Origin of the sequence: Thermoplasma sp. (genome assembly GCF_008709555.1) — an archaeon.
Classification (GTDB): domain Archaea; phylum Thermoplasmatota; class Thermoplasmata; order Thermoplasmatales; family Thermoplasmataceae; genus Thermoplasma.
On sequence record NZ_VYIJ01000003.1, the window covers coordinates 46,943 to 104,613 of the forward strand.

56 protein-coding genes, 2 tRNA genes, 1 other RNA gene and 1 pseudogene (1 of these 60 cut by a window edge) are annotated in these 57,671 nt (G+C 46.7%); 36 read left to right on the forward strand and 24 right to left on the reverse strand.

What is annotated here, in order from left to right:
* The 3 genes from F6Q11_RS01915 to F6Q11_RS01925 form a co-directional block, all read left to right on the forward strand.
* The coding region (locus tag F6Q11_RS01915; RefSeq protein ID WP_297026026.1) for an ABC transporter ATP-binding protein at window positions 1-843 on the forward strand (843 nt) is incomplete at its 5' end.
* Window positions 833-1,558 carry an ABC transporter permease gene (locus tag F6Q11_RS01920; RefSeq protein WP_297026027.1) on the forward strand — a complete coding sequence of 242 codons (726 nt, stop codon included), beginning with the start codon at window positions 833-835 and terminating at the stop codon, window positions 1,556-1,558. The genes F6Q11_RS01915 and F6Q11_RS01920, both read left to right, overlap by 11 nt.
* A 248-nt stretch (window positions 1,559-1,806) precedes the next feature.
* On the forward strand, window positions 1,807-2,259 hold the full coding sequence (locus F6Q11_RS01925) for a MarC family protein (RefSeq protein ID WP_297026112.1): 453 nt from the start codon (window positions 1,807-1,809) through the stop codon (window positions 2,257-2,259).
* Between the two features lie 75 nt (window positions 2,260-2,334).
* Here F6Q11_RS01925 and F6Q11_RS01930 read toward each other — a convergent pair whose 3' ends face one another.
* On the reverse strand, window positions 2,335-3,516 hold the full coding sequence (locus F6Q11_RS01930) for an MFS transporter (protein WP_297026028.1): 1,182 nt from the start codon (window positions 3,514-3,516) through the stop codon (window positions 2,335-2,337).
* Window positions 3,517-3,711: 195 nt separating this feature from the next.
* On the opposite strand from F6Q11_RS01930, the gene F6Q11_RS01935 reads away from it, so the two are divergent.
* From F6Q11_RS01935 to F6Q11_RS01950, 4 genes are read left to right on the forward strand one after another with little or no spacing between them, the layout of a single operon-like run.
* Entirely contained in the window at window positions 3,712-4,773 is a 1,062-nt protein-coding gene (locus F6Q11_RS01935) for an ATP-NAD kinase family protein (RefSeq protein ID WP_297026029.1), read from the forward strand.
* Window positions 4,774-4,786: 13 nt separating this feature from the next.
* Window positions 4,787-5,932, forward strand: a complete 1,146-nt coding sequence (locus F6Q11_RS01940; RefSeq protein WP_297026030.1) for a glycosyltransferase — start codon at window positions 4,787-4,789, stop codon at window positions 5,930-5,932.
* Window positions 5,933-5,983: 51 nt separating this feature from the next.
* The gene (gene purL, locus F6Q11_RS01945) at window positions 5,984-8,263 is read left to right on the forward strand and encodes a phosphoribosylformylglycinamidine synthase subunit PurL (RefSeq protein WP_297026031.1); all 2,280 of its coding nucleotides are present in this window, start codon (window positions 5,984-5,986) and stop codon (window positions 8,261-8,263) included.
* Window positions 8,264-8,278: 15 nt separating this feature from the next.
* Window positions 8,279-8,533 (forward strand): hypothetical protein, encoded by a 255-nt coding sequence (locus F6Q11_RS01950; RefSeq protein WP_297026032.1) that lies wholly within the window; start codon window positions 8,279-8,281, stop codon window positions 8,531-8,533.
* A gap of 106 nt (window positions 8,534-8,639) precedes the next feature.
* Here F6Q11_RS01950 and F6Q11_RS01955 read toward each other — a convergent pair whose 3' ends face one another.
* From F6Q11_RS01955 to F6Q11_RS01980, 6 genes are all read right to left on the reverse strand, one after another.
* Window positions 8,640-9,302 carry a winged helix-turn-helix domain-containing protein/riboflavin kinase gene (locus tag F6Q11_RS01955; protein ID WP_297026033.1) on the reverse strand — a complete coding sequence of 221 codons (663 nt, stop codon included), beginning with the start codon at window positions 9,300-9,302 and terminating at the stop codon, window positions 8,640-8,642.
* Between the two features lie 101 nt (window positions 9,303-9,403).
* Window positions 9,404-10,327: an NAD(P)/FAD-dependent oxidoreductase gene (locus F6Q11_RS01960; protein ID WP_367119317.1), complete on the reverse strand. Its 924-nt coding sequence runs from the start codon at window positions 10,325-10,327 to the stop codon at window positions 9,404-9,406.
* 244 nt (window positions 10,328-10,571) lie between these two features.
* Window positions 10,572-10,656, reverse strand: a tRNA-Gly gene (locus F6Q11_RS01965).
* A 140-nt stretch (window positions 10,657-10,796) separates the two neighbouring features.
* Window positions 10,797-12,389 (reverse strand): COG1361 S-layer family protein, encoded by a 1,593-nt coding sequence (locus tag F6Q11_RS01970; RefSeq protein ID WP_297026034.1) that lies wholly within the window; start codon window positions 12,387-12,389, stop codon window positions 10,797-10,799.
* Window positions 12,386-13,822 (reverse strand): MFS transporter, encoded by a 1,437-nt coding sequence (locus F6Q11_RS01975; protein WP_297026035.1) that lies wholly within the window; start codon window positions 13,820-13,822, stop codon window positions 12,386-12,388. The genes F6Q11_RS01970 and F6Q11_RS01975 overlap by 4 nt, the downstream gene beginning before the upstream one ends.
* Window positions 13,800-14,282, reverse strand: a complete 483-nt coding sequence (locus F6Q11_RS01980) for a PadR family transcriptional regulator (protein WP_297026036.1) — start codon at window positions 14,280-14,282, stop codon at window positions 13,800-13,802. Before F6Q11_RS01980 ends, F6Q11_RS01975 begins: the two co-directional genes overlap by 23 nt.
* 107 nt (window positions 14,283-14,389) lie before the next feature.
* Between F6Q11_RS01980 and F6Q11_RS01985 the strand changes: the two genes are divergently transcribed.
* The 3 genes from F6Q11_RS01985 (at window position 14,390) to speB (ending at window position 17,016) form a co-directional block, all read left to right on the forward strand.
* The gene (locus F6Q11_RS01985; protein WP_297026037.1) at window positions 14,390-15,649 is read left to right on the forward strand and encodes an amidohydrolase family protein; all 1,260 of its coding nucleotides are present in this window, start codon (window positions 14,390-14,392) and stop codon (window positions 15,647-15,649) included.
* A gap of 108 nt (window positions 15,650-15,757) precedes the next feature.
* A complete protein-coding gene (locus F6Q11_RS01990) occupies window positions 15,758-16,147 on the forward strand; it encodes a translation initiation factor IF-5A (RefSeq protein ID WP_010901470.1) in 390 nt (129 codons plus the stop codon).
* A complete protein-coding gene (gene speB, locus F6Q11_RS01995; RefSeq protein WP_297026038.1) occupies window positions 16,105-17,016 on the forward strand; it encodes an agmatinase in 912 nt (303 codons plus the stop codon). The genes F6Q11_RS01990 and speB overlap by 43 nt, the downstream gene beginning before the upstream one ends.
* A 204-nt stretch (window positions 17,017-17,220) precedes the next feature.
* Here speB and F6Q11_RS02000 read toward each other — a convergent pair whose 3' ends face one another.
* Window positions 17,221-17,751, reverse strand: a complete 531-nt coding sequence (locus F6Q11_RS02000) for a 50S ribosomal protein L16 (RefSeq protein ID WP_297026039.1) — start codon at window positions 17,749-17,751, stop codon at window positions 17,221-17,223.
* 65 nt (window positions 17,752-17,816) lie between these two features.
* The gene (locus F6Q11_RS02005; protein ID WP_297026040.1) at window positions 17,817-18,062 is read right to left on the reverse strand and encodes a hypothetical protein; all 246 of its coding nucleotides are present in this window, start codon (window positions 18,060-18,062) and stop codon (window positions 17,817-17,819) included.
* Between the two features lie 202 nt (window positions 18,063-18,264).
* On the opposite strand from F6Q11_RS02005, the gene gyrB reads away from it, so the two are divergent.
* The 7 genes from gyrB (at window position 18,265) to rnpB (ending at window position 26,751) form a co-directional block, all read left to right on the forward strand.
* Complete coding sequence (gene gyrB / locus F6Q11_RS02010) at window positions 18,265-20,190, forward strand: DNA topoisomerase (ATP-hydrolyzing) subunit B (RefSeq protein ID WP_297026041.1); 1,926 nt, start codon at window positions 18,265-18,267, stop codon at window positions 20,188-20,190.
* Between the two features lie 10 nt (window positions 20,191-20,200).
* On the forward strand, window positions 20,201-22,582 hold the full coding sequence (gene gyrA, locus F6Q11_RS02015; protein ID WP_297026042.1) for a DNA gyrase subunit A: 2,382 nt from the start codon (window positions 20,201-20,203) through the stop codon (window positions 22,580-22,582).
* A gap of 53 nt (window positions 22,583-22,635) precedes the next feature.
* A complete protein-coding gene (locus F6Q11_RS02020) occupies window positions 22,636-23,256 on the forward strand; it encodes an isochorismatase family cysteine hydrolase (RefSeq protein WP_297026043.1) in 621 nt (206 codons plus the stop codon).
* A gap of 41 nt (window positions 23,257-23,297) precedes the next feature.
* The gene (locus F6Q11_RS02025; protein ID WP_297026044.1) at window positions 23,298-24,497 is read left to right on the forward strand and encodes an extracellular solute-binding protein; all 1,200 of its coding nucleotides are present in this window, start codon (window positions 23,298-23,300) and stop codon (window positions 24,495-24,497) included.
* Window positions 24,498-24,602: 105 nt separating this feature from the next.
* Entirely contained in the window at window positions 24,603-25,403 is an 801-nt protein-coding gene (locus F6Q11_RS02030; protein ID WP_297026045.1) for an ABC transporter permease, read from the forward strand.
* 13 nt (window positions 25,404-25,416) lie between these two features.
* The gene (locus F6Q11_RS02035) at window positions 25,417-26,322 is read left to right on the forward strand and encodes an ATP-binding cassette domain-containing protein (RefSeq protein WP_297026046.1); all 906 of its coding nucleotides are present in this window, start codon (window positions 25,417-25,419) and stop codon (window positions 26,320-26,322) included.
* A 134-nt stretch (window positions 26,323-26,456) separates the two neighbouring features.
* An RNA gene (gene rnpB / locus F6Q11_RS02040) (RNase P RNA component) lies at window positions 26,457-26,751 on the forward strand.
* A 13-nt stretch (window positions 26,752-26,764) separates the two neighbouring features.
* On the opposite strand, the gene F6Q11_RS02045 is transcribed toward rnpB, so the two are convergent.
* Genes F6Q11_RS02045 through F6Q11_RS02060 form a run of 4 tightly spaced genes read right to left on the reverse strand, consistent with a single transcriptional unit; the run spans window position 26,765 to window position 29,095 of the window.
* A complete protein-coding gene (locus tag F6Q11_RS02045; RefSeq protein ID WP_297026047.1) occupies window positions 26,765-27,541 on the reverse strand; it encodes a glycosyltransferase in 777 nt (258 codons plus the stop codon).
* An 11-nt stretch (window positions 27,542-27,552) separates the two neighbouring features.
* The gene (locus tag F6Q11_RS02050; protein WP_297026048.1) at window positions 27,553-27,741 is read right to left on the reverse strand and encodes a hypothetical protein; all 189 of its coding nucleotides are present in this window, start codon (window positions 27,739-27,741) and stop codon (window positions 27,553-27,555) included.
* Between the two features lie 41 nt (window positions 27,742-27,782).
* A complete protein-coding gene (locus tag F6Q11_RS02055; RefSeq protein WP_297026049.1) occupies window positions 27,783-28,757 on the reverse strand; it encodes an alpha/beta hydrolase in 975 nt (324 codons plus the stop codon).
* Entirely contained in the window at window positions 28,754-29,095 is a 342-nt protein-coding gene (locus F6Q11_RS02060; protein WP_297026050.1) for a tRNA-binding protein, read from the reverse strand. Before F6Q11_RS02060 ends, F6Q11_RS02055 begins: the two co-directional genes overlap by 4 nt.
* 293 nt (window positions 29,096-29,388) lie before the next feature.
* On the opposite strand from F6Q11_RS02060, the gene F6Q11_RS02065 reads away from it, so the two are divergent.
* Window positions 29,389-29,511, forward strand: coding sequence for a hypothetical protein (locus tag F6Q11_RS02065; RefSeq protein WP_297026051.1), 123 nt, complete (start codon window positions 29,389-29,391; stop codon window positions 29,509-29,511).
* A gap of 1 nt (window position 29,512) precedes the next feature.
* Here F6Q11_RS02065 and F6Q11_RS02070 read toward each other — a convergent pair.
* Window positions 29,513-31,855, reverse strand: a pseudogene (locus F6Q11_RS02070) (plasma-membrane proton-efflux P-type ATPase).
* Window positions 31,856-32,105: 250 nt separating this feature from the next.
* Between F6Q11_RS02070 and purS the strand changes: the two are divergent.
* The 3 genes from purS (at window position 32,106) to F6Q11_RS02090 (ending at window position 34,998) form a co-directional block, all read left to right on the forward strand.
* Complete coding sequence (gene purS / locus F6Q11_RS02080) at window positions 32,106-32,342, forward strand: phosphoribosylformylglycinamidine synthase subunit PurS (RefSeq protein WP_297026053.1); 237 nt, start codon at window positions 32,106-32,108, stop codon at window positions 32,340-32,342.
* Between the two features lie 84 nt (window positions 32,343-32,426).
* A complete protein-coding gene (locus F6Q11_RS02085) occupies window positions 32,427-34,151 on the forward strand; it encodes a DUF2070 family protein (protein ID WP_297026054.1) in 1,725 nt (574 codons plus the stop codon).
* Between the two features lie 118 nt (window positions 34,152-34,269).
* Window positions 34,270-34,998, forward strand: a complete 729-nt coding sequence (locus F6Q11_RS02090; RefSeq protein WP_297026055.1) for a DNA replication complex GINS family protein — start codon at window positions 34,270-34,272, stop codon at window positions 34,996-34,998.
* Here the strand turns inward: F6Q11_RS02090 and F6Q11_RS02095 are convergent.
* A complete protein-coding gene (locus F6Q11_RS02095) occupies window positions 34,992-35,345 on the reverse strand; it encodes a NifB/NifX family molybdenum-iron cluster-binding protein (protein WP_297026056.1) in 354 nt (117 codons plus the stop codon). The two genes, F6Q11_RS02090 and F6Q11_RS02095, sit on opposite strands and share 7 nt — an antisense overlap.
* Window positions 35,346-35,672: 327 nt before the next feature.
* Here F6Q11_RS02095 and F6Q11_RS02100 point away from each other — a divergent pair, with 327 nt between their 5' ends.
* Together F6Q11_RS02100 and F6Q11_RS02105 are read left to right on the forward strand one after the other, a co-directional pair.
* A complete protein-coding gene (locus tag F6Q11_RS02100) occupies window positions 35,673-36,056 on the forward strand; it encodes a 30S ribosomal protein S8e (protein ID WP_297026057.1) in 384 nt (127 codons plus the stop codon).
* 1 nt (window position 36,057) lies between these two features.
* Window positions 36,058-36,309, forward strand: coding sequence for a signal recognition particle subunit SRP19/SEC65 family protein (locus F6Q11_RS02105; RefSeq protein ID WP_297026058.1), 252 nt, complete (start codon window positions 36,058-36,060; stop codon window positions 36,307-36,309).
* Window positions 36,310-36,313: 4 nt separating this feature from the next.
* Here the strand turns inward: F6Q11_RS02105 and priL are convergent, their stop codons facing one another.
* Window positions 36,314-37,297, reverse strand: a complete 984-nt coding sequence (gene priL / locus F6Q11_RS02110; protein WP_297026059.1) for a DNA primase regulatory subunit PriL — start codon at window positions 37,295-37,297, stop codon at window positions 36,314-36,316.
* A 35-nt stretch (window positions 37,298-37,332) separates the two neighbouring features.
* Entirely contained in the window at window positions 37,333-38,415 is a 1,083-nt protein-coding gene (locus F6Q11_RS02115; RefSeq protein ID WP_297026060.1) for an aminopeptidase P family protein, read from the reverse strand.
* Window positions 38,416-38,541: 126 nt separating this feature from the next.
* On the opposite strand from F6Q11_RS02115, the gene radB reads away from it, so the two are divergent.
* From radB to F6Q11_RS02170, 11 genes are all read left to right on the forward strand, one after another.
* On the forward strand, window positions 38,542-39,231 hold the full coding sequence (radB, locus tag F6Q11_RS02120; protein ID WP_297026061.1) for a DNA repair and recombination protein RadB: 690 nt from the start codon (window positions 38,542-38,544) through the stop codon (window positions 39,229-39,231).
* Between the two features lie 3 nt (window positions 39,232-39,234).
* Window positions 39,235-40,245 (forward strand): flap endonuclease-1, encoded by a 1,011-nt coding sequence (gene fen, locus F6Q11_RS02125; RefSeq protein WP_297026062.1) that lies wholly within the window; start codon window positions 39,235-39,237, stop codon window positions 40,243-40,245.
* Between the two features lie 73 nt (window positions 40,246-40,318).
* Window positions 40,319-41,563: an MFS transporter gene (locus F6Q11_RS02130; RefSeq protein WP_394349632.1), complete on the forward strand. Its 1,245-nt coding sequence runs from the start codon at window positions 40,319-40,321 to the stop codon at window positions 41,561-41,563.
* Between the two features lie 110 nt (window positions 41,564-41,673).
* A complete protein-coding gene (locus tag F6Q11_RS02135; protein WP_297026064.1) occupies window positions 41,674-42,189 on the forward strand; it encodes a 30S ribosomal protein S13 in 516 nt (171 codons plus the stop codon).
* 10 nt (window positions 42,190-42,199) lie between these two features.
* A complete protein-coding gene (locus tag F6Q11_RS02140; RefSeq protein ID WP_297026065.1) occupies window positions 42,200-42,799 on the forward strand; it encodes a 30S ribosomal protein S4 in 600 nt (199 codons plus the stop codon).
* Complete coding sequence (locus F6Q11_RS02145) at window positions 42,792-43,175, forward strand: 30S ribosomal protein S11 (protein WP_048162364.1); 384 nt, start codon at window positions 42,792-42,794, stop codon at window positions 43,173-43,175. Before F6Q11_RS02140 ends, F6Q11_RS02145 begins: the two co-directional genes overlap by 8 nt.
* Window positions 43,176-43,991: a DNA-directed RNA polymerase subunit D gene (locus tag F6Q11_RS02150; protein ID WP_297026066.1), complete on the forward strand. Its 816-nt coding sequence runs from the start codon at window positions 43,176-43,178 to the stop codon at window positions 43,989-43,991. It abuts the gene before it with no gap.
* Window positions 43,992-44,080: 89 nt separating this feature from the next.
* Window positions 44,081-44,153: transfer RNA gene (locus F6Q11_RS02155), tRNA-Gly, on the forward strand.
* A 407-nt stretch (window positions 44,154-44,560) separates the two neighbouring features.
* Window positions 44,561-46,309 (forward strand): MFS transporter, encoded by a 1,749-nt coding sequence (locus F6Q11_RS02160; RefSeq protein ID WP_297026067.1) that lies wholly within the window; start codon window positions 44,561-44,563, stop codon window positions 46,307-46,309.
* An 83-nt stretch (window positions 46,310-46,392) separates the two neighbouring features.
* Window positions 46,393-47,592, forward strand: coding sequence for a molybdopterin molybdotransferase MoeA (locus F6Q11_RS02165; protein WP_297026068.1), 1,200 nt, complete (start codon window positions 46,393-46,395; stop codon window positions 47,590-47,592).
* Complete coding sequence (locus F6Q11_RS02170; RefSeq protein ID WP_297026069.1) at window positions 47,583-49,469, forward strand: molybdopterin biosynthesis protein; 1,887 nt, start codon at window positions 47,583-47,585, stop codon at window positions 49,467-49,469. Before F6Q11_RS02165 ends, F6Q11_RS02170 begins: the two co-directional genes overlap by 10 nt.
* A gap of 31 nt (window positions 49,470-49,500) precedes the next feature.
* Here F6Q11_RS02170 and F6Q11_RS02175 read toward each other — a convergent pair whose 3' ends face one another.
* The 6 genes from F6Q11_RS02175 to F6Q11_RS02200 all read right to left on the reverse strand — a co-directional run bounded on the left by F6Q11_RS02175 (window position 49,501) and on the right by F6Q11_RS02200 (window position 55,213).
* Complete coding sequence (locus F6Q11_RS02175; protein ID WP_297026070.1) at window positions 49,501-50,181, reverse strand: hypothetical protein; 681 nt, start codon at window positions 50,179-50,181, stop codon at window positions 49,501-49,503.
* A gap of 124 nt (window positions 50,182-50,305) precedes the next feature.
* On the reverse strand, window positions 50,306-50,992 hold the full coding sequence (locus tag F6Q11_RS02180) for a transcription initiation factor IIB family protein (protein ID WP_297026071.1): 687 nt from the start codon (window positions 50,990-50,992) through the stop codon (window positions 50,306-50,308).
* Between the two features lie 113 nt (window positions 50,993-51,105).
* Window positions 51,106-51,348 carry a MoaD/ThiS family protein gene (locus F6Q11_RS02185; RefSeq protein WP_297026072.1) on the reverse strand — a complete coding sequence of 81 codons (243 nt, stop codon included), beginning with the start codon at window positions 51,346-51,348 and terminating at the stop codon, window positions 51,106-51,108.
* Entirely contained in the window at window positions 51,345-52,508 is a 1,164-nt protein-coding gene (locus tag F6Q11_RS02190) for an aminotransferase class V-fold PLP-dependent enzyme (protein WP_297026073.1), read from the reverse strand. Before F6Q11_RS02190 ends, F6Q11_RS02185 begins: the two co-directional genes overlap by 4 nt.
* A gap of 151 nt (window positions 52,509-52,659) precedes the next feature.
* The gene (locus tag F6Q11_RS02195; RefSeq protein ID WP_297026074.1) at window positions 52,660-53,865 is read right to left on the reverse strand and encodes a DUF790 family protein; all 1,206 of its coding nucleotides are present in this window, start codon (window positions 53,863-53,865) and stop codon (window positions 52,660-52,662) included.
* Window positions 53,852-55,213, reverse strand: coding sequence for a DEAD/DEAH box helicase (locus tag F6Q11_RS02200; RefSeq protein ID WP_297026075.1), 1,362 nt, complete (start codon window positions 55,211-55,213; stop codon window positions 53,852-53,854). The genes F6Q11_RS02195 and F6Q11_RS02200 overlap by 14 nt, the downstream gene beginning before the upstream one ends.
* A gap of 183 nt (window positions 55,214-55,396) precedes the next feature.
* On the opposite strand from F6Q11_RS02200, the gene F6Q11_RS02205 reads away from it, so the two are divergent.
* Together F6Q11_RS02205 and ribA are read left to right on the forward strand one after the other, a co-directional pair.
* A complete protein-coding gene (locus tag F6Q11_RS02205) occupies window positions 55,397-56,542 on the forward strand; it encodes a class I SAM-dependent methyltransferase (protein ID WP_297026076.1) in 1,146 nt (381 codons plus the stop codon).
* A 51-nt stretch (window positions 56,543-56,593) separates the two neighbouring features.
* Window positions 56,594-57,181: a GTP cyclohydrolase II gene (gene ribA / locus F6Q11_RS02210; protein ID WP_297026077.1), complete on the forward strand. Its 588-nt coding sequence runs from the start codon at window positions 56,594-56,596 to the stop codon at window positions 57,179-57,181.
* A gap of 90 nt (window positions 57,182-57,271) precedes the next feature.
* Here the strand turns inward: ribA and F6Q11_RS02215 are convergent, their stop codons facing one another.
* Window positions 57,272-57,671, reverse strand: partial view of an indolepyruvate oxidoreductase subunit beta gene (locus F6Q11_RS02215; protein ID WP_297026078.1) — the 3' portion only. The gene runs 197 nt beyond the window's last position; 400 of the gene's 597 nt are visible here — the last part of the coding sequence; its start codon lies off the right edge, out of view — the gene reads right to left on this strand; the stop codon is at window positions 57,272-57,274.

Below are 57,671 nucleotides of genomic sequence, written 5' to 3' on the forward strand. Positions count from 1 at the left end.
TCTCTCATCGAGATACGGCAGTTGAGAAAGGTTTACTCAAACGGCAAGGTTGCCATAGATGGCATGAACCTTGACATACCTTCTGGAATATCGGCAATAATAGGGAGAAATGGTGCAGGAAAAACAACTCTGATGAGGATATTGTCCACTCAGCTGATGCCTACTTCTGGCAGTGTGAAGATAATGGGACTGGACATAAGAGAAGATTCCTCTAGGATCAGGAAAATCGTTTGCAGCATTCCTCAGGAGGCGTCTCCCATAGGTGTACTCACACCACTGGAGCAGGTGAAGATGTATCTTGTGGCAAGGGGGTTTTCCTATTCCTCAGCAGATGCCGAGGCTAGGAGGGCTCTGGATGATGTCGGACTAGGAGAGAGCATGAGGCTGCCAGCAGATACACTCTCAGGAGGAATGAAGAGAAAGATATTCGTGGCCATGGCGCTTGCATCCAGCAGCGAGATCGTGTTCCTGGATGAACCTACAACAGGTCTAGATCCGATATCAAGATACGAAGTCTGGGCCGCCATAAGAAAGCTCGGATCGGACATTTTGTTGACAACTCATTACATGGAGGAGGCTGCATCGCTGGCATCTTACATAGTGTTGGTCGATTCGGGAAGAATTATTATGGGGGGCACGCTGAAGGATCTGCTCTCGGAATTCTCCGGTAAGGTCAGGGTAGAATGCAGGAAATACCTTGAGGGTTCCATGGAGATCGGTGGTATTTACATAAAATACGTGGATTACGGAGACGCTGAGAACTACGTAAAAAACGGTTGCGATGTCAAGAACATAACGCTTGATGATCTGTTCATAAGGGAGAGGATAGAGCTTGAACCTTAAATTCATGGCGCTCTTTGCCTGGTATTATGGATTTCGTGCTGTGAGGAGGGGTCCTTCATATCTCGTATCTGCAATGAGCACACCCCTTGCTCTGCTCTTTCTCATATTCATCATCTCAAAGGGCCGGCTTCTTGACTATGCTCTCGTTGGCGGTTTCATTGGCCTGGTATCGTCCGTATCCCTGTCCAGTGCGGGTGATGCCGCATTTCTGAGGCTTCAGCTGAGGATTCAGGATCTTTTCGTGGCCACATCAATATCGCCCACCGATTATATGTTTGGATTGACGATGAGCTACCTCATCTTCTCCATCCCGGGACTTGTGGTATACGGTATCCTTGCTGCGGTGTTCCATGTATTCACAGTGGCAGGTGTATTCGCCCTGATAGGTATTCTTGTGATGCTGACTGTTGGAACGAGCTCGGTCTCATTCATAGTTTCCGGGATGATAAAGCATGTACGTAATGTATGGGGCATAGCCGGTATACTCTCAGTGGTGATGACGGTGCTGCCACCGACCTTCTATCCGTATACCATAATACCGAGGCCATTTCTCTATGCGCTCTCCATATCACCAGCCACATCTGCTTCCATCATAATGCAGGGTGTGCTTGGGCTTTCCCCGATGATGATCAACATGGTGCCGATCTTCATCATTGAAACTTTGATATACGCCTTTGTCGGTCGAATAATGATCAAATGGCACTCTGAGGAATGAGCCGAGGTAAAAATGCATATTTTTGATTGGATTAGCTAATGTTTCACGTCCTATGGGAGAAAAATATATTACGGGGACATGATACGGGAAGGTGAACCAGGCAGTGGAGTTTCTCAAGATATTCATACCGCTCTTCATAGTGATAGATCCATTCGGAAGTCTGGTCCTATTCACATCCATGACTTATAATTTCAACGAGTCATGAGAAGCTCCGCGCAACGAAGGATGCCGTTTTCTACGGCGGTATAATTCTCGTTCTATTCGCCCTGGCTGGAGAGTACATCATCTACTTCTTTGGGATATCGATAGAAGCTCTGGAGATGGCCGGAGGTATAATACTGCTGCTCATGGCTGTCGAGATGATAATGGAGGGAAACCGACCGAAATCGTCCGGATCGGAGATAGTTGACTATGATATAGGGATAGTGCCGTTTGCCACGCCTATGCTGGCCGGTCCTGGAGCCATTTCCCTGGTAATAATACTGATGAAGGGGCCGATCATAGCGAAGATATACACAATCATATCCATAGCCATCATATTTGCGATGGTTTACATTTTCTTCAAATGGTCCGCCGTCGTATCGAAGTTCATCGGAGCAAAGGTGATGAAGGCCATATCACGAATTTTTGGTTTGCTCCTCGCTGGATTTGCGATACAGTATTTCATAGACGCGATACTAGCACTTTCCATACTGAAATAGGAAATATGGTGCTTGTATAGCGTGAATCAATTGTATTTCTCCTACATCTTAGTTATGCTTCTCAGGCATAGGTCGTCAGTATTTTCGCAGCAGCTTGAAGTATACGAAGCCTCCGATGATCTGTATAACTCCTCCGATCTCAACTGGCAACGGTGGATAATAGTCCATGAGGTATCCAGCTATTCCCGATGTACTCTGCATTATCCTTGATGGAGCACCCTGTATGCTTGATGCGGTACCGAGATCCTCGTCTTTCACCCCCTGTATGTTCACGACATTCCTAATTGGGGTTCCGAAGCCAGCCACTATTGTTCTGATTATGTAGATGGCTGATCCAAGCAGAAATATGGGGCTTAGCGCCATGACTATCAGAAGCGTCCCCTGAAGTATTCTCGTTAAGGATCCGAAATACACGGCGCGTTCTTTCGATATGTGTATCCTGCTTGCCATCAGGGAACCGATTGCCGTGGTTATGTAAGAAAAGGTGAATACGAGTCCTATCTTCGAAGCGCTCACGCCGTACCTTATCTCGAACCATGCTGATATCAACGCCATCGAAAAACCTATGGCACTACCGTTGATGACATTGGTTATTATCACGCGTGTAGAAAACCGCATGGTTTCCCTTCTGAGGAATTTAGTGGTCTTTTTCTGTCTCTCATCCCTTCTTACCATCGAGAGCGAGGCGAAGGAAAGCAGTATAAGCAAGAATGCAACGTGATAGAGTATTTCAAAGGCCCCAATATCACCGTAGATATGCGATAGAAATCCATGAAAATAGAGCAGCAGGCTTCCGCCTATGCTGGCGATGGATGCGACAAATGTAATCTGGGCCATTCTCGCAATCCTTATGGATGGATCCCGCCAGATTCTTGCCAAATATGGCGTTATGCCAACTGAAAAAGACCCTCTCATGCCACCGGGAGCACCAGCACTGCCCGAAATGATGGTTGCAGTGATGATGAGCGGAATTGATCTGGTAAATGCTAGCATTCCGGATGCAGTCAGAGCTGGGATCTCCCCAAGCATCAGTGAATACTTGTATCCTACGCGATCTCCAAGCATTCCTATGCCTATCGTCACCGATACATTTGCAAGGGCGGTTCCAACATATATTAGGCCAACGTTGACGATGCTGATCCTGTTCACCAGCAGGTACAGCGGGAGCGATATGGCCATGAATATCAAGCCGACGCTCCTGAAAGCTCTGGAGGCCAGGATGAGCCTGAAAGATCTGGAATAGGCGTTCTCTTCCATAAAAATCATTTTTTAAATGATGGTTTATCAGTAAAATATATTTATAGACAGCGGTAAAGTGTATTGATTCTCGCACGAAAGACCAAAGATACGATCCAGCGAAGCGAAATGCGTTAATATGTTGTTACCGACGAGCATGCCATGGAAAGCCTGAAAGGCTAAAATAAAAATGCTTCACCGTGATCTCCAATTGCATTGAATGATGCGTATCTGAAGGTTGCATTCTTCATAAATCCGATCGCGGGATATGGGTCACTGAAGAATCTGAAGGGTTCCGATGGTCTCATGATCGATAATCCACAGGAATCAGTATCGATCAGCAGGGCCATGGATTTTCTCCGCAGACTTGATTTCTCCAAGTTTTACTTTCTTGTACCATCTGGATATATGGGAGAAAGAGAAATATTGGGTTTGACAGATCGGTATAGAGTAACGTATAGAAGTGGGTGGCCGACGACAAGAGAGGATACCATGGGCTTCCTGAAGAACATAGATGATGCAGAGATACTGGTTTTTGCTGGAGGTGATGGCACAGCCAGGGATGTGCTGTCTGCCGGCATACGTATACCAGTGATCGGTATTCCTGCCGGTGTGAAGATGTACAGCTCAGTTTTCGCAATAAGCCCAGCGCACGCTGCTGACAGCCTGAACTCCATATCAAAGGCGAATCTAAGAACGGCAGATGCCGAGGTCATGGATATAGATGAAGACCTTTACAGGAAGGGCGTACTTAGCGCAAGACCCTACGGATACTTGAAGGTCCCTGTGTTGAACGACATGGTTATGTATTCTAAGGCCGAGTATGATCTGGGTGGAGTAGAGGATATAGCGGAATATATAATTGAACATATGGATGACGGTTATTACGTCGTAGGCCCTGGAAATACATGCAAGACGATAGAAACTGAGATGGGGATAAACACAAATCCGCTGGGATTCGATATACTCAAGAATAGGAAGCTGCTGAAGGAAGACGCGGCAGAAGAGGATATATACCTTGCATGCAGGGACGGATGCCGCATCATAATATCACCAATAGGGGGTCAGAATTTCCTTATAGGGCGCGGAAACAAGCAGATATCGTCAAGGGTTCTGAAGATGATCGGTGCAGAGGACGTAATCATAGTTGCATCTCCGTCCAAGGCTGAGAACATACGTGTGCTTTATGTGGATTCAGACGTCAATCCATGGCAGAGTGGTTATGCCAGGGTTCTTTACGGTTACGGTAAATATAAAATTGTTCCTGTGATAGTGTGACCAGAGGCAGGAATTGAAGATAATTTACTTTACTGATACGTATTATCCAACTCCAGACGGGGTATCTGTATATCTCAAAGAGGTCAAGCAGAAGCTTGAATACGAAGGACATGAGGTGATGGTCTTTTCGATCACTGGCGATCCGACAGAGCATAATGTATATGTGCCCAGATTCACGGCCCCGTTCCTGCCATACCCACAGTACAGGGTACCGGTGTCATTCATACCGTTCTCCATTTTCAGGAGAGCGCTGGAATTCGGCCCTGATATTGTGCATCTGCACAATGCATTCTACATGAGCTCAATAGGATATCTTGTTGCAAGAAGGCTTGGCATACCCCCTGTTGCAACATTTCATACGGACGTCTCCAGGATGAGGGAGAGCATAAGGATGCCGTTGAAGGATTTCGCATTCGATCTTGGAGAGCGTTACAGTCTCTTCCTCTATAGAAAATGCAGAATGGTCATGGCGCCTAGCGATACGGTCGAGGAGTATCTCAGGAGCAAAGGCGTGAAGAATGTTGTCACATTGCCGCTCTTCGTGGATACCGAAAAGTACACGTATGGCCCTGAAAGCAACGGGGAAAGATACATTCTGTATCTTGGCAGGATAACCGTCGATAAGGGCATTTACAGGGTGCTGGATCTTGCAGAGGCAATGAAGGGTGAAAACGTCAGATTCAAGATTGCAGGAGTTGGCCCAGAACTTGAGAGGATAAGGAGAATAGTCCGAGATCATGATATGAAGAATGTTGAGATACTGGGGTACGTTGACGATCGCGCCAAGATGGATCTGATGTCGAATGCCAGCCTCTTCGTATATCCATCCTCAGCCGATACATTCGGGATATCTGTTTTTGAGGCACTGGCCTCTGGAGTACCTGTCATCGTATCCGACGATTTTCCGGTTAAGGAGAATACGGATGTGATATCGTATGTGCACTTTGGCGATATCAGGTCTGCGGTTGAGACAGCAAGGAGAATCCTGCACGAGGACAAAACAAAGCTTGCTGTAGAGGCCAGACGCCTGGTAGAGGAGAAATACAGTCTGCAGAGGCATATCTCCTCGCTTTTAGAGATATACGATTACATAGAATCTGAAAGAAGGAATAAGGGATCCACTGAGAAGAGGAGTGTCAACAACTCAATTTTCAGATGATCTTTCATCGTTTCTCAACTGATTTATAAATGAATACTGCATGCCCCATGGATGATTTCCAGGACCATCAGAATCAGGGATGCGGATGATAAAAAACTGGCTTCGATAAGCAGAAGACTTGGGTTGGCTCTCTCTCTGGATGAGATGAAGGCTGTCAGGTCATATTTTGATAAGGTTGGACGAGATCCGATAGATGCGGAGATACATGCTGTAGCGCAGTCCTGGAGCGAACACTGTTCGTACAAGTCATCTAAGTACTATCTCAAGAAATACCTCGGATCACTGAAGACCGATTACACCATACTGGCCATGGAGGACGATGCGGGCGTTGTTGATTTTGACGGCGAATATGCCTACGTCCTCAAAATGGAGAGTCACAATCATCCGAGTGCCGTGGAACCATACGGCGGAGCCGCAACTGGAATAGGTGGCATAGTCCGTGATGTTCTGTGTATGGGTGCGCAACCGGTTGCCCTTGTAGATTCCCTGTTTCTGGGTGACGTGTCATCCGATCGTTATGAGGGGCTCCTTTCGCCGAGGTACATTTTCGGCGGTGTTGTGGGTGGGATAAGGGATTACGGGAACAGAATCGGAATTCCAAATGTTGCTGGTTCTCTCTATTTCGATAAACTTTACAATTCAAACCCACTGGTGAATGCAGGATGCATCGGCATTGTCAGGAAGGATAGGATCGTCCGTTCGAAGTCCTATAAGCCAGGGGACGTGCTTGTACTCATGGGCGGAAAGACCGGAAGGGACGGCATCCACGGCGTCAATTTTGCAAGTGCGACTCTGGGAAAGGTGACGAAGAGCAGCAGGCTCGCCATACAGCTCGGTAATCCTATAGTAGAACAGCCCATGATAAAGGCCGTGCTGGAGGCAAACGATGCGGGACTCCTGCGTGCGATGAAGGATCTGGGTGGAGGTGGGCTTTCAAGTGCAGCCACGGAGATGGTTTACGCTGGAGGGTTCGGAGCCGAGATAGTGCTTGATGAGATAAAGCTCAAGGAGTCGAACATGTCCGGATGGGAGATCTGGATAAGCGAAAGTCAGGAACGCATGCTGATGGAATGTTATCCTGAGGATGTGGATAAGATAAGGCAGATAGCGGAGAAATGGAATCTGGACTTCTCGGTAATAGGAAAGGTCACCGAGGATCGTAGGATACGGGTATACTACAGAAACAGGAAGATAATCGACATGGACATAGAGTTTCTTGATGATTCGCCAGTTTACCAGAGACCATACAAGATCAGAGAGAGGGATAGGTCCGTGACGATACCAGAGGAGCCAGAGGATCTCAACAGCTTCGTAATGGAATTCATGGCCAGGCTGAACACCTGCGCAAGATTCAACGTTGTCAGGCAGTATGATCACACGGTCAGAGGATCAACAATAATTACACCATTCGTGGGAAGGCCGAACAGAGAGACCCATTCAGACGCCACCGTCATAAAGCCGCTTGAGGGTTCAATGCGTGGCCTGGTAATAACCTCCGGATCCAGGCCGAACATGGTCGCGGCTGATCCCTACGCTGGTACGCTCCTGACCATGGTTGAGGCCTACAAGAATATACTATCAACTGGAGGCACACCTCATTCAGTAGTGGATGCGCTCAACTTCGGGAATCCGGAACGTGAGGAGATAATGGGTCAATTCGTTGAGTCCGTGAAGGCCATAGGGGATTTCTGTAGAAAAACAGGCCTTCCAGTTGTTGCGGGCAACGTGAGTTTCTACAATGAATACAGGAAGACCGACATAATGCCCACGCCAACAATAATGATGGTCGGTCTTATCGACGATGTGCGGAGATCGAGGACAACTTACATAAAGGGTTCTGGCAATGTTCTTTATCTTATAGGTGAACCATGTGACAACCTCACCGGAAGCGAATACAACAGGATGCATGGTCATTCCGACGGATATCTCCCATCCCCGGATCTAGACGAACTGATGAGGATACGTGATTTCCTATCATCCAAGAGGGATTTCATACTTTCAAGCCATGATGTTTCATCCGGTGGTCTCCTTGCTGCGCTCTCTGAGATGTCTTTTGGATCCGGCATAGGTTTTCACGCAGACCTGAGCAATGTTTCTGCTGCAAGGCCAACCGTCAAGCTGTTCTCTGAATGCGGAAACGGTATGGTTGTTGAGATACCTAGGGATATGGAGGGTAGTTTCGTAGATGGATCTACGGAGATCAGCATAAAGCGCCTTGGTGAAACAGGTGGCGACAGGATAATAATCGACGAGGCTGGTCTGAACCTGATCGATATCACAGTCGAAGATCTCAGAAACGCCTGGGAGCACGGTCTTGACAACTATATCTGAAGATGCGGTGGTATTATGGATGAAACGGACACGATTGAAAGAACCAAATATCTCGAGGATAAGGATGTAACGGTGGTGCTGAAATACATGCTTAACTTTGATGCGGGAAGAACCTGCGGCACCATAGCAGTATATCCTGGTAGGGATGTACAAGATGACGCCTATGAGATATACATGGAGGTTCTGGATTGCAGGATGGACAGAGAACGTGTGCTGTCTGCCTTTCAGCGCGTGATTGATGAGATACGGAGAGGCGATATCGAGGTTTAAATAAACCTCAAACTTTCTTTCGCATTTTCAGCGATGGCCGCGAAATAAATTCCATGAAGAATATGCATAATTCTGCAGGAAAAGATGTCCTATAATCACCGGGATATCACGTATAAACCTCAACAGTGACACGGTCACCATCATGCAGATTGAGTTCCTCACGTAGATATTTGTCCGATATGACCTCAATGACATCTGTGTACACGGTCCTTTCAGGCATTATTACGAAGCATGGAACGCTCTGTACCTTTGCAGAAAAGGCTTTTACCGCACCGAAGGTTCGATCCTCTGTTTTGAAACCATCTATGTGTATGCCTCTGAAACCTCTTATCTTTCTGAGTTCTGGAAGACTGGCCTGATCGACCTTTATGTTGAGTGTGCCCAGATACGGTATTATCCCAAGTTTTTCCTGAAATTGAATTATGTACTGCTTTCTTGCCACATAATACCTTCCCTCGCCCATGCCAGATGTTATGGTTCCAGCTATCACTATGTTGTTCTTTATGGAGAGTATCCTTGAGAGATCTGCAAATTCGGTGTAAAGTACATCTAATCCTTTCTCAGTTATGTTCAGTATCTGCCCTCTCTTCGTAACTGTGCGCGTTATATAGCCATTCTTCTCCAGATCTATTATTATCCTTGAAGCTGACTGCTGGCTTATACCGAGCATATCAGCTAGCTTTGATGAGGTCAGATAAGCCCTGTTTGATGCCTCAGCGACCTCCTTTATCCTCTTTATGGCCCTGTAGTACTGATCTGAAGTTTCCATTTACAGGTTATTGTAGTCTCTGATTTATTCTTTTATTCCGAATCATTATATGGATCCTTTCTGCATCTCTCAAAAAAGCAAAGAACCTGGAAAATTGAAATTCAGAGTTTAAAATCAACGTTATTTTGTTGTCCCAGCTTCTTCCAATCGTTGATGGAGGCCGGTTTTCCACGTAATTTCTGGATATAGTTATATGCAGACAGTGCAGCAATGGCTCCCTGACCCGCTGATATTACGGCTTGCTTGTATGGAATATTTGTTATATCGCCACAAGCAAATATACCATCAGTTATCGTTTTTCCATTTTGATCTATTACGATCTCGTTTTTTGAATTTGTAGATACGAGATTTTTGACGAATTCGATGCGCGTGGTGTATCCCATTTCCACGAATAAGGCATCTATCTTAAGATTCTCTACAATTCCTGGTTGTATGGGATCGGAGAGGTCTACGCTTTCTAGTTTACCGTTTCCCTTTATTTTACTAATCACCCTTCTGTGTACTATTTCTACGTTGCCCAGTCTAAGAAGTGAAGTAACCTTGTCCTCATCACAAACTGGCTTTTCAGTTCTTTGGATGAGGTACACCTTTTTAGCTATATTGGAAAGGAAGATAGCTGATTCCAATGCCTGTTCACCGACTCCAACAACAGCAGCACTCTTTCCGGCATAAAGTGGTCCATCGCAAACTGCGCAATATGAAACTCCTCTGTTCTTGAATTCCGATTCTCCTTCAACATTCAAATCCCTTGGTATTTTACCTATTGCCAGAATTATAGAAACTGCAAGATATTCGGAATTCTTGGTTTTGACTAGAAAGGCCTCCTCTTCTTCTTGTGAGATATGTATAACTTCATCATAGAGAAATTCAACGCCATATTTAGATGCCTGATCTTTGATCTTGTTTACAAGTTCAAAACCGGATATTGAAGAAAAGCCAGGATAATTTTCTATACTGTCAGTCAGAAGCGCTTGTCCGCCTATATCCTTCGTTATGACGAGACTTTTTAAATTCTGTCTTCGCAGTAAAGAGCAGAGGTTAGTCCAGCTATTCCGCCGCCAATAATTATAACATCATATTGGCTATCCATACCAAAGTATGGTATTTAGATATTTATAGCTAACAAATTTTTAAATTTGTAGAATGAGTGCCGCTTTTGGTATCATTGTTATCATTCTAAACAAAAATCATTGGGGTTTTCTTATTATTAATACATAAAGAATAAGCCACAGAAAGATACCATCTTATATAAACAACCGTTGCGAACAGTGCGGAAGCCGGGATTTGAACCCGGGTTAGGAGCTTTTTCCGAAGCTTGGGAAGCTCCTGTGATGCCAGACTACACTACTTCCGCTTTATATGGAACGGGAATTTATGGTGTATATTTCATTCCCTTATATGAGTTTCGCTGGTAGGCTCGTTCAGTCCATACCTGCATAATTTGAAGTGTGGCAACAAAAAAGTAGGTTGAATATTTTGGCTATCCTCGAAGAATTAGCGTTTCTTCCTCCTGACGCCAGCGTATACTGCAAGACCTATTATGACCGCAGCTATGGCGACCAGAACTCCTATCGTTAATGGCGTGAACGTAAAAGCCTGGGATATTTTTTCCTCTACCGTGGGCGATACACTGGCGTTCGTTTTAAACGTCTTAATGAATTCATACGACGTATTGTTGTAATGCCACCCAAGGAAGAGCTCCACTGGATAGTTTCCGGGACTGGCCGCTGATGAGGTGTCAACCAGAAAGACCAGTTCATAGGTCTGACCGGGATCAAGGCTTGGAATGGTAATGTTATCGGCAGTGAGCGAAGCAAGTGGATTGGACGATGGTACGTGTATCGTTAAGATGCCCGGAAGCATCAGATAGGCCCTTATGTCGTACATGGTCTCGTTTCCGTCATTCGTTATGTTGAAGTACATCACGGACTTGTCAACGCCGGGTTGCATGCTGGACTGGTGGTAGCTTATGGTTGGGGACGGCTGGTTATGAACGTATACATCAACTGGAAATTCAAGGCCGTTTATAACCACAGAGATAACCTCAGGGCCGTATGACGACAGTGAGTTCATGATAAATGTGAAGTTGTAGATCCCTGGCGAAACGTAAGACAGGTGATATTCGTTTGTCAGATCTGTGAAATCTGATGACTCAACCGTAACATTCAGGTATCTGGCTACGGAATTTCCTGTAACCTCAATGAAGGCTTTAAAAACTATGAAATTCTCGTTTGTGTAAACAACTGGAGGGTCTATCTCCGTGTTCACCAGTGTTATGTTCGTGTATCCAGTTATTCCTGACCTGAACTGTACAAGACTGGTTTTTCCGTAGACTGAAACGGACAGGTTCTGGCTGTAAAAGCCATCGGACGCGTTGTTGAACACGCTCACCGTGAACGTGACCGAAGCTGTTTCATCCGGTGGTATTGCACTGATATTGAAGTATTGCTGATATCCATAGAAAGGATAGGATGGGATGTATTCTATGGAAACGTTCTGATCGATTACGTTGCCTATGTTCTCAAGGACCAGTGTCATCGGTATATTCTTCATTCCAGGGGATGCTGCAAACTGAGACTCTGGGGTTCCAAAGTACGAAGCGGCCACAGTGACCTGTGTTGAACCCAGTATATATGCGGTGAAGGAGACATTGAAATGATCAACGGCAGAGCTGTTGATCCCCTGGACATACAGATCCTCTCTGTACCCGCCGGTTGTTATATCTGAGGATACGTTCACGAGCTGCATCACGGTTATCTGTTCACCAGATGGTATCTCAGTGAAATTGTACACCGCAGGGCCGGATGGATATCCGTGCAGATTTACATAATTAAGGACACTCGGGTTGTACTTTGTCAGATTTAAGTACACACTGGCATCCTCCAGCGTCAGCGGCGATATGAATGTCACGATCAGTGGAACATCGCTCATGCCAGGCGCAACTGTTTCTGTTGAGTTTGGTGAAAACCAGCTCACAGATACAACCTGCGGTTCAGGTGGCGATACTGATGCCGCAGAAAGGCCAGAAAACCCAGACAGTATAACTATAGTGCTGAACATTATCACAAGCAGAAGTCTTGTCCTCATTTCCTTTCACCTCCAACTATAACGTTCTTCATGAAGATCGATAGAAACATGGCTACGATGACGAAGGCCATACCTATCATATATATGGCATCGTATGCCTCTGAAGATGGAAAACTCTCCAGTACTGGTATCACCGGCAGACCATAGAAGTTTGCTGGAACCGCACCGACAATGGTGTACGTAACGAACATGGTCTCCATTACCCCACCTATGGCTGGAGCAAGCGAGGTACCAATGTTCCTGAAAACAACGTTCATACCGGTGCTCTCGCCAGATCTGTCTCTGGGTACGGATATGAGCAGTATGTTGATTATACCAACGAAGATGAATGAGATACCCATGCCCATGACGGCAGAATCTTCAAGTATGGCCAGAATGCTGGATCTGTTGAAATAAAGGCCTAAATAGCTGAACAGCAGTATTATAAGTCCTATAATTATCGCTACCTTCGGTCCGCGTCTGGTTGTTGTCATGGCAGCCAGTGGCGCAAACGCCATGTTTAGAACAGCTGCCGGTAGAAGTATAAGACCGGACTCAACTATCGATATTCCGAACCCAGCTGGTTCCGGATCTTGAAGCAAAGCAGGTACTGTATAGAAGAGGAAGAACATCCCAGACATTGCGAAAAGCCCTGTTAAGTTTGCGAGGAAAACGTTTCTTATTCGAAGGAGATCCATCCTTATGAACGGTTCTGGTGCATTTCTCTCGTAGAGAACGAAAACAAAGAACATGAGGGCTGAAAATAGGAATAGACCGATTATGGAAGGCGACGACCATCCCCAGTACTCACCCTCAGATATGGCCAGTATGAACGAGACGATGGCGATTCCGAGAGAACCTACGCCTACGAAGTCGATCTCTGCTGGTTTTCTCTCGCTCTCATCATGCAGATACACGGATGCGAGGATCACGAGAAGGATTGCCACAGGTATCGAAGAATGGTAGGACCATTGCCAGCCGTAATTCTGAGTTATCCATGCACCTATCACCAGACCGATGGCTGCTCCACCAGAAAACGTGGAGCTTACAATCCCCTGTGCCAGTGCCAGCCTCTGTTTCGATACCTGATCGTTTATCAATGCAAATGAGACAGGGAACATACCCATACCTATACCCTGAACTGTCCTTATTATGATGAGCTGTTCCAGCGTCTTAGCGAAGCCACCGAAGGAAACTGCTATCGTATAGAAGACCGCCAATATCACAAAGATGTTCTTCTTGCCGTACATGTCGGCGAGCCTACCGAATATTGCGGATGAAACCGTGCCTGATATGATGTAAGCGGTTATTATCCATGAGAGATGATCGTAGTTGGTATCAAAGAAGGATACAAGTATCGGAAGTGCTGGCGTTATCATTGTTTCAACGTATGTTACGAGAAGTCCAGCGAAGGCTGATATGGCTATTGTCCTAGTTGAGTGATTGCTCATCATCTATCTCACCATATCTCCTTAGAAGTTCCCTGGCCATATCCTCAACCTCTTCCCTATGGCCACCCATTATCATCCTGAAGGCATATTCAACCTCTGCAACGATCACCGGTAGCATAAGCTGAATAGCCGCTTTTATTGCCTCCGAGGTATCGTCTTTTGAGAGAAGGTTGAGGTAGAAGAACGCGTCGCCCATCGCCCTCGAGATCAGGTTCTGCTTCACGTCCTCCTCTATTTTACTGATGGATTCCACGAACCGATCTCCTTTCTTGGTCAGATGGTATATCTTTTCTCTTCCTCTGATCTCGAATTCAATGAATCCTTCCTGCAACAGCTTTCTTATCATGGGAAGGATCGTTCCATGCGATACCTGTCCATCACTGGAGATCTCCTTAGACATCTGGTATAACGTCATTGGGTTCTTGCTGAGCAGAATCAGTGCCTTCACTGCGTACCGATCCATAGGTCGAAATCGACATATCAGGATGAGATATAATCGTTTCGTGATCGGATCAGGACAAAAGCTACTGGACTCAGCAAATTTAAGTAAGTAAAAACAGATAGCGTCGTATGAGCACTCTCATAGAGAATGCGCTGATCGTGACGCAGGATCAGACACGCAGAATATTTCGGGGAAACGTGCAGTTTGATGGTGATACGATAACATATGTGGGCAGGGAGAAGCCTAAGAGTGAATCTATCATAGATGGTACAGGGAAGATAGTCATACCTGGGTTCATAAACACGCATGCCCATGTTGGCATGTCGGCATCCAAGGGGCTATTTGATGATGTGGATCTTGAAAGGTTCTTGGATATGACGTTCAAGTACGATGCCCAGAGAACCGAAGATGGCATATTCAACTCGGCAAGGATCGGTATGTATGAGATGATTAACGCAGGAATAACCTCATTCGTGGATCTCTATTATTCTGAAGACGTTATAGCCAGAGCTGCTGAACAGGTTGGCATAAGGGCATTCCTCTCCTGGGTCACGCTTGACAGGGAATTCACAACGCAGAAGGGCGATCCTCTGGACAATGCTGAAAATTTCATAAGATCTCACAGGAACATGAGATTCGTCAGGCCATCGGTTGGAGTTCAGGGGATATATGTTGCCAGTGATGAGACATATCACCGCGCAAAGGAGATAGCTGACAGATATGATACAATCCTGCATATGCACCTTTCTGAAACCAGAAAGGAGGTATATGACAGTGTCAAAAAGATAGGAGAGAGGCCAATTGAGCACCTCGACAGGATAGGCGTACTGTCCGATAGGGTCATTGCGGCGCACTGCGTGTGGTCTACGTATCATGAGGCGAAGATTCTTGGAAAGGATAATGTGAATGTGTCCTGGAACTCTGTGAGCAATTTTAAGCTGGCCACCGGCGGTGTTCCACCAATTCCAGAGATGTTTGAGGCAGGGGCCAACATCACCCTTGGTACGGATAGCAACGGTAGCAATAATTCGCTGAACTTCTTTGAAGTCATGAAATTTTCAGCACTTACCCTGAAGAACGCCAGATGGGATGCCTCTGCTATCAAGAGTCAGCAGATACTTGATTTCGCCACAATAAATGCGGCGAATGCTCTGAAGATCAACGCCGGATCGATCGAGGTTGGCAAGAAGGCAGATATCGTGATCCTGGATGCAAGGGCTCCGGAGCTGATCCCCACCAGCGAGATCAATGTGGTGAACAATATCGTATACTCTGCCGGGCCTGGAATCGTTGACAGCGTGATCATAGATGGAATATTCAGGAAGAAAGATGGAAAACTCATAGGATTTGATCAAAGTGGCCTAAGTTCGGCGGAGAACTTCATCTGATATGTTCATAACGAGGGAAATGACAGCATCGGAGCGGCATGATCCATCCTCGCAGACGATAGTGGTAAGAAAGTATTTAAAGGGTAATAAAATTAGGGGCAGATATTAATGAGCTGGCAAGAAGCTGAAGTACGTGAACTCAAAGTTGGAAGATACATACTGATAGATGACGCACCATGCAAGATCGTTGAAATAACAATGTCAAAACCAGGGAAGCATGGCGAGGCAAAAGGAAGGATCGTGGCGATCGGAGTATTCGACAACCAGAAGCGGAGTGTTGTGTATCCTGTGAAGCATAAGGTCAAGATACCGATAATAGAGAAGAAGAACGCTCAGGTGCTCTCCGTCCAGAATAACGAAGTGCAGCTGATGGACTCAGAAACTTTCGAGACCTTCGTGCTGCCGCTCGATCCTGAGATTGCCGATAAGATCAAGCCGGGAATGGAGGTGCCCTATTGGGAAACCATGGGGATGCGAAAGATCATGCTTCAGAATTGAGGGATATTTTCTCTCTGAAGAAGATAGCGGACGCCAAATACAGCTACGAAGAGAGCGATTATGTGATATTTGGCGTTCCGTTTGACAACACCTCCAGCTACAGGCGTGGTTCAAAGTATGCCCCGGATTCGATCAGATCGGCCTATGTGAATCTGGAGTCCTTTGAATTTTCATACCGGTTTGACCTGTTGAAGGCCAGAATATCAGACCTAGGCGACATGGAGGAGTCTGAGGATGTGGAATACGTCGTCGATCAGGTCCAGCGGGTAACCAGCATGATATTTGGGGACGGAAAGATACCCATAATGCTGGGGGGAGAACACTCAATAACTGTCGGCGCCGTCAGAAACCTCCCTGAAGATGTCCACATGGTGATAATCGACGCGCATTCTGATTTCAGGGATTCATATATGGGCAACAAACTTAACCATGCATGTGTGACGAAACGTGCACTTGAAATCTTAGGGCCTGACAGGATAACCTCTATCGGAACCCGGTCAGTTTCTCTGGAGGAATTCCAGGACCCAGACTTCGAGAAGGTGGAATTCATACCTTCATTCAGCGTTAGAGAATACGGTATAGACCGCTACATAAATGATATTGAGAAAAAAGCTGGAAGGGTCTATATATCCATAGATATGGATGGCATCGATCCGGCCTATGCACCAGCCGTCGGGACCCCAGAGCCATTCGGCCTGACAGATTATGAGGTAAGGCACATTGTGGAGAGACTCTCATACAAGGCTGTCGGCATTGATATAAACGAGTTCTCACCGCTCTACGACAATGGCAACACATCGATGCTTGCCGGAAAACTTATACAGGTCTTCATAGCGAGCAGGGAAAAATACAGAATGGAACACATCTGAATGCCCGCAGCCTTTTTTGAATTTTCCATAAATATCCCGGTGTTCCGTATCTCCATCTGACGGATCTATTTTATTCCTTAAGGATCCGTAGAGTCGATTTACAGATCAGAACCAGCAAACTCCAGATAGAGTGGCATTAAAAAAGGAACTTCATGAAATGAAAATAATTGAAAATATAGCGTGGATTATTCGTTATCCAGACATTCAGATGCCGAGCGAACCCGCTATCTCCTTGCCCTTCGTTATGACAACCTTGCATGGCGTTGGGAGCTTAATCGCAGCTTTTCTAAGAGCGGTCTTCAGCTCCTTCGCGTGCGCTTCGTCGGTTCTCGCTATCATTATCACATCGTTAGGATAAACCCTGGCCGCCGTACCAACTGGCCTTCCAAAGGCAGCTCTCATACCACTTGATATACGGTCTGCACCAGCCCCAGTAGCCATCTTGTGCTCCCTAAGCACGTGGTGCGGGTATGGCACGACCTTCAGGTAGAAGTAATCAAGGCCCGCGGCTTCAGTCATCCTTCTGTTCACGGAAACCCTGGCAGCTTCAAGAGCAGTGTGCCTGATCTGGCATGGTTCCTCAGCCACCAGTCTCATCTCTATCGGGAAATCCTTCTTCTGGTTGCCCTGAACGAATGTCGTGATCTTTGGATATGGAACACCGCCCATGAACTCCTTCCTCGTATAGGCAGGGCCGGTTATGCGCGAATACATTCTTGCAGGCTTAGTTACCATGAATACACCTTTTCGACAGCTAATTATATGCCGATATTTAATTTTTGGGTGAACTCAGAAAGAATTCACTGGGTTTTCCTCAGTATAACGGCTATTTCTCCATTATCCTCCTGAAGATCAATAAGTTTGAATTTCGATGTCCTTGCGAGCCCCTCATAAACCTCGCGGCCAAATGGGAATTTTTCCTTGAGAAGCAGAACCTTGACGTCCTGGCCAGGCTCTAGCTGGAATGACAGTCCCTTGAGAGTGCTTTTGAGGTAGTTGAAAGGATCGCCACCGCATGTTATGTTTCTCTGATCCTCGACCATCATAGATATAGTATGTATTACGGATATTTATACGGAACGTAATTTTTTTCGGCAATAATAGAATGTTTTTGTTAGACGCAGGAACATCATGACTCGTTCATCGATCGCATGGCATCATAAAGATGGAAAAAGTCCAGAAAAACGCTGAAATTTCATCTTCCGATGATCTAAATATTAATATGTAAACAATAAATAGGGACTGGAAATGACCGAAGATAATTACGACTCTTCACAGATACAGATACTCGAAGGGTTGAAGGCAGTCAGAAAGGTACCAGGTATGTACATAGGATCCACGGATACAAGGGGTCTGCATCACCTGGTCTATGAGGTTGTGGATAACAGTGTAGACGAATCGGTAGCAGGATACTGCAGCAGGATATATGTTCTCATGGGAAGCGACGGTTCAATAACAGTTGAGGACGATGGCAGGGGAATACCTGTAGATATACATCCAAAATACAGGAGGCCCGGCCTGGAGATTGTACTGACGGAGCTTCACAGCGGCGCTAAGTTCGATAAGAAGGTATATAAGATAACTGGCGGTCTCCATGGCGTTGGAGTGCATGTTGTAAATGCGCTCTCCAAGAAGCTAATCGCCGTGGTAAAGAGGGACGGCAAGATATATTACGATATCTTCGAGCAAGGGATACCGGTATCCGGGCTCAAGATAGCAAACGATCCATCGGATATAGACAGACTCGGCATAAAGATACAGTTCCCGGATCATGGTACGATAATAAAATTCTATCCTGATCCTGAGATATTCGAAACAACAGAATTCTCCTACGATACAATACTGGCCAGGCTGACGGATCTCTCTTACCTGAACCCGCAGTTGACCATAACGTTCAGGGATGAGTCCTCTGGCAGAGAGGAGATCCTGCACCATGAGGGCGGGTTAACAGAGCTCGTAAGGCATCTTTCAGAGGGCAAGGAGGTTCTGATGGATCCCCTCTATCTGAAGGAAGAGGTGGACAGCCACATGATAGAATTTTCACTCGTGTACACCACCGACGTGCAGGAGACGCTAATGTCATTCGTCAACAATATAAGCACTCCGGAAGGTGGTACCCACGTTGCAGGCTTCCATCAGGGCCTTTCACGTGCTATTCAGGATTATGCAAGATCAAATAACAAGATAAAGGGCGTCGAGGACATCACTGGAGACGATGTGAGAGAGGGTGTGATCGCCGTAATTCATGTTAAGATGCAGAACCCACAGTTCGAGGGCCAGACAAAATCGAAACTTGGAAACAGCGGCGTTAGAGGCATCGTGCAGTCAGTAACATCGAAATTCATGAAGACATTCATGGAGACAAATCCGCATGTCGCCGATGTAATAATAGGAAGAGTATTATCTGCTGCGGCAGCCAGAGAAGCCTCAAGGAAGGCAAAGGAGCTGGTTAGAAGAAAGTCGGCACTTGAAGGCGGTGGGCTTCCAGGTAAGCTTGCAGACTGTTCATCCAATGATCCCACGAATGCCGAGCTCTACATAGTTGAGGGCGATTCTGCAGGAGGATCAGCCAAGCAGGCAAGAAACAGGCAGTATCAGGCGGTGCTGCCCCTGCGCGGAAAGATACTGAACGTTGAGAAAGCCTCCGATATGAAGGTTGTTGAAAACGAGATAATACACGATCTTGTGGTGGCCATCGGCACCGGTGTAAAGGAGGACCTCAATCCGAAGAAGCTAAGGTACGGAAAGATAATAATAATGACCGATGCAGATGTGGACGGAGCGCACATCAGGACGTTGCTCCTGACATTCTTCTTCAGGTACGCAAGATCGCTCATAGAAAACGGGAATGTGTATTTCGCAGAACCGCCGCTATACAGGATACAGAAGGGACAGAATGTGAGATACGTCTATTCTGACGAGGAAAAGGATCAGGTCAGCAGAGAATTCGGACCGAATGCGATTATACAGAGGTTCAAGGGTCTCGGTGAGATGAATCCGGAGCAGCTATGGGAGACCACGATGAATCCCAAAACGAGGAAACTTGTCCAGGTCACAATTGAGGATGCCCAGGAGGCTGAACGCATATTCACCATACTGATGGGTGAAAAGGTGGAACCGAGGAGGAAGTTCATCGAGGAGAATGCGGTTTATGCGGAGAACATAGACCTCTGAGGTGTTTCATATGGAGAAAAGGGCAGTAGAGGTTGAGATAAGAAAATCGTACCTTGAATACGCGATGAGCGTCATCGTGAGCAGGGCGATTCCGGATGTCAGGGACGGTCTGAAGCCTGTTCAGAGACGCGTTCTCTATTCGATGAGAGAACTCGGAGTAACGCATGACAAGCCATACAAGAAGTGTGCCAGGATAGTTGGAGAGACGATGGGTAAATACCATCCTCACGGTGATATGGCCATATACGATGCACTGGTGAGAATGGCACAGGATTTCTCGCTGCGCTATCCACTGGTAGATGGCCAGGGAAACTTTGGATCTATAGATGGGGATTCTCCAGCTGCCATGAGGTATACCGAGGCAAGGCTCACTCAGATCGCCGAGGATATGATGGAGGACATCGACGAGAACACGGTACCGTTCAGGCTGAACTTCGACGGTACGCTTTCTGAGCCAGAGTATCTTCCATCAAAGATACCAAGTCTGCTCGTGAATGGCAGCTCAGGCATTGCTGTGGGCATGGCAACGAATATGGTTCCACACAATCTCACCGAGATATGTGATGCAATACTCTATGAGGTAGATCACAGGGATTCTCCCGTTGACGATCTGCTGAAGTATGTCAAGGGCCCCGATTTTCCAGGTGGAGGTATAGTGTTCTATGGGAAGGATCTCATAGAAGCATACAGGACAGGTCGTGGAAAGGTCATAGTGCAGGGCGAGGTGGATGCAACAGAGGACCGCAGGCTGATCATAAAGAGCATTCCGTACGGCGTCAATAAGTCAGATCTGGTCCAGTCCATAGCCGATCTGGCAAAGAACGAGGTTATCAGGGACATAACGGACATAAAGGATGAGAGCGACAGAAACGGGATACGCATAGTCATAAAGGTGAGGGATGACGACCTGAAACCGCTCGTCCTTAACCAGCTCTACGAGCACACGGCCCTGGAGAGCAGCATAGGCATAATAAATCTGGTGCTTGTGGGAAACCAGCCGAAGCTGATGAATCTCAAGGAGCTCATAGATTCGTTCATAGATCACCGCCTTGATGTCATACTGCGCAGATCGCAGTTCAGGCTTGATAAGAGGAAGGAAAGGCTGGATGTCCTGACAGGCATACTGACGGCCATAGAGAACATAGACCGCGTTGTTGAGATACTAAAGGCGTCAAAAGACGCTGATGCGGCTGGTTCTGCATTGAAGAGCGAATTCGATCTCAACGACAGGCAGGTGAAGGCTATCCTGGAGATGAGACTCCAGAGGCTTGTGAACATGGAGCAGGAATCCGTGAGATCAGAGATAGCAGAGATTCAGAAGGAGATCCGTGATCTGCAGGATATAATATTATCCGAGGACAAGAGAATAGAGGTATTCAAGAAGGAGATTCAGGAGGTCCAGAGGAAATACGGTGACAAGAGGAGGTCGAGGATAAAGTTCAGGGGAATCACGGAGAGAACGACGGAGGATCTGATACCCAACGAGGAGTCCCTCATAATGCTCAGTTACGGCGGCCTCATCAAGAGGGTGCAGGCGGATGAGTACAGATCTCAGAGGCGTGGCGGGAAGGGCGTGAACACGTCCATGAAGACTTCAGACAGCATCAAGAGCATGATCCACTGCTTCTCGCACGATACGGTCTATTACTTCACAAGCATGGGCAGGGTGTTCAAGTCAAAGGCGTATGAGATCCCGAAGAAGAACAGAACATCGCTAGGCGTTTCTGCGGCAGCATTCCTGAAGCTAGCACCCGGTGAGAGAGTAACAGAGATAATGAAGGCGCCGCCGGAGAAGGGTTATTATCTCATACTTGTAACAAGGGACGGATCCGTTAAGAAGACTGCGGCAGATCCGGTATTCGATTCAAAGAGCTCAGGTCTGAAGATAATAACGCTGGATGAGGGCGATGAGCTTGTTTCGGTTTCCTATACTTCAGGGGATCAGAACATGTTTGTCCTTTCGTCGAAGGGAAAGGCATCTGTCTTCAATACATCCGAGATCAGAGAGACCGGGAGAACAAGCATGGGTGTTAGATCGATGCGCCTGAATGAGGGCGATCAGATACTCACCGCTTTCGTTGTGAATCCCGAAGAAGATATCCTCAGCATATCGGAGAAGGGATACGGTAAGCGGACGAGCATATCAGAATTTCCAATACATCACAGGGGTTCATCTGGCGTCATGGTGTACAGAGATACAGAGAGAACAGGAAAGGTGAGCCATGCCATACCGGTAAGGGAAGAGGACGAGGTCATACTTGTGTCGATGAACGAGAAGACCATAAGGATAAAAGCCTCAGAGATCCCGGAAACCTCCAGGGTAACATCTGGAGTCAAGCTCATGGACATTGACGATGATGACAGGGTTATAGCGGCAGCAGTGATAAAATGATATCTGAATATTTCAGTGAAAAATCTTAATATCGATTGAACTAATCTTCAGCCATGGTCATAGAGGGTAAGATATATGAGAATATGAAGGAGATAGTGGATCCGAAGCATACAGTTCTCGTTGTCTGGGATGTTCAGAACGCACTTGTGAACAGCATATTCAACAGGGATCAGTTTGTAGGGTCGCTGAAGAATATCCTGTCGGAGGCCAGATCAAAACACGTACCCGTGATCTACACCAAGATCACTCCGCTACCGTTCGAGTTCGAATCAGGCTACAGGATCTATTCATCCATGAAGAGGTATGGTGTTTCAGATCCAAGAAAAATAAGTTTCATGAAGCCTGGATCACCAGAATCTGAAATTTACAGCGAACTCATGCCGGCTGAGGGTGATACGGTCGTAAACAAGAACACTGCAGATATATTCGTGGGCACGAATGTGGAACTTATGCTGCACAACGCCGGTATCGATACCGTTATCTTCACTGGTATAGCTACAGAATTCGGAATAGAATCTTCGGCAAGGAGCGCAGGCAACAGGGGCTTCTATCCAGTCGTCGTGGAGGACTGTGTTTCATCATCGAGCAAAGAGATGCATGAGGCAGCACTAAAGGTTATGAGAACACAGGTCATTGTGGCAAGATCAGACGAGATAATCCAGGCTTGGAAGTAGACTTGACGAATATTTTTAAGGTTTCAATACATTATCTTTTTATGGAGAATCCCATAAAACCTGTTTCTACAAAATGGGTTGGTATATCGGTTGTTCTTCTTGTTGTTGGCATCGTCATAGGCTTTGCAGCCGGCCACTATACAGTTGCACCGCCGTCGAAGCCCGCCATAAACACATTTGCAGCAGGATCACTCAAGTATGCGCTGGGGAACGATTTCAATCCAGAATTCACTAACCTTACTGGAGTAAGGGTCGGAATGACCTTCTCCGGATCCATCAGCGGTGCCAGAGAGGTGCAGGAAGGGAAGAATTACAGTGTTTTCATATCCGCATCAGCTCCGATACTCTACCAGGATCTGATGAATGAGACCCACTACGCCTCATGGCAGATAGTGTTCTCAGCCAACGAGATGGCGATAACATGGACGAATTCGAAATACAGCATACCCTCAAGCTTCCCGTACTGGTTTGAGAATGTCACCGAGAACAGCACAATAGTTGCGGCCTCCAATGCATCGCTTGATCCGAGCGGTTTCCAGGCCATAGAGACAATGAAGCTTGCCGGACTCCTTTACACAGGCTGGAATAATTCAAACAAAACGGTAGGCAACGAGCCTGTTAGCTATTACGTCAGGCTCGCCTTCGACAACAACTTCAGCAAGTACATGCAGTACAACAAAGCTTACAATAACTGGTTCCATGTAAAATTCGGATATCCTGTTAACGACTCGCTGGCGCTGTACCACCAGATATTCATATCGAAGTACCTGAACGGTACGACGAAGCTGACAACGGTAGAGATAGGCCTTGATGGCTACCTTACATCGGACACTGCTGACTATGCACTAACGTACGTTTCACAGGCCATAAACCAGGGGCTTGATTACTATGAGAATTCAACCGGAGGCAATGGACTTCCGGCATGGATAAACCTGGGCAGCGTGAATAAGACGATAGATGATTTCTACGAACAGATAAATGAGAGCGGACCGGCCTGGGATAACGTTGGCAGCCTACCAGGCGCTCCGATATTCTACAGTGTAACCGTGATAAACAACTACACGAATCCGTACGCAATACAGTACGTGTACGATCTGATAACCGGCCTGGGGCAGCACTACCTATCCATGAGCAAGTTCGATCCGCTGGCCCAACCGTTCTATGTTGGAAACGTTCCTGAACAGCTGAAGGGACTTGTAGTTGCGCCACCGTCCTATCTGCCGGTTTCATCCTACGATTGATCTGTCCCAGCGAAATGCCGAGGATCGATCTCTATATTTTTTCCATTTTTCAGGAATATATGTAAATACAATCGATAACATGCCGTATGGGGGTAACGTCATAAGATGAAGATAAGAGGTCGTCTTGTTTACATCTTCTTTCCAGTTTTCATCGTCTATCTTCTCGTACTGATCATACCGCTGGTGAGAGCGCTGACCTATTCGTCCCTGGCAGAGATCATAACTGATCTTCATTCTGGCATCATATCATCAATCGAGTACACGTACGTGGTATGCGCATTTGTTGCAATTCTTGCTGTACTGGCCTCACTTCCATACGCATATACCATGTCAAGGCACAGATCGGTTCTGTTCAGGGCAATGGACAGCGTTGTGGAGATACCCATAATGATCCCGCATACCGTGGTTGGCATAATAATGCTCCTGACATTTGAACCGTCCATGCCGCTGGGTCATCTCCTGTCAAGATACATACCGGGATATTCGTTTGATGATACGCTATTCGCTGTGATAATAACTCTATTCTTCCTTTCGTCAGCTTACTCCATACGGGAGGTCGGCGTCAGTTATCAGCGTTCTGTGGTGGATTATGAAGATGTTGCCAAGACCCTCGGGATCGGGGAAGGCATGAGCTTCCTTGTTGTTTCCATGAGGCTTTTGGCAAGGCCGATGATGAAAGGCTTTCTGCTGTCATGGGCCAGATCGGTCTCCGAGGTTGGTGCCATACTGATCGTTGCCTATTACATATTCCCTAGCTTCATAAAGCTGGCTGGTGTCTTCATCTATTCACAGTGGCTTGGCTACGGTCTCTATCCTGCCGCGGCTTCATCCGCCATACTGATCATCACTGGAATAGTGATAACGGGAATATTCCGCGTTGTGGAAACAGTGGGTGTCAGATCATGAGGGTGCCATTGGGATGATGGAGATCAAAAATCTGCATGCAAAACTTGGCAAATTTGAACTTTCGGTGGATCATTACAGAACATCTGGAAGGAAAAATTTCATAATGGGTGAGAATGGAGCAGGCAAATCATCTTTTTTAAAGGCGTTATCAGGAATAATAGATTCTACCGGCGAAATAATTCTGGACGGCGAACACGTAGAGAACCTGCCCCCATGGAAGAGGAGGATAACATATATACCGCAGAATCTATTACTTTTTCCCCAGTACAACGTCAGGCAGAACCTTGCGATCTCCATACGCTATGGGCATGGGGACTATGAAATATACAGGGAAGTTATCGATCTGATGCATCTTGGCGATCTTCTGCAGAAGAACATCTGGGAGCTCTCAGGCGGTCAGCAGCAGAGAGTTGCTGTCGCACGGGCAGTCATATCCAGACCAAGGATACTTCTGATGGACGAACCATTCTCAATGCAGGATGAACGTTCAAGGATGTCTCTAATAATGAGCGTGGCCGATCTCCTTGATCGCTACGGCATCGATTTCATATATGTTACGCATAATTATAGGGATCTTGAACTCGGCTTCGACCAGCTCTCCATCATGTCGTCAGGAAAGATAATAGAATCTGTGGAGAGCGTGGATGATCTGCGGTACTATGAGAGTATATCGCTGATGGACTTCCGGAACATAGTCCGCATAGATGGCAGATATTTCAGGTTGAATGATGATTCCATAATACCATCAGATTCCGGATATCCGGCGAAATGCACGATATCTGGTGATCGGTATCTATGCTCAGTGAGGATCGGAGACGAGAACTTCTTCATCACATCCAGGACTTCTTCAAGCTACTTCAGATTTGATCTGTCCTCTGCAAGGGAGATAACGGTTGCAGGACAGAATAATGAGAAATAATTGTTCCACAGGTGTGTATCCATGCGGCAGGGTATCTGGATGCATCCTCATGATCAATGGCCTATGATATGCGTAAAGATCCCCAACATTTCTATAACCCCAACATATATCTGAATGCTGGAAACAGCAGGCGGGAAAGCGCGAGGGCAGCTGACGCCCTTGAGGTGAGGAAAGTCCCCCCTCCCCGGCGGTTTCCGACTGGCGCAAGCCAGTATCCTGAGAGGGATGGTAAAGGCAAAAGAAATAAACGGTCTCCGGTCAAGAATGATTCCGGAGGGATGACGTTTCCGGAGGATCCGATGGGAAGCCTCCCCGGATGGAGAAAGTCTAAACGGATCCTGTGAGCCCGCCGCGAGGATCGGGTAAGACGAACAGTCGAATGCTGCCAGCCCTGAGGGGTGAACAGAAGGGGGCTTACTCCGCGGATTCCCGCCTTTATGATCTAGTTCTTCTTTCTGTCTTCCCTGTAGTCTATCCTGGCAGAGAGGTATCCTGCACCGCCAGAGACCATGTGGAGAAAATCAAAGAGGTTGTGGCCGATCCTGATATTTGTATTTTTTGTTATGCCAGGATGCTTCAGCTCCAGCTGGTACCTTCCATAGCCATTCCAGTATGCCTGCCTGAGGAATGAGATCAGGTTATCCCTGACCTTGGCGTATACTAGGCATGACCCGCATACTGTGAATTTGAATCCAGCCTGAACGGCTCTTATGTTAAGATCTATATCTTCTGCAGTAACAAATTTCGGATCGAAGCCACCGATTTGCAGAAAGCTATCTTTCCTGTACCCGAGGTTGACAGATGGTGCGGTGACCTCAACGTCTCCAAGAAATATCTTGACACGCTCCTGCATGTACCTCTTCTTTCCAGTGTATGCTGTATTACCAATCACCACATCGTTTCCATCAACGAGTGCATTCACCATTCCTGAAATCCAGTGTTCTGAAACCCTGGCATCACCGTCTGTGAACAAAATGTGATCGTACCTTGCTAGGCTTACTCCTATGTTCCTACCCTCCCCCCTTGAACAGGAGACTCTCCTGTAGACTGTGAACCCATAGCTTTTAACAATATCCTCGGTTTCATCGGTGCTCATATCGTCGACCACTATCGTTTCCATGTTGCTGAAATCGTTCTTCTCGATACTGTCGAGGAGATCTCCGATGTTCTTACCCTCATTTCTGACTGTGACGACGATCGATGCACCGATTTCGGTCATATCAAATCCTATCAGACCCAGTCGGCTCGGTCGATCTTCCTATCCTCCTTTGTCTTCTTCTTATATTCCTTGTAATGCTCCTTGCACAGGTGCACCTTTGTCTTGTCCGTTGTCAGCGAGAACACCTTCTTTGCTAGTTCTGCTGGAACCGTCTTGAAGCTTGGGTTGCTGCAGCCTGAAACCTCACACGTCTTTTCCATTCTTTTGCAATGTGTTGTCTGGTTATTAAGCTTTTTTCCGTTCACTGTTCTATGAGTTCGATCAGAAGTGGGATGGATTTCAGGTAAAAATAGTCTATACCGAAATGCCCACTGTCGTATACTTCGTAGAAGTGCACTATATTCTCCTGCTCAAGTTTTCTGTGCATTATACCGATACCGATATCGGTATGGAATTCGTCCTTTCCACCTACCTGCAGAAATATGGCCATATCTCTGAGTATATCCATGTAATCCTCTACGTTCCTCGCCGGATCGAATTTCGTCCATCTGGACCATATGGATTCTATCATCTCTCCGGTGTCCACATCGAAAGGTAATCCTATGCCCATCGGAGCGCTGGGATCTGGGCTGTAAAAAGCAGACATGGCGACTATATTTGCAACCTTTATATCCTGGGTCTGCAGCGATAATTTCCTATGCACTTCCTCATACCAGTGATAGAGTCCCTGCTTATGGATCTCCTTATAGCTATCAGGAAAGTCTGGGATATACACGTATTCGAATGCAGAATCGCCTGAAACATCTATAAAACCGGAAAAAAGATCAGGGTGCCTCACTGCTAATGTGTAGGAACCGAAGCCTCCAGAAGATTTTCCGAAGATACCTACAGGTCTCTCCCCAAACCTCTGCCTCACGAATTCCATGACATCCTTCGTTATATAATCCTCGTAATTTCCAACTGCGCTTGAATTCAGATACTGGTTCCCGTACAGACCGGTCATGACGTCTGGGAGGACTATTATGAAACCGAGATCCGATCGCTTTTCATCTATCTCCTTGAGCGCGGCGAGGAAGTCCATGCTTGTGTATGATCTGTTGAGAAAACTCCTGCCTGATCCTGTGAATCCGGCCAGGCCTATCAGAACAGGCGATTTTTCATGGGCATTGATCTCTATTATACTGACATCCCTGATAAGGGGATCACCCAGCGGATTCCCGTTTAGGCTTTCCGCATTGATCTTGTTTTCAGTTATGTTTATCAACTTACCCCTCATGCGATGTGATCCCCAGGACTGGAGAGAGAATCAGCCTGGATCAGGCGCACACCACTGTTGGTTATGGCGCCCAGCACGAGCACTTCCGAAATGAAATTCGCAACCTGCTTCGGTGGAAAATTAACAACCGCGATTATATTCATTCCAAGGAGTTCTTCCTTCCTATAGTTTGTGATCTGGGCCGAGGAATTCTTATATCCAATATCTTCTCCGAAGTAAATGCGTAGCTTATAAGCAGGTTTCTTGGCTTCAGGGAAGTCCTGAACATCTATTATCCTACCTACCCGCATATCGACCTTCGAAAAGGTGCCATAATCTATCGCTTCCTTTGGTTTCATGCTGTATTCATCTCCATCATCTAATATCAAGGTGATTCGATTCACCGCAACACGGAGTGAACGTTTCAAATCATTTTTTAAAGATAATAAATGACTCCATTAATATTTTTCACATCGATCTTTCTAAACTGTCAATTCGCTTTGGAACCGAACGAATTATAGGGATTTTAGAGGTTTGATGGAAGCTATAAACTCTCCTTCGGACTTGAGATGCACGGGTCTCCGCCAATAAAAGAGTTTATGAACAATCTTTCCGTATTTTTTGGTATTCTCCACGATAACCAGGTGGTGTGATGCATGAAAGCACCGTTGTGGAATCTATGCCTGTGGAGATCGTATCTGCGGTGTATTGCATATGCCAATACAGGCAGAGTCTCTTCGCTGAAAGGAAGGTCCGATACATAGCTGAGGTGTAGCTCACAGGCCATATATACGGAACACATAGTTTTTGATGGTATCAACGAAAGCCATCCATGCGAAGGTAAAGCCCAGAACCATCAGCACGGAATATGCAGGTATACCAGTGACAAGTATTCCAAGAGCCGATATCAGGCTTATTCCGACTATATCGCCTACTATTGATACAAGAAGATAGTGTGATGGTCTTGAGTGCCAGAAGCGCCTCCTCTCGCGTACCATGAAAACGTTGAAGAGCCCGCTAAATACCAGCATATCAAATATCAGTGTGTGTATCATGTCCCTTGAGAAGTGCAAGTAAATGCCTAGATACAGTATTATGAACCCTTCTACGACGAGAAGAGCTGCTATCAGACTGGAGGTGACAACGAGCGCTTTCACGTTCCATTTCTCAGGTTTATTTGAGTATCTCACGTTATCCGTTGCTATGGACATCGTCACAAAATCGTTGGCAAATAGCAGGAGTATGATGTCGAATGGAGTGGTGACGAAGTAACGAACTGCGAAGAAGGATGCCGTGAGGAATATGACAACCTGGATCGTCTTCACTATCTTGTTCAGAGTGTATGTCAGCATCCTCTGGAATATCTTACGGCCTTCCTTCACCGCTTCCACTATATCCGATATTCCCTCATGGGTGAGCACTATACTTGCAGAGGCTTTTGCTATGTCCGTGGCGTTGCTCACAGCAATCCCAACCTCAGCCTGCTTCAGAGCAGGTGCATCGTTGACGCCATCGCCGGTCATTCCTGTAACGTGGCCAGCCTGCTGCAGAGCCTTGACTATGCTGAACTTGTCTTCCGGAAAAACCTCAGCGTATATGGCGCATTCCTCTGAAAATTTCTGATCCCTGTTGACACTGCATGCCTTCCCTTCAATACCCACCTGCCTTGCTATCTCTTCAGCTATCGGCGCGTTATCTCCAGTAACCATTTTCACGGATACGCCGAGATTCTTGAGATCAGATATGAGCTGCCTGGAATCATCCCTTGGCGGATCGTAGAGCGGTATCAGGCCTACCAAATGCATCTTGTCTTCGCCTGCACCAACAGCTATGACACGGTACCCCCTCTTTGCCAGTTCAGTGACCCTGTCCATTATCTCCTCATACCTCACACCGCAGATTTCGCTTATTATCTGTGGTGCACCCTTGGCCACCTTCATTGTTCTACCGTTGATGCTGATGGTGGCCTCCGTCCTCTTCGTGGAAGGGTCAAAGGGTACAAAACTGGATCTTAGGGATAGATCTGGCATCAAATTCCTGCTCCTGGCTAATTCAAGAACTGCCTTGTCTATGGGATCATCACTCTGGACCTCTGAGGCGTATGCCGCGTACTTTATCAGTTCCTCCTGCGTGGCCTTAAGCGCTATTGGATCGGACACTGTGAGATGGTTTTTTGTAATGGTTCCCGTTTTGTCTGAGCAGAGAACGTCCATGGAAGCTGCATCCTCAATGGCACTGAGCCTGGTCACCAGTGCCCCTTTCTTTGATATATCGAGAGCACCATAGGCCATGGCTATTGTGAAGGTTGCTGGCAAGGCCACTGGTATTGAGGCGATGAGAAGGACAAGTATGAACGGTATTATGTTCGGAATTGGTATATGGATGAAATATGAATACACTGCGGTTATCATCACAAGCAGAACGTCGAGTATTATCAGATCCCTTACTATGCTGAATATAAGCGATTCAATGTGCGATTTAGAACCGGCAGATTGAACAAGCGTGGTGGTTTTGCCAAAATAGGTCGCAGATCTGGTCTTATAGACTATGGCAAGGGCTTCGCCACGCTTCACTATGGAACCAGAATAGGCAATATCCTGTTTTTCCTTGGTAACTGTAACACTTTCGCCAGTAAGCGCAGATTCATCTATTTCCAGGCTTCCAGATATGATCACGGAATCCGCTGGAACTACGTCCCCCAAGCGTATATCTATTACATCACCAGGTACAAGAACACGAGCTTCGACTTGTTTCCATTCATTGGATCTCAGAACGCGTGCCCTGACGCTGAGTTTCTGTTTTAGCAGTTCTACCGCATTTTCAGCCTTGGATTCCTGAAAGAAGCTGACAATCGCATTGAAGACAAGCAGAAATGCTATTATGTACGTATCCAGCAGCTTATCTAGAACGATCGTGATCACTATTGTTGCTTCAAGCATCCATGGAACAGGGGCCCAGAATTTCCTGAGGAATTTAATGACGGGATTTTCCTTCTTCTCCTGAATTTCATTGTATCAGTACTGTGATAATCTCCTCTGGGCTTCATCCTCGGAAAGCCCTGATTCATTTGTATTTAATTCCTTCAGGATCTGATCGATGTCGACCTTCTGGGACGCCATATTCTCTAAATAGCATCATCGTATTTAGAGAAATTTGGATTTAATTGCTATTTATTTTGAATAAGTGGATCTGCCGGGTCTGCATATGAAACATAATTGTATCTCAGGTATAATGGTTGATGGCAAGGATATTCAAAAGATCCTGTAAGATCACAAAGGGATGGATCATGGGAGACACGGAGACCACATTGAATGATCTTCATCTTTTCATACACAGTTAACATATTTAACGGAGATTGTATACTCCATCATGAGATTTCGCGTCGAGATCAAGTACAAGGATGGTGTCGAGGATCCTGAGGCCGTTACGATTCTCAAGAATTTCGGTATACTTGGATACAGGAGTATAAAAAATGTGAGAACATCAAAGGTTTACTACATAGATGCTGACGATGAGGAGGATGTCAAACAGGTAACGAACAAGATACTTGCAAACCCAGTGATACAAACTTATACCATCGAGAAGGTGGATGGGTCAAATTTTTAAATCGTGAAAAGTTTAATGAAATAAATTTTTCCCGCAAATTTCAACATAACGCATAAAAAAGAAATACTTCTCTATATTACTGATGTGTTGTTCGAAAAAAAACAGAGATCCATAGATGATCTGTCAACATTCGTGAGAAAATCAATATCTCCTAAGTACTTCGTGGCTCCGCTGATAGCCATAGGATTAATAGATTATTATTTCATAAGAGATATAGCCACGACCCTTCTGATAGTTCCAGGAACATTCTTCATATCGATACTTCTTGATCTCCTCTTCACCAAGATCTCTAAGATAGTGTTCCCTGTTAAGAGGAGCGTATACCTTAATTTTGTCTCACTTGTTATATGGAACATATTCTTCTGGATACTCATACTCACACACGCCTTCAGATCCTACGATTCTTCACTGTTGCTTGCCATATCATCCACAACCCTGTTCAGGTTTCTGATATTCTACGTCTTCTATCCAGCAGACGGCATCAGGGAGATCATCCCAGCGATGAACTATGTATATTCCATGCTCATAATTTTCATACTGATATTCAGGTCCCAGTATGTGCTCATATTACCGTTCGTGATATCGTCCCTCGTATATGCGCTGGCCGCATACTTCCTCGTAAGAAGATCCACGGCCAAGTTCGTGAAGAAATATAAGTCATCGCCATCAAAGATACTGGAATTCTTCCTCAACTCTGGAAAGAGGTTGGAGTCCAATATCTCTGTGAAGCATTTCTTCGATAGAATCTATAGCCATGAGCGCAAAATACCGGTCAAGATTATAGAAGTCAGGAGAATGGATGGCAGCATAAAGGCTAGCATGATCTTTCCGTACATCCATCCAGGTCCATTCGGAACGCTGGGCAGCAGCAACTTACCAGAGCGTTTGAGCAACCGTTTGCCAGAACTAGGAGATCTGATGGTATTCCATACAACAACAAGCAACGATAACAACTGCAGGGGCGATCAGGATATAGACAATATAGCTCAGGCCATACGATCTGCTCACGAAAAGCTGGTCTTCACAGACAAGATGGCCAGGCCAAGGAAGGTAGCCGCAGGAAAATTTGTTATCTTTGTGGAGAGGTTTGGAAATTTCGGATTTGGAGCCATAGTGCCTGAGAAAACCGCGTTCGATGATGTTGCGCTTGAAGAGGGCCTTAAGATAATAGCCCACATGAAGAAGACTGGTGCCCATGACTTTGCCGTGATAGACGCCCAGAACAACTTCAGAAAGAAGGCACCAGAGCTTAAGAATGCCTCCGCCACGATAAAGGCATTTGAGAGAGAGTTCCTGAGAGATGAACCGAAATTTGAGGCCAGGATAGGGTATGCCAGAGTCTACGAGGATATACCAGGTCTTGCATCCATGGGTATACAGACGGCCGTTTTTCAGACGGGCGACAGATATGATGCCGTCGTACTTACAGATTCCAACAATATAACAACAGATCTTATTGAGAAAGTCAGGTCCAAACTATCGGGATTGGTTGCAAGCGTTGAGATATACACGACAGATAATCACTATGTAAATGCTAGCGTCCTCGACGTATTCCCGCTGGGGTCAAGAGGTAATGTGGACAGGATAGCAGATATTATAGCTCAGACCGTGGTCAAAGCAAAAGGTGACGTTGAGCCCGTAAAGATAGGTATGGGTACGGATTATGCCAAGGTTAAGATGGGGGAGAAGAACAATTTCCAGACGCTCATATCAACGGTATTTTCTGCGGTACGTACGGCGAAGTTCACTGCAATATACACCATACCCACATCCATAGCAACGACTTTTCTCATATTCAGATTCATCTAAAACATTAGATCTTCGATTTATGAATCGCATATGCCAAGTGGGCTTAAGCCATTATTGTCAACAATGCCAATGGAAAATCAAATTAGTATAAACTGCATATAAGAATGACTGGGAATTAATGAAACCTGCTGATATAGACAAGCTTATTTCGGACATACGTACTGCCATATATGCTGAGCAGAGCCACCGTAAGATCATAGACATCGATCCTGATATATATCGGAGGGTACGTGCAGCTCTGTCCGATCTGCAGGCGGAAGCTTCAGAATATTTCCAGAAGCAGGATATAGAGAATTATCTTACAGTCAACAATCGCATTCAGACCATCAAGAGGGATTTCAGAAGCCTGTTTCAGAGAAGGTTTGAAAAGATAGTGGCAAAAGCCATCTACGATATAAGTGGAGAAACCCTTTCTCTGCTGACAGATGAGGAAAAGGAGTTTATAGAGAAAATACACAACATCATAACGGAGGAGTTCGAGAGCTTCATACCGAAGCGTGAAGAGAAAAAAGAGGAGAAGGTAGAGGCGCAGTCACTGCCTGAAAAAGAATCGCTGCCGACAACTGCGGTTGAATCTCCCCCTGCCACTGTTCAGGCCGTGGAGGAAGAGATGCACGCGGCTCCGGTTGAGAGTGAGTCGCAGGCCGTTGCAGCCCCAGACGAAAAGAATAGGAAAAATGATAACAGATATGTTCTAGTGATGATCCTTGAAGATCTTCCACCCATCGCACAGCCAGATAGGAATTACTTCCTTCACGGAAATGATCTTGTGTATCTTCCATCCGATCTGGCCAGCATTCTGGTGAAAAGGAAGGTGGCACTGATCCTTGAATCTCAGAATCAGTGATCATGGCCATGATCGTGGGTCGGTGCCGTCGCCGGGCCGATCTTGCCGTCCAATATGAGCTTCAAGGCATCAGTAACCGGTATCTCAGGTACGATGAATACATCCATTCGGCCCTTCAGATAGTTGAAGCCTGGAGATCCAATCTCGCTGAGAACGACTGCGTTTGCTCCATGTTCCAGTGCAGATTTTAACATGAAGACTCCGCGTGCTGTTGTCGCATCCATGGCCGGGTTGCTGTATTTCTCCACGAGCTTGATATTTCCGCCATCAGACTCATATATATGTATCTCTTCAGATTCACCCGGGCCGTTAACTTTTCCATCTGAAACTGCAACTGCGAATTTCATAGATAGGTATGTCACTTAGCTATATAAAGATAATCGATATTCCGATATCTTCCTTGAATTGCAGGAGAACCAATATGGGGAGTAGAAAAAGACGGAGCATTCCTCAGCCATGGTATAATCCTAGATTCATTGAGGATCGGAAAAGTTGATAAAGTGATATACAATAAGCCCTTACCGATAATTTGATCGGCAGATCCTTTCGATAGCCGCATGTCTGGGTAGATGAATATAAAAGGTCTGTGGGCTCATTCCATATGTGGAATGTCGATGGCATTTCGGCTTTCAGCATGAATCTGCTGATCATTGGATAACGAGAAAGGTGGATATATGACGATATTTCAGGGTAAATCTGGCAAGAAACCAACTGGCGGAAGCCTGAAGCAGTCTCGAAAGAAGAGGAGATTCGAGCTGGGCAGAGAGCCGACATTAACCAAGCTGGGCACGAAGACAGAGCGTAAGGTAATTCGCACAATGGGTGGGAATAGCAAGGTGATCCTGTTCACAGCGGAGACTGCAAACGTTTATGATGCAAATGAAAAGAAGATAAAGAAGGTCAAGATCATAACGGTCAAGGCCAACCCTGCCAACAGCCATTACGTCCAGAGGAACATAATAAACAAGGGAACAGTCATAGCAACAGAGATAGGTGAAGCTGTCGTTACCTCCAGGCCAGGGCAGGATGGTGTCGTCAATGCAAAGCTTCTGAAGTAAAATGAGGTGCACACTCTACCTTCAGTATTTTTCAAAGGATATACCCAGATCAAAGGGCAGGCGCCTTTCTAGGAGTGTTCTGGCAAATTTTTCCGAGGAAAGGCTTCGCCGGATACTGGAAGAGGCTGGTATATCTTACGAGGTCAGGGATTGCTATTATCCCAGGATCCCATGGCAGAAGACGAAGATGTATGTACTTGATTCAAATCTGAAGAAAACCTCGATACTGAAACTTATAGAGAAGAAGCTCTGAGGCGTTATCTGATTTTTCTGTTTCTTCTTTTGACCTCATAATAGGTCAGAGGATGCTTCATCCATTCCCTGTGGCATAGTGGATCATCATCCATATAGCATAGGTGGTTCGATCTCATTGTTTCGCATTTCGGAGGGGTATATTCTGTTCCGGATATCTCGCCTGAAATATGTTTTATCTGATATCTTGTTATATTCTCATCGAAATCAGGGGCATTCCTGAAATAAGAGACGATCTCGTCTTCGGAATAACCTGCCTTGTGAAGAAAGCTTGCGAGGGCTAGCCTCCCCATATGTGAAACATTTACCCCGCTCTCAAGATTTTTGATTATCTCATTAATGCATGGTGGGAACATGCTGGCATCCCCCTTTCCCATGGATGCCCCGCTCCCATGGGCTTTCCTGTAGGCCTCCTTTATCCTCTCTAGGTCATCTGAAACCGGTCTTAGAAGAGTTACAGCATCTTCTTTGCGGATCTGATCCATTACGCCGAACAGAAATGAAACGAAGGCCTCCCTAAGGATCTTAACCATAACATCGTTCTGAACATATACGTATCCTGCCCTGACTATCTGATTGGAGAGCCTGTACCTTGATCCTGTAACCCTGCTGGCATACGTGGCGAAATCGGTCACATCGAGCCTGTAGAGATGATCCTTCTTTATCTGTTCCCCCTCCACGGATATATCTATGCCGAGTCTTCTCCCGAATTCCTCTAGGTCCTCATAGTGCTGGGCTCCGATTAGCTGCTTTTCGGCGGTATCCCTTGCCTTTATGATCGTCCTTGCCGTTATGATATTCTCATCAATCGCCACAAGGATCCAGATAATGAAGGCTAATTCTCTGTTCTCCAATGATATGTATGATTGGTCGCCACGGACTGCGCCTTCCACAAAGGCAAAAGCTGCCTTCTTAATTGAAGCGTATTCCGAATTCAGGTCTGAGCCGCTGGCCTCAGATATAGAGGCCCCAGCGATCTCCCTTATCATGTCCGAATTCAATATTTGTCTTTTGTCCGGAAATATCATGATACTTCTATTAGTTCGTATGTTGGTGCACTGGTTATCTTCTCGTATCCGTCCTTTGTGACCACCACATCATCCTCTATCCTCACACCGCCGAATCCTGGCACGTATATACCAGGCTCTACGGTGACCACCATGTTAGCCTTCAGTGGGAAGTCCATGCTTGGGGACAGCGCAGGATGATCGTGGACCTCTAGTCCAACTCCGTGTCCAAGCGAATGTATGAAACGGCCCTTATACTTTGTGGAATCGATGACGTTCCTGGCAGCTCCATCAACATCCCTGCCGTTTGCGCCGTCTTTTATGCTCCTCATTCCTGCGGCCTGCGCCTCCTTGACTATGTTGTACATTTCCCTCTGTTCTTCATTGGCCTTTCCGAACACGACTGTCCTTGTTATGTCAGAACAGTAACCCATGTAACGGGCACCGTAATCCATGAGGACAAAGTCACCCCGCTTCAGCTTTGCCTGCCCTGGAGAATAGTGGGGCATGGCAGCATTCTGGCCAAATGCGACTATGGTATCAAAAGATGGCCCTGAAGCTCCGTTCTTCATCATAAGGTAAACGATCTTGGATGCAACCTCGTATTCGGTGATACCCTCCTTCAGTCCATCCAAAACCTCTGGAAGCACCTCGCTGCCTATCTTGGCAGCCTCCTTTATCTTTTTGAGCTCCTCAGGCTGCTTTATCTTCCTCGCCTCGAGTATGCTTGCTGATACGTCCAGAAATTCCTTATCGGGGACTATCCTGAGAAGCATCTTATAGGATGCCAGTGAAAGTGACTGATAGTTCAGGCCAACAGTGTTAACATCCTTGAGAAGTTCCCTCAGTATGTTCTGGAAATCCGTGGAATTTCTGAATATTCTAACGTCCATTCCAGTCTCCTTTGCAGCCTGTTCTTCAAGTTGTGATGTAACGATAGTGGTGCCGTTCTTTCCAACTATAAGGGCAGATCCCTCAAATATTCCATTTGTTGTCTGCGTCACATAGGTGAACGTGGGATCTCTGGCGCTCTCTGATGCGTTGTATATGAGGACTGTGTCCACTTCTCTGGCGTATTCGAAAATTCTCTTTACATCCATGATGCAAGATTTTACCTGTGAATATAACTCTTTGCAATTTCATCCATATATCATATTTGCCGCGCATGGATGCGGGCAGGCTCTCATGGAAATGAAAATATACCTTATGGATATATGAATTCCATAATGGATGAGATCTCGCTGGAGCAGGGGGTCAGAAGACTGCAGACAGGCATTAACTGCATAGATGCAATGCTAAATGGGGGGCTAGAAGGCGGCATAATAACCGAGATATTCGGTGAGGGAGGATCTGGAAAGACCAACATATGCATGATCGCATCCTGTTCCGTTATGAGTCAGGGACTGAAGGTTGTATACATAGACTCGGAGGGGCTTTCTCCCGAGAGGTTTATGGCAGTCTGCCATTCGGATATTTCAAAGTTCAAGCTCTTCAGAGTCTATTCCCTGGACGATCAGGAGGTGGCGATAATGAAAGCCTCCAAGATGGCAGATAAGGATCAGAAGATCGGCATGATCGTTCTAGACTCATTTTCTGAATTCTTCAGACTGGAGCGCAGCGATGACAGACAGGCGAGGATAGTCGATTTCCAGAGGCAGCTGTCTCTCCTGTCCTCAGTGGCTGCCAAGAAAAATATACCGGTACTGATAACGAATCAGATATACCAGGATATAGACAACAGGACCCTGCAGCCATTCGGAGGGTTTCTGGTGGATCATGCGATGAAGGCAATTCTTAGGATAGAAAAGTTACCGGATGGAAGGAGGAAGATAAGCGTGACCAAGCACAGATCCATAAAGGAAGGGGTGGCTGCATTCTTCCGCATAACGGATGATGGGGTGAACTGCGAGGGGTGAAGCATGGGAACCGATATATCAGATATAGTTGTGAGCCATGAGACTTCGCTCAAGGATCAGGGTAACCAAACATTCTCAATAGATACATACAACATACTGTACCAGCTGCTCAGCAATGTCAGGCAGTATGACGGGATGCCTCTAATGGATTCTCATGGGAACGTGACTTCTCATCTCTATGGTATATTCTATCGGACGGTCAATCTTATCGAAAATAAGATAAAGCCTGTCTACGTCTTCGATGGAAAACCAAGCCCGCTCAAGAACCGTACTATTAGTGAGAGACAGCTCATGAAGGAGAAGGCCAAGGTTGAACTTGAGGAGGCCATAGAGCGGGGGGAGGAGAATCTCAGGCAGTATTACTCCCGTATAAACTACATAACACCGCAGATAGTTGATGATACTAAGAAACTGCTGGACTACATGGGTGTACCATACGTCGATGCGCCTTCAGAGGGAGAAGCTCAGGCATCGTACATGACGAAAAAGAATGTGGATGGCGTTATTTCCCAGGATTATGACTGCCTGCTCTTCGGTGCCAGGAAGGTCCTGAGGAACTTTGCCATATACGGTCGGAGGAAAGTTCCCAGGAAGAATATATATAAAACAGTGTATCCGGAATACATACTCCTGGACGAGGTTCTCTCCATTAATCAGATAAATCAGGAACAGCTCATAGGCATCGGTGTACTGGTTGGGACAGATTTCAATGAGGGAATAAAGGGTATAGGGGCAAAGAAGGCCCTTGCGCTCATAAAGAAGGAGGGGGATATACGGGCTGTTCTAAAAAGGATCGGAAAGGACATAGAAAACCTCGACGAAATAATGAACTTCTTCAGGAATCCGCCGGTCGTGGATTACGATTTCAGGTTCAACAGGCCAGATACCGAGGCAATAGAGCATTTCCTATGCGATGAACATGATTTCTCCAGGGAGAGGATAAGGGATCACCTGGAATCTCTTAAGAAGAGCTATCAGGGGACCACTCAGTTCAGGCTCGACAGCTTTGATTAATATACTGCTAATGGAATTAGAATTCACTAAATATTTATATAGATAAATGAATTACCGATAAGGAGGTGTGCAGTTGGAGGCAAATTTGAGTTTCAGCCAATCGGCAAAGATAAGATCGCTAGCGTTCACTTCCCTTGGTCACTTTACGAACGATTTCAACATACTCCTTTTCTCGGTTCTGATAACGTACTATCATTCTGATTTTGGAATAAGTCTTGCACTGCTTGGTGCAGTGGCAATAATTTACAGCATAATAAGTGGATTGCTCAGCACCCCCTTAGGCAGGTATGCAGATAAGACGCGCAGATACAGGTTTCTGCTGCTCATGGGCTTTGTGATACTCGGCATTTCGATATATCTCTTCGCGTTATCTTTCGTATCGGCGAGTATAGCTCTCCCCGTCATGATCGTAGCATCGATCCTGTTCGGTTTCGGTCAGGCGTTCTATCATCCACTGGGGAGTTCCATACTCAATCTGACGTACGGAAATTCATCTGCATCCGCACTGGGAATAAACGGTGCGTTTGGAAGCATTGGACGATCCGCTCTGCCTATAATACTCGTACCGTTGATAATTCTCGTCGGTGAGAAGTATGCACTGATCATACTCGGTACCTACATGATCCTCGCTGGCATAATAATATACGGCGGCCTGGCATTCATCAGAGAGCACGAGATCCCGCAGAGATCAAGGTCAGCCAGTTCAACTAGGAACCGCGAGATGCTTTCAAGGTATTCAAGCGTCCTTGCGGTGATCGTTGCGATGGTATTCATAAGGGCCATGTTTCTCACAGGAACCACGACATACATATCGCAGTTTGTTCTCGATCGTGTCAAATCGGAAACGATAATGAGCATAGTGCTGACCATGAGCTTCCTCACGGCTGTTGGAGGACAGCCTTACTTTGGTAGACTGACCCAGAGACATGGGGGTAAGTTCACGATCGGGATTACAACTGGCCTCTCGACGCTCTTTTTCATCATCTTCATGCTGGCCGGCACAAATCCCATATTAAACACGGTCACCTATGCACTCTATGTATTCACCGCATTCTCTGGTTTTCCCGTTCTGATGGGCTATGTGAACCAGATCGTTCCAAGGGATATATCGACAACCGCAGGCGGTATGGTCTGGGGGCTCGGCAATACTGTGGGCGGTGGAATAGGTATCGCTGTAATATCTATTCTGCTCTACTTCCATATAACTCTGGTCGAGACCATGTGGATAATGACCATATTTGGGGCAGCCTCGCTCGTGCTCTTCCCGTTCATTCCCAGCAGGAGCAGTGCCGCCAGACTGAAAGCTTCCGCTTCGTAATGGCTAACCTGGCCATTACGGATCGATTTTGGTAAGGCAACAGGAACATTCCTATGACACTGATAACGTTTATATGACGAAAAAATATATCGAACGGACAGGATGATCTAATGGCTAAGGGATCTGCAAATAATGTTAAGGTCAATGAAGAGGCCGGCAAGGGACAGCCGGAAAAAAAGGAAAATAAGGATTTCCAGTACATAGTACGTATCGCTAACAAAGATCTGAACGGAGAGCGCCTTCTGCCACTGGCACTGTCGGATCTGAAGGGTATTGGTGAGAGGCTAGGCTATGTCATAGCCGAGAGGCTTGATCTTCCCATAGACAAGAAAATAGGGGAACTGAAGGAGGATCAGCTGGAGAAACTCAGAGAGTATGTGGAAGCCAAGGAGTATGATCTTCCAGATTGGCTTCTCAATCACAGGAGAGAACCAGTAACGGGAAAAAATCTGAATCTTGTTTCAACCGATCTTGAGATCCAGGTGCAGGAGGACATCAACCTGATGAAGAAGATAAGGTCATATAAGGGAATAAGGCATGAAAAAGGTAAGAAGGTCAGAGGCCAGAGGACAAGATCCAACGGAAGGAAGGGTCTGAGCATAGGCGTAGTAAGAAAGAAGGAATGAGGTCGATAATATGGGAGATCCTAAGTTTCATCACAAGAAATATTCAACGCCTCGCCATCCATGGGAGAAGGAAAGAATCGATGAGGAAAATAAGATCGTCGTCAAGTACGGTCTGAAGAACAAGAAGGAGATATGGAGGAGCGAGGCACTGCTCTCATCGATAAGGTCGCAGGCAAGGGACCTCAGGGCCAGGCTGAGGACAAACGATGTGAATGCACAGAAGCAACTGGAGATGATGGTAAAGAGACTGAACAGGTACAAGCTGCTCAGCGAAAACGCGACGCTGGATGATGTTCTTTCCCTGACCGTGGAGAATATACTTGACAGGCGTCTTCAGACCATAGTGTTCAGAAAGAATATGGCGATCAGCGTAAGGCAGGCCAGGCAGCTCATAACGCATGGCCACATATCGGTTGCCGGTAGACGCGTTACAGTTCCTGGAATGCTTGTTGAGGCTAAGGATGAGGATTCGATATCCTATGAGGAGAATTCCCCTGTTGCTAACGAACTCCATCCAATAAGGCAGGCACTTTTGGCACCAGCCCAGCGTTCTGCCGATCTGAAGGAGGGCCAGGGCGAAGCTTCAGAGGAGGGTGAGTCAAATGAATAAGACAGGAATTGCCCATATTTATGCATCACAGAACAACACCATAATTCATGTAACAGATCCTACTGGAGCAGAAACCATAGCTATGGTTTCAGGTGGAATGGTTGTAAAGAACGACAGGGATCAGGCTAGCCCATATGCGGCAATGAAGGCGGCTGATATGGTCTCTGAAGCCCTGAAGGAGAAGGAGATAACTGATCTCATAATCAAGGTTCGAGCCCCGGGCGGAAATAAATCGAAGATACCTGGCCCAGGTGCTCAGGCAGCAATAAGGGCGCTATCCAGAGCAGGGCTCAAGATAGTTCGTATTGAGGAAGTAACTCCTATTCCCCATGATGGTACGAAGAAGAAGGGGGGAAAGAGAGGGAGAAGGGTCTGAATGGAAGTTAAAATTTTCAAACTTTCAGATAAATACATAAGATTTGAGATAGATGGTATAACACCGTCTCAGGCAAACGCACTCAGGCGTACACTCATAAACGATATCCCAAAGCTAGCCATAGAAAACGTGACTTTTCATCATGGAGAAATAAGGGATTCTGAGGGAAACGTTTACGATTCATCACTGCCGCTGTTTGATGAAATGGTTGCGCATCGTCTTGGCCTGATACCGCTGAAAACGGATCTGAGCATGAATTTCAGGGATCAGTGTTCATGCGGTGGCAAGGGCTGTTCGCTCTGCACGGTCACGTATTCAATAAACAAGCTTGGACCGTCCACAGTTCTTTCATCAGATCTCCAGGCTGTGAGCCATCCGGATCTTGTGCCGGTAGATGGTGAGATACCCATAGTGAAACTTGGAGCAAAGCAGGCCATACTCATCACCGCCGAAGCTATCCTTGGGACTGCGAAGGAACATGCCAAGTGGCAGGTCACATCAGGTGTTTCGTACAAATATCACAGGGAGTTTCACGTTTCCAAGAAGGACTTTGAGGACTGGCAGAAGTTGAAGGAAGCTTGCCCGAAATCAGTGATGGGCGAGACCGAGACAGAGATAGTATTCACAGACGATTTCGGTTGTAACGACTTGAATGTATTGTTCGAATCCGATGGCGTGAATATAGTCGAGGACGACAGCAGGTTCATATTCCAGTTTGAAACTGATGGTTCACTGACGGCAAAGGAAACGCTACTTTACGCTCTCAACCGTCTGAAGGACAGATGGGATATGCTCGTGGAGAGCCTTTCGGAGTGATCTGCAGCGGCATCGACAATTGTCTGCAGATAAAAGAATTTATATTTCTGATATTAATTCCGTAATGCCTTAGGGCGCTTGTATCTGAAGCGGGTGTGGTGTAGCCTGGCAACACGCGAGCTTGCCAAGCTCGTGCCTCGGGTTCAAATCCCGACATCCGCATCATTTTGGGGAGACAAGATTTATAGGAAATCCATGGGTTTGATGGAAGCTGTAAAACTATCCTTCGGACAAGAGATACACGGGCTTCACCATGGAAAGATTCAATAATTAATGATCATACGCAGTACCGACAAAGACAGGGTTCGTGCGGCCCAAATCAGCGCCTGTTAGCTATTTCCTCATATGAAAATAAGACAAAGGGACATTCTGATCTATTGAGAATTTCTTGAGAGAATCTTTGATGGCCTTATTCCCTATGTATTCTTAATTTCTTCTAAGTTTGTCTTTGGCCATATCCATGATCTCTACAATTTTACGGATTGATCTATGGTAAATTTCCAAATCTATTCGCAGTATATATTGTCTTTAATAACTAAACCTTTTATAACAATAACTAATATCCCGCCGTGGTTCAGTATAAGTGGATCGCACTCTCAAACACCAGCATAGGCGTTATGATGGCTTCGGTGAACAGCACTATCATAATGATATCTTTACCCGCCATTTTCAAGGGTATAGGTATCAATCCCCTGGCTCCCCAGTCGTTCGCATATCTGCTCTGGATACTGATGGGATACAACATAGTCACCGCAACATTGCTGGTGACATTCGGGAGATTATCCGATATATATGGCAGGGTGCGACTCTTCAATTATGGGTTTGCTGTTTTCACAGCCGGTTCCATACTGCTCTTTCTGACACCCGGAAGGGGTAATACAGCAGCCATTGAGCTGATAGTTTTCAGGGTGATCCAGGGTATAGGCGCTGCGTTCCTTTTCTCCAACAGCACGGCTATCTTGACAGATTCGTTCCCATACAATGAGAGGGGGAAGGCTTTGGGCATAAACCAGGTCATAGGCCTCTCAGGTTCATTTCTTGGTCTGATCCTCGGCGGAATTCTGGCTGTCATCAATTGGCGCTATGTATTTCTCGTTAGCGTTCCAATAGGTGCATTCGGAACTGCATGGAGTTTCATGAAGCTCAGAGAAACCGGAAACCTCAGGTACGACAGGATTGATATTGCTGGGAACTCATTATTCGCCGCGTCTCTCACATTGATACTGATAGCGATAACATATGGGCTGATGCCATACGGAGGTGCACCAACCGGCTGGTCTGATCCCTATGTTCTGATGGCTCTATTTGTCGGATTTGCCATGCTAGGTGCTTTCATATTCGTTGAACTCCTCGTATCAAGCCCGATGTTTAATCTTGCACTGTTCAGGATCAGGTCATTTGCGCTTGGAAATTTATCTGCACTGGCCAGTGCGATCGCACGCGGCGGTGTAATGTTCATGCTCATAATATTTCTGCAGGGCATTTGGCTTCCGATACATGGTTATTCATATTCATCTGTCCCGTTCTGGGCAGGCGTCTACATGATACCCATGACGGCGGGATTCCTGATTATGGGCCCGATAAGCGGTACGCTGTCTGACAGGTTCGGTGCCAGGGGCCTTGCGACGGCAGGAATGTCCATTGTCGCTGTGACATTTGTTCTCCTGGCTTCGCTTCCATTTAATTTCTACTATCCTGAATTTGCGGCCATGATTTTCCTCATGGGTATAGGAAACGGAATGTTTGCTGCGCCGAACACGAGCTCCATTATGAATTCCGTTCCACCAGAAGTTCGCGGGGTTTCCAGCGGCATGAGATCAACGCTACAGAATGCAGGCATGACGGTGTCCATGGGTATATTCTTCACCATAGTCATAGTGTCCCTTTCAACAAGGATGCCGTCCACGCTGTCATCTGCGCTCAGCAGCGTGGGCGCTGGCGTCCTGATACCATATCTTACGAAGCTTCCACCGACCTCTGCCCTGTTTGCGGCATTCCTCGGATATGATCCCGTGCATACCATGCTCAGTTATCTACCACCGACACTCATATCAAGCCTCAGCCACTCAACCATAGCCGCGATGGAGAGCCATACATGGTTCCCATACGCCCTGGCACCCGCTCTCATGGGATCCCTTTCGGTCTCGTTCTATATAGGTGCTATACTATCGGCCTTCGCAGCTCTGCTCTCGGCATTCCGTGGCAAGCGCTTCATCAATCCAGAGGCGATGAAGCATGCAGAATTTTCCGATGATATGGTCTTGAAATCCAAGGATTCCAGCACAAACGTTCCATTGAGCCCGGGAAAGAGGGCATAGCTCCTTATCGCTCGCGTAAAATTTTTCGGCCTGACCTGACGTTTGCTGCGATAATGTGATATCCAATAAAGCATTGCATGGATATGGAATTCAAGAGCCTTACACCCTATGACGAGGCTATCAGACTCGCATCAGGATTGAAGGTCAACATGCGCAAATCCTTAATTCCAGTTGAAAAATCTGTTGGGCATTATTGCGCGGAAGACATTAGAAGCCCCATAAGTTTCCCTGAGGCAGACAGAAGCGCAGTCGATGGTATGGCGATCAGATACGAGGACAGCCTTAGCGCTTCAAGATCGAATCCAGTACAGATCAGGCTCGTTGGAGAAGTAAGAATAGGGGATTCACCGGATTTCAGGATCAACAGAGGAGAGTGTGCCCTTGTATATACCGGATCTCCAATCCCAGAGGGTGCAAATGCGGTTATAATGAAGGAGGATGCCGCCATGGAAGGATCCATGGTGATGATTTACAGGCAGGTGAAAAAATTCCAGAATATCTCAAGAATGGGTGAGGATCTTAAGAAGGGAGACGCGATCATAAGAAAGGGCTCCAGGATCATGCCATGGCACCTGCCCGCGTTCATAGAAACAGGGTTAGATAAGATCCCAGTTATCGATGCTGAGGTTGGAATACTTTCAACTGGAACAGAGATAGTCAGCGGTGTTGTTAAGAATTCAAGTGCTCCTATGCTGGAATACATGATCTCATTGATGGGTCTGAGACACGTCTTCTATGGAAATGTCGAGGATGAGAGATCGGCCATAAGAAACAGGATCGAAGGAATGAAATCCGATATAGTGATAGTGACCGGCGGTTCTGGTCCGAGCTCCCAGGATCTCGTTCACGATATAATTGAGAGTGATGGCAGAATACTGTTCCATGGCGTACGGATGAAACCTGGAAGAACCACAGGCCTTGGGTTGATCGGGGATCGCCCAGTATTTATGATATCAGGGCTTCCCGTTGCAGCACTGATAGCATTCGAAAACATAATTGACTCGTCGATACGGTCATGGTTCGGTATGAACAGACCAAAGAGAAGCATAAAGCGTGGTTTCCTGACTAGATCGATATTCAATAACGAAAACATGAAGATGTTCGTCAGGGTGAGAATGTTCGAGGAGAATGGTAAAACCATGATAGAACCAATGCGGACAACCGGATCTGGTGTTATAAATTCAGTAATTTCTGCGGATGGATATCTCATCATAGATGAGAACAGTGAGGGATATCCTGAGGGCGCAGAGGTAGAGGTTGTTGAGATAGGTGATTGGCTTTGAAGGTATTCCACAGGCTTGTTTCGGCTGAAGACGCCAGATCGATGATATCTGGCGAGATAAGGAAGATAATGCGTGTGACTGAGGTTGGTCTGGAGGACGCGGTCGGGCTCACTGCAGCTGAAGATGTGTTCTCTCAGTATGATGTGCCGCCTTTCGACAGATCCGAGGTGGACGGTTTTGCCGTTGACCATACGGACGTCGAAGGCGCCCAGGAAGATGATCCCGTGACGATCAGGATAGTCGGAAGTATATCTCCTGGCGAAATCAGAGATGTAAGGGTGGAAAAGGGAAAAGCTGTCTACATAGCCACGGGTTCTGTCATGCCAAAGGGATCAGACGCCGTGGTGATGGTGGAAGATACAAGGCAGAGAGGGGATTACGTTGATATCTACAGATCCGTCTATCCTGGAGAGAACGTGGCTTTTGCTGGCACGGATATTTCAATGGGCGATATATTGGCTAAGGCCGGGACAGCGCTGACCCCAGAGAAGATAGGTACACTGGCTGCATCAGGAGTGGCAAAAGTCCGTGTCTTCGACAGGATACGCATAGGCATATTCTCAACCGGTAATGAGATAGTTAAGCCTGGCGCGGATCTGAAGCTTGGGCAGATTTTTGATGTGAACGGTTACTATTTTCAGACAAAGCTCAACTCCCTCGGCGGAATATCTGCCAGATTCCTCGGTTCTGTGCCTGACCGCGAGGAAGATATGATCCGCTTGATAAAAGATAACCTCGGATCATTCGATATTCTTATGGCCTCAGGGTCCACGTCCGCAGGCTTCTTTGATATGCTCTACAGAGTCATAGAGGAAGCTGGTGGAAGCATACTGTTCCATGGGATAAACATGCGGCCAGGAAAACCCACATTCTTTGGGAAGATAGGAGATAAACTTTTCATAGGAATGCCCGGATTCCCGCTTTCTTCAGCTGTCATACTGAACTATATAGTTATACCCTCGATCCGAAGGGCGATATCTGGAGAGTCGGAGAGGGCCAGAATGGTGAAGGTTCCCGTCAAGATAACACCTGAACACATGCAGGAAACGGTTTATCCCGTCATAATAACGAGAAATGGATATGCGTTTCCCATAATGGGTAATTCAGGCTCCATAAGCAGGATCAGATTCGCAGACGGACTCATATCCATACCAGGTGATCTAAAGTACGTGGATGCGGGTGAGGTCGTCAGATATTATCCATTGAACGAAAGGGAAGCCTCAGTAATATGCATTGGCAGCAGTGATCCACTCATGGACATAGTCGTGCTCGAAACAGATACAAACGCAAAGATAGTGAACATGGGATCGTGGGGTGGAGTCAACGCTATGAAGATAGGTATAGCGGACGTGTCCGGAATTCACATACTGAGAAACGGCGTTTACAACTTGTCTGTTATGGACGACAATCTTAAAGATCGTTCTCTTCTCATCAGAGGGTTCAGCAGGAACAGGGGCTTCCTGTCAAGAACTGGTATCGCATCATTCGATGAGATATTAAACAACGACCTTACTTTTGTCAACAGGAACAAGGGATCCGGTACAAGGGATCTTATCGAGGAGATGATAGGCAACAACGAGAGGATAAGAACATCGATGCGTGGTTATCTCTGGGAGTCGCCTTCTGAGGCGGGTGTGGCGCAGGCGGTAGCGCAGGGGCGTGCAGACGCCGGCATAGGACTTGAGTTCTATGCGGTGAAGCTTGGACTGCAGTATAGGCACATAAAGAAGGAGAACTACGATATCCTGATCTCAAGAGATTTCTACGGATCCAGCGCAGGGAAATCGTTCATAGAATCACTTAAGTCGCTGAGGGGTAGAGAATCTCAGTATCCAGGGTACGAGATACCAGAGAATATAGGTGAAGTGATATCATGAACCGATCGGTATACAGACAGCGATTCATACGTCATCGCAGATCGAAACTGCCGGATATTGAATAACCATCAAAAACGCTCGTGGGTCTGATCCCGAAGACTCTTAGAGATTTCGAAGTGTCCATGGAGTAATTACCCAGGTCCTCTCCACTATCATAAAGTTTGCATCCCAAGGCCGCCACATCGCAGATGCGCTTTGCAAAATCATAGGCTGTACCAAAATCTGATGCTGTATTGAATACGCCCGATATGCCCTCCTCTATGGATCTCATTATGAATGAGGAAATGTCGGTATTTCTTATGAAATTCCTGACGGTCTTCCTGGGCAGAGATATGCGCATGTTTGATCTCGCCAGGTTCAGTATATTTGTGTACAGATTCACAGAGCATAGGCCGACTATATAGCCTGCCCTGAATATAGTATCGTTGTTAATGTCCATTAGGCGCTCAGCAGCAAGGAAAAGTTTCCCCTCCTGCGTGACCGGTTCCGTGTAATAGTCTTCAGATTTGATGGAATTCGAGGGTCTGTAGACAAGATCTGATGATACGAATATGTATCTGTCCGAATTTATCAACTTTCTGGCCAATTCGATAGCAGCTATGGCAGTCTCAGGTCTGGGATTTGTTATAACCACTGCGCTGTAGCGGAATCTGCCGTGTGCCTCCATGGATCTGGAAAGTACAGCCGGGTCATTTCCGAACAGGGCATCCACCTGATTATCCTTCTCAAGGGCATATTTGACCAGATTGAATCCTGAGACTGAATTGCCATCCGTTATGAGTATCCTTGCCGTATTCAGGCTATCGCGATCTCCTATGTTAGTTTTACCCGTGCGCTCACGTATCTGGAGTTCCCATGGAGAGATACTCCGACATCTCCTTGTACGTCTTGATGAGCGTCACCTCGGTTATGCCAGTCTTCTTGACTATGTATCTCTGAACAAGGTGTTTTGAAAGCCTTTCTGAGGCAAGGTATATTGCGGAAACTGCAATGGTGGATGGAGCTTTTCTCATTATCTTAATCTCACGTGATAACTGCTGCACAAGCGCTATTGCCTCGCTTCTCACATCGTCGTCAACGTTTAGCAGTTCAGAGTATCTCTCAACGAAATCCATGGGCCTGGCTGATATGGACGGCGTCTTCATGTTCTTCACTATGGCATTCTCCGTTCTCCAGACGCGCGATGGATCGATGTGCATATTTTTTGCAATGTATTTCAGGGTCATGGGATTTGCATGCATCCTTGATGCTATCAGAACGCATGCGGCTAGAACGGCGATGCAGCCTCTCCCGCGCGAAACCCCTTTAGAAGAGCTCTCAAGGTAGAGCTTTAGAGCATCGATCATCACACTGTCAGGCAGATCCGCCATGAGGCCCGATCTCTTAAGATATGGAGCTATCCTGTTCAGGTTCTCGTCCTTTGAAACATTCTCTGGAATTCTAAATCCTCTGTATCTTTTCAATCTCCCAAGAAAACCGGATACAAGTTCATCCTTCTCCAATTCTGTCTCTGGTCTTTCCACATATGCATATTGAAACAAAGATATATAAACATAGTGTAATTATTTGACATATAAGATCTCTGTCCGAAGATCTGCGTATCTGAACTATGCTTATATCCAGCGGTATTCATTGATCAGCCGCCGGATACATGCGGCATTATGGCGACAACATCACCGTCCGAGAGAACCTCACCCGGTTCCGCATATCTGAAGTTTCTTGCTACGAAAAGCGCATTCCCGTTAAATACTTCTGGATAGCGTTGTTTCAACATATCTATGAGATCGGAAATATGCTTCCCATCATCTATCTGGATCCTCTCGCTCTCCTTTCCAACTCTCTCACGGTAATATGCGAAGTATTTCACGGTAACGTTCACATCTGACCACCTCCGTTCTTCTTGGTCAGATCATAGAGGATCTCCTGCGCCTTTTTCACACCATCGCCTATGCGTACCTTTTCACCGCACTTAGCCGCAGCCCTCTCTATCACAGATAGAGCTGCGAGGGCGTCGAAATCATTCACATAGCCCATATGTCCTATCCTGAAGTATCTCCCGGCGATCTTGGGATGCACCCCCGTGGCGAACTCAATGCCGAGATCCATCGCCCCCCTCACTATCTCATCCGCGTGATCCGACAGCACAGCTGTGACCGTGTTGCTCCAGAGATCTCTTTCTGCCAGGACCTTCAGACCTGCCGCCTCTATACCTTCATTGAGGGCGAGGCTCAACCTTCGATGCTCCTCGATCCTTTCATCTAGTCCAGCCGCCCGTATATCCGAGAACACCCTGCTCAGGGATAGAACAACGCCAACAGGCTCCGTTGATAGGTATCCATTCTTTGCCTCTAGGTAGCGTTCCATCGGCGTTATCCAGTTCTTCAGATTGAAGAAATAGCTGAAATCGTTTATATGGTCAAGTGCAGATCTTGAAACAACGATCAATGCAGCTCCAGGCGGTGCACCAAGTGCCTTCTGGCTCGCGCTGATGATTGCGGTTATGCCAAGCCTGGCTATATCCTCCTTCTCCGCTCCTAAACTGGCAACCCCATCAACTATGATGCGATCCACGTGTTCTCTGGCAATTTTAGATACCTTTTCAATATCTATCCGTACCCCAGTGCTGGTCTCAACATGGGTCATTATGAGGTTCTGGTATCTACCCGTATCAAGTTTTTTCCTGACATCATCCAGAGAAACCGATCTTCCGGGTTCAGCAGAAAGTACGTCAAGATCAAGGCCATGCGAGGACAGTATTGGTATCCATCTGTCCCCGAAGACACCGTTGGTCAGGAGCAGTGTTCTGGATCCCTTCGGGATTATGGATGTTACGGTTTCCATGGCAACAGTTCCGCTTCCGGGCAGTATAAATGGCAGGTAAGTATCATCCGCGCCTGCAACGTACAGCAGTCCTTCGAGAGAATTCTTCATTGCCTCAAGAAAGTCAGGAGATGCAAAACCGGTATTTTCTGAGACACCGGCCATCTGCACTCTGTAGCTGGTGAACGATGGGCCAACATGCATGAGCTTTCTCTGCATAGTTTAAGATATATGCATGAATATTAACCTTATCGATGCAGTCCAGATCGGTCTTAAACGGACAGGGCCTTCGCAGGGACAGAATGCTTATCAGATCAGGCTGACTCGTGGACACCATCGTGTATATGCAATATCGATTCTGGATCGCTGATCATTGAGATCTCATAACCTCTGGAAGTATACCATTCCATCTTATTCTGTATCCGATCCTTTCAAGGTAGGATAGCGGTATCCTGCGTCTGTCCAGCAGATCAAGAATGGCCTCCGTATCTGGATAAAGACTGTCTATCTCCTCCTTCAGAGGATCCACGCTTACTGGATACTCCTGTGAGGCACGGGCCATCACGGCATCCCAGTCAACCCTGGTCCTGAAGCAAAGTATGCCCTGGAATTTTTTGCATTCGCCTACGACAACCGTTATCCACCTTATCCCAGCAGATCTTATCAGTTCGTCACGCTTTCTTATGGCCTCCGGACTCATATGGTATACGACGTCAACGTATACCTGCTGTCCGTTAATTTCGATCACGCGTGTCGGGAAAAACACCCTTGTTCCTATCACTACGGGATCGGGAAACGTTTCCTGATCATCGATGGCCGTGGTGGGAAGGTAGTAGGATATGGAGCTGTCCAGATCCACACTGTACAGTTTGCCCTTCAGATCTACCTCTGCGTGCAGTGTCCACCCAGAGAACGCGGCAAGTTTTTCCACGGATCTTGCGATCGCGGATCCATACCTTTCCATGTTGTTGAATACGGAATTTGGCCCGTCTATGCGGACGCTCCTGAGAGGATTGCCCTGTGCCTCAAATATCAGACCCTGACGCTTGATCAACGAGATGAAACGGTACCAGTTGCCGATACCGGAAATCTCCAGGAATCTGGATCTGGACATGAGCGTAGTCAGTTCCTCAAGGTTGTACCTCCTGTTTAGATCCTCAGGGCTTACTGCAGGGCACTGTTCTAGCACATTCTCTGAGTCCATATCTCCATAAAGGGCCTCCTCGATGTCCTGGGAGGATACGGAGAAATGTTCAGCAGCCCTGGCGATCTTTTCCTGCCTCTCCTCAGGTGATACGGCAGGACCCATCTGAAAGAGAAAATTCCTGACCTCTCTGCTGTTGACCTTCGATCTGTTTCTAAATTTAGATAAACGCTCCATTATGAGTGCAAGGCCCCTGACGATCTTCGGATTTCTTATGCCATACTCGATGTTGACTATCTCCTTTGCAATTTCCCTGCGCGTCCTGCCCGTTGACGATCTGAAAACCTCTATGATCCTCTCAGCTATCTCAGTGCGGTCTGGCGCAATCATGAGCGGTCTCAGCGTGCCGTCCTGTGCCTTACGAACCACCATCAGTTCTGCCGGGAACACCCTTTCGCCTCCTTCTTGAAACTCCGTATTCAGAGGTTTCCGCCGTGACGAGTTCGTACAGGATCGCCTTCTTCCCAGCGGATGGCCTTAATATCCTTCCCAGGCGCTGCCTGAACTGTCTCATGCTTCCTGATCCGCTCACAACTATGGCCACGGATGCATCAGGAAAATCTACACCCTCATCTAGGACCCTGGATGTCGCTATGGCGTTTATCTTCCCCTCCCTGAACATTGCAGGTATCTGCTCGCGTTCATCCTTATCGGTCAGGTAGGTTATTGCAGGGATCAGGAATTCCCTGGAGATTGCATACGCCGTCTCCGTATCCTCTGCGAATACCAGTATCTTCTCTCCACGGTGCTTTGAAATCAGTGTACGTAGCATCTCCATTTTACCACGCGAGTTGAAGGCGATCTCCCTAGACTTTCTCCATGCTATCAGAGCCTCCCTGCCCTCTGGCGTCCAGGAGCTCCTTATGAATTTTTCGAAATCCCATGGCCCCCGCATGGTCATCCTGTGCCTCCTGAGATAGGAAACAAACGTCTCGTGATACCGCTGGTATTCAGAATATTCCTCATCTGTTAGCTCTATCGGGATCCTAGCGATGGTGTAGTCAGCAAGATACTCATCGATCTCCTCGTAACCGAGTTCAAAGATCTTGCCTCCCATTATCTGCTCGAGGACCTTCTGAAGTCCATCCGTCCTCTCATATGTTGCTGTTAGACCCATCCTGAAAGGTGCCGTATACATAAGCGGTATCATCCTCAGCTTCTCAGAAGCAAGGTGGTGTACTTCGTCGGCTATTATCAACGAGAACCTGTTTCCGTACTTCTCCGCCATGAGATAGGCTGAGTCATATGTTGATACCGTGATATCTCTCTCATCATGCTCTCCACCGCCTATCTGCCCGGCATCCACATCGAATGTTTCCTTAATTCTCTTTTTCCATTGGGAGAGCAGGTCTATGGTTGGTACAAGTATCAGTGCCTTCTCAGATACGGCCTGGATAGCCGCCATTCCTATATGCGTTTTCCCTGCGGCTGTCGGGAGGACCACGGTCCCTCTCATTCCGTTCTTCTTCCATTCCTCAAGTGCCTGTGACTGGTATGGCCTGAGCGATATGTTGCCGTTGAGAACCAGCTTTTTGCGATCCATGACCCTGTCGACAATATCTATACCTGAATCCCTGAAGAATGAAAGTATCCTGGGATAGTTAACGCCAAGGGATCTGTAGCAGGAGACCCTCTGATCGAAGACGGCGAGATCCTCGGGAATGCTGCCGTCGTATCCCCTGACAACTATGGACCCTCCGGAATATATGATCTCAGGCACAAAAAGACCATTCCCATGCCTATAATAAATATTTCTGGTAATTTCCATTATCCCAGAACGCACGGAATAGATCCTGCGATACCTATCGCTTACTGAGAGTTTACGATAGAAACACAACGATTTTCAATCGCCATGGCATAGGGATGGAAGGATGCGGTAGCGTCCTGGTGGTGTCCACAGAGAATGAAAAACATGCCCGGGCAGAATATGGAGGATATACTCAGCAGATGCCTCAGAGACCGGCAATACAGAAGAAAGGTCAATGAGAAGATAAATGAGATGGTTAAATTGATAGATGCTGGGCATGCGCTTGAGGACTCTCCACTGGCAGATCTGGCCAGGTCAAGGATTAGAGTGAGGAAAAAGTACGACCTCTGGGATAGAATCTTTATGGACAGTTACTCGGCTCAGTATTCCACGCCGGAGATCATAGCCAGATACCGTGCAGGGAGAATAGATGAAGATGTCCTTGACATAGGTTCAGGATCCGGGATGCAGTGCATCATGTTCGGGCTGAGATCCGGTTGCACCGGTATAGAGCGAGAGAAGATCCGTTATATTTCAGCCATGATCAATGCAGAGGTCTATGGATCAAAGAGCAGATTCAGAAACGAAGATTTCTACGAAGCAACATTTGGATCTGCTGATTTGGTATTCTCTGACCCGCTGCGTATGAATACGCGTAACGTCAGAGATCTGATTCCATCGCCATACGACATAATGGAGAAAATAAAGGCTGATGCATACGTATTTGATCTTCCACCACATGCCGATCTCAGGACCATCGAGTTCAGCGGCGAAAAGGAGTACATATCCGTTGGTGGAGTTCTATCAAGGTTCACAGTCTATATCGGGAGGCATGCGGAATCCGATTTCTCTGCGCACATACTTCCCGCTGGAATCCATCTGACAGGATCTCGCTACACAGGTGGTTTTGCTGAACCACGCATCTACGACTACATATATGTTCTGGATCCTGCTGTTTCAGAAGCTGGGCTATTCGAGGATTTCTCCGATATGGCGCTGATCTCAAAGGATGAAAGGCGCACAGTGCTATCGCATGCCTCGTTCAGGAGAAATTTTCCAGGATCGGTTTTCTCCGTTTACGGTATATACGACTGGCCAGGCCTGGAGGCAGAGATTGCATCGGTCAGGCCGAACAAGGTGTATCTCAGGTACAGTATTCCGAGTGATCAATACTATGAGGTGACGAGGAGGCTTGAACAGAGGAATGGATCGGGCGATGTTTACGTGTTCAGGTTTTCTGATAGATATGTTCTGGCAAATAAAATTTATGATGTGAATTATAATAATATATCCAATTTATAATCATAAAAAACAATGTTTTTATAAAGGCAAGGAATTACTTTCGACGCAAAGATGATAGATCTTTATTCAGACGCAAGACTACCAACAGAATTTGGTCTTTTCAGGATATATACATTTGTAAATGATGAGAACAAGGATCATGCGGTCATCGTGAGGGGCGATCCTAGGGGAAAGGAGGATGTTCCGGTTAGGATACATTCCGAGTGCCTGACCGGCGATGTTCTGGGTTCCCTGAGGTGCGATTGCAGGGATCAGCTTATACAGTCCTTGAGATATCTCGGAAGGCAGGACTACGGTATGCTGATATACCTAAGACAGGAGGGCAGGGGCATCGGCCTCCTCAACAAGATAAAGGCCTACAGCCTTCAGGACAGCGGCGCCGATACCGTTGAGGCAAATCTGAAACTTGGCCTTCCGGTGGACAGCAGGGATTACTCATTCGCCTCTGAGGTCATAAAATTCTTCGAGATAAAGTCAATATACATAATGACGAACAATCCAGAGAAGATGAAGGCGCTCATAGAGAGCGGTATAAACGTGAAGGGTCGGATACCGATATTCAGTGATCCAACGCCATACGATAAGTTCTATCTTGAGACAAAGAAGATAAAACTTGGCCATGAGATAGAAAACATATAAAAATAAGATGGCTACATAGGAAGGGTTTCATTTATTTTTATACCCCAATGCCGGATCAAAATTTTGAGGAGCGGGAATCTCCAAACAACCTCAGCGAGTTATCGCTGGCCTGGATCCCCCATTATTCTTGGCGGTCAAAGCCTGGCTGTATCCGGCGTTCAGGCATTTCCTGTTCAGATCAGTGATCATGGCCTTTTCAAATGCCTCCCTCGGTATTTTCCCAAAGAAGCCCATACCCAGCATGAACCCTATGATAACAGCATTCGATCCCTTTGGATTGCCCGCATCCTTCGCCATCTCTTCGCCATCAACGATGTAATATGAAAATGCCTGCAGCTTCTCCACGACTGCATCAATATCTGGTGCATTTACACTGGGTACCACTGGTTTTATGGTCTGCCTGTTCAAAATGAATACCGTGCTCTTATTGGCGTAGGACAGGTTCCTGAGAACCTCGCTTGCCTCAAGACCGACAATAAAATCTGCGCGC

What these genes read in the sequence shown, in the direction of transcription:
- F6Q11_RS01990 (WP_010901470.1), top strand. Translation starts at nt 15,758, where the DNA reads ATGAGCTGGCAAGAAGCTGAAGTACGTGAACTCAAAGTTGGAAGATAC.
- F6Q11_RS02190 (WP_297026073.1), bottom strand. Translation starts at nt 52,508, where the DNA reads ATGCAGAGAAAGCTCATGCATGTTGGCCCATCGTTCACCAGCTACAGA.
- F6Q11_RS02025 (WP_297026044.1), top strand. Translation starts at nt 23,298, where the DNA reads ATGGAGAATCCCATAAAACCTGTTTCTACAAAATGGGTTGGTATATCG.
- F6Q11_RS02100 (WP_297026057.1), top strand. Translation starts at nt 35,673, where the DNA reads ATGACGATATTTCAGGGTAAATCTGGCAAGAAACCAACTGGCGGAAGC.
- F6Q11_RS02090 (WP_297026055.1), top strand. Translation starts at nt 34,270, where the DNA reads ATGAAACCTGCTGATATAGACAAGCTTATTTCGGACATACGTACTGCC.
- purS (WP_297026053.1), top strand. Translation starts at nt 32,106, where the DNA reads ATGAGATTTCGCGTCGAGATCAAGTACAAGGATGGTGTCGAGGATCCT.
- fen (WP_297026062.1), top strand. Translation starts at nt 39,235, where the DNA reads ATGGGAACCGATATATCAGATATAGTTGTGAGCCATGAGACTTCGCTC.
- F6Q11_RS02105 (WP_297026058.1), top strand. Translation starts at nt 36,058, where the DNA reads ATGAGGTGCACACTCTACCTTCAGTATTTTTCAAAGGATATACCCAGA.
- F6Q11_RS01980 (WP_297026036.1), bottom strand. Translation starts at nt 14,282, where the DNA reads ATGGATCGGTACGCAGTGAAGGCACTGATTCTGCTCAGCAAGAACCCA.
- F6Q11_RS01955 (WP_297026033.1), bottom strand. Translation starts at nt 9,302, where the DNA reads ATGGAAACTTCAGATCAGTACTACAGGGCCATAAAGAGGATAAAGGAG.
- F6Q11_RS02205 (WP_297026076.1), top strand. Translation starts at nt 55,397, where the DNA reads ATGAAAAACATGCCCGGGCAGAATATGGAGGATATACTCAGCAGATGC.
- F6Q11_RS02145 (WP_048162364.1), top strand. Translation starts at nt 42,792, where the DNA reads ATGAATAAGACAGGAATTGCCCATATTTATGCATCACAGAACAACACC.
- F6Q11_RS02140 (WP_297026065.1), top strand. Translation starts at nt 42,200, where the DNA reads ATGGGAGATCCTAAGTTTCATCACAAGAAATATTCAACGCCTCGCCAT.
- radB (WP_297026061.1), top strand. Translation starts at nt 38,542, where the DNA reads ATGGATGAGATCTCGCTGGAGCAGGGGGTCAGAAGACTGCAGACAGGC.
- F6Q11_RS02000 (WP_297026039.1), bottom strand. Translation starts at nt 17,751, where the DNA reads ATGGTAACTAAGCCTGCAAGAATGTATTCGCGCATAACCGGCCCTGCC.
- F6Q11_RS02020 (WP_297026043.1), top strand. Translation starts at nt 22,636, where the DNA reads ATGGTCATAGAGGGTAAGATATATGAGAATATGAAGGAGATAGTGGAT.
- F6Q11_RS01930 (WP_297026028.1), bottom strand. Translation starts at nt 3,516, where the DNA reads ATGGAAGAGAACGCCTATTCCAGATCTTTCAGGCTCATCCTGGCCTCC.
- F6Q11_RS02135 (WP_297026064.1), top strand. Translation starts at nt 41,674, where the DNA reads ATGGCTAAGGGATCTGCAAATAATGTTAAGGTCAATGAAGAGGCCGGC.
- F6Q11_RS02050 (WP_297026048.1), bottom strand. Translation starts at nt 27,741, where the DNA reads ATGGAAAAGACGTGTGAGGTTTCAGGCTGCAGCAACCCAAGCTTCAAG.
- F6Q11_RS02095 (WP_297026056.1), bottom strand. Translation starts at nt 35,345, where the DNA reads ATGAAATTCGCAGTTGCAGTTTCAGATGGAAAAGTTAACGGCCCGGGT.
- F6Q11_RS02060 (WP_297026050.1), bottom strand. Translation starts at nt 29,095, where the DNA reads ATGAAACCAAAGGAAGCGATAGATTATGGCACCTTTTCGAAGGTCGAT.
- F6Q11_RS02045 (WP_297026047.1), bottom strand. Translation starts at nt 27,541, where the DNA reads ATGACCGAAATCGGTGCATCGATCGTCGTCACAGTCAGAAATGAGGGT.
- F6Q11_RS01975 (WP_297026035.1), bottom strand. Translation starts at nt 13,822, where the DNA reads ATGATGAGCAATCACTCAACTAGGACAATAGCCATATCAGCCTTCGCT.
- gyrB (WP_297026041.1), top strand. Translation starts at nt 18,265, where the DNA reads ATGACCGAAGATAATTACGACTCTTCACAGATACAGATACTCGAAGGG.
- F6Q11_RS02030 (WP_297026045.1), top strand. Translation starts at nt 24,603, where the DNA reads ATGAAGATAAGAGGTCGTCTTGTTTACATCTTCTTTCCAGTTTTCATC.
- ribA (WP_297026077.1), top strand. Translation starts at nt 56,594, where the DNA reads ATGATAGATCTTTATTCAGACGCAAGACTACCAACAGAATTTGGTCTT.
- F6Q11_RS02035 (WP_297026046.1), top strand. Translation starts at nt 25,417, where the DNA reads ATGATGGAGATCAAAAATCTGCATGCAAAACTTGGCAAATTTGAACTT.
- F6Q11_RS01950 (WP_297026032.1), top strand. Translation starts at nt 8,279, where the DNA reads ATGGATGAAACGGACACGATTGAAAGAACCAAATATCTCGAGGATAAG.
- gyrA (WP_297026042.1), top strand. Translation starts at nt 20,201, where the DNA reads ATGGAGAAAAGGGCAGTAGAGGTTGAGATAAGAAAATCGTACCTTGAA.
- F6Q11_RS02150 (WP_297026066.1), top strand. Translation starts at nt 43,176, where the DNA reads ATGGAAGTTAAAATTTTCAAACTTTCAGATAAATACATAAGATTTGAG.
- F6Q11_RS02065 (WP_297026051.1), top strand. Translation starts at nt 29,389, where the DNA reads ATGCATGAAAGCACCGTTGTGGAATCTATGCCTGTGGAGATCGTATCT.
- F6Q11_RS02005 (WP_297026040.1), bottom strand. Translation starts at nt 18,062, where the DNA reads ATGATGGTCGAGGATCAGAGAAACATAACATGCGGTGGCGATCCTTTC.
- priL (WP_297026059.1), bottom strand. Translation starts at nt 37,297, where the DNA reads ATGATAAGGGAGATCGCTGGGGCCTCTATATCTGAGGCCAGCGGCTCA.
- F6Q11_RS02165 (WP_297026068.1), top strand. Translation starts at nt 46,393, where the DNA reads ATGGAATTCAAGAGCCTTACACCCTATGACGAGGCTATCAGACTCGCA.
- F6Q11_RS02055 (WP_297026049.1), bottom strand. Translation starts at nt 28,757, where the DNA reads ATGAGGGGTAAGTTGATAAACATAACTGAAAACAAGATCAATGCGGAA.
- F6Q11_RS01985 (WP_297026037.1), top strand. Translation starts at nt 14,390, where the DNA reads ATGAGCACTCTCATAGAGAATGCGCTGATCGTGACGCAGGATCAGACA.
- purL (WP_297026031.1), top strand. Translation starts at nt 5,984, where the DNA reads ATGATTTCCAGGACCATCAGAATCAGGGATGCGGATGATAAAAAACTG.
- F6Q11_RS02115 (WP_297026060.1), bottom strand. Translation starts at nt 38,415, where the DNA reads ATGGATGTAAAGAGAATTTTCGAATACGCCAGAGAAGTGGACACAGTC.
- F6Q11_RS02195 (WP_297026074.1), bottom strand. Translation starts at nt 53,865, where the DNA reads ATGGTGGTTCGTAAGGCACAGGACGGCACGCTGAGACCGCTCATGATT.
- F6Q11_RS01970 (WP_297026034.1), bottom strand. Translation starts at nt 12,389, where the DNA reads ATGAGGACAAGACTTCTGCTTGTGATAATGTTCAGCACTATAGTTATA.